Annotated in this window: 52 protein-coding genes (2 of these 52 running past the window's edge); 24 read left to right on the top strand and 28 right to left on the bottom strand. The window is 66.6% G+C overall.

The window, feature by feature from the left end; genetic code table 11:
* From mrdA to FK527_RS04970, 4 genes are all read right to left on the bottom strand, one after another.
* Positions 1–1,958: the 5' portion of a penicillin-binding protein 2 gene (gene mrdA, locus FK527_RS04985; protein WP_144730734.1), read on the bottom strand. The gene continues 1 nt to the left of window position 1, outside the view; 1,958 of the gene's 1,959 nt are visible here — the first part of the coding sequence; it begins with the start codon at positions 1,956–1,958; only part of the stop codon is in view: it crosses the left edge, with 2 bases visible at positions 1–2.
* A 98-nt stretch (positions 1,959–2,056) separates the two neighbouring features.
* A complete protein-coding gene (gene mreD / locus FK527_RS04980; protein ID WP_144730621.1) occupies positions 2,057–2,575 on the bottom strand; it encodes a rod shape-determining protein MreD in 519 nt (172 codons plus the stop codon).
* On the bottom strand, positions 2,572–3,534 hold the full coding sequence (mreC, locus tag FK527_RS04975) for a rod shape-determining protein MreC (protein ID WP_144730618.1): 963 nt from the start codon (positions 3,532–3,534) through the stop codon (positions 2,572–2,574). The genes mreD and mreC overlap by 4 nt, the downstream gene beginning before the upstream one ends.
* 127 nt (positions 3,535–3,661) lie before the next feature.
* Positions 3,662–4,705, bottom strand: coding sequence for a rod shape-determining protein (locus FK527_RS04970; RefSeq protein ID WP_114482545.1), 1,044 nt, complete (start codon positions 4,703–4,705; stop codon positions 3,662–3,664).
* A gap of 302 nt (positions 4,706–5,007) precedes the next feature.
* Between FK527_RS04970 and gatC the strand changes: the two genes are divergently transcribed.
* The 3 genes from gatC to gatB are packed head-to-tail and all read left to right on the top strand — an operon-like array spanning position 5,008 to position 8,265.
* Positions 5,008–5,307 carry an Asp-tRNA(Asn)/Glu-tRNA(Gln) amidotransferase subunit GatC gene (gene gatC / locus FK527_RS04965; RefSeq protein WP_144730615.1) on the top strand — a complete coding sequence of 100 codons (300 nt, stop codon included), beginning with the start codon at positions 5,008–5,010 and terminating at the stop codon, positions 5,305–5,307.
* Positions 5,308–5,315: 8 nt separating this feature from the next.
* A complete protein-coding gene (gene gatA / locus FK527_RS04960; protein WP_144730612.1) occupies positions 5,316–6,812 on the top strand; it encodes an Asp-tRNA(Asn)/Glu-tRNA(Gln) amidotransferase subunit GatA in 1,497 nt (498 codons plus the stop codon).
* Position 6,813: 1 nt separating this feature from the next.
* Positions 6,814–8,265: an Asp-tRNA(Asn)/Glu-tRNA(Gln) amidotransferase subunit GatB gene (gene gatB, locus FK527_RS04955; protein ID WP_144730609.1), complete on the top strand. Its 1,452-nt coding sequence runs from the start codon at positions 6,814–6,816 to the stop codon at positions 8,263–8,265.
* 35 nt (positions 8,266–8,300) lie between these two features.
* On the opposite strand, the gene FK527_RS04950 is transcribed toward gatB, so the two are convergent.
* Together FK527_RS04950 and pyrE are read right to left on the bottom strand one after the other, a co-directional pair.
* A complete protein-coding gene (locus tag FK527_RS04950; protein ID WP_425460406.1) occupies positions 8,301–8,999 on the bottom strand; it encodes a DUF4124 domain-containing protein in 699 nt (232 codons plus the stop codon).
* On the bottom strand, positions 8,996–9,712 hold the full coding sequence (gene pyrE, locus FK527_RS04945) for an orotate phosphoribosyltransferase (protein ID WP_144730728.1): 717 nt from the start codon (positions 9,710–9,712) through the stop codon (positions 8,996–8,998). Before pyrE ends, FK527_RS04950 begins: the two co-directional genes overlap by 4 nt.
* A 10-nt stretch (positions 9,713–9,722) precedes the next feature.
* Here pyrE and FK527_RS04940 point away from each other — a divergent pair, with 10 nt between their 5' ends.
* From FK527_RS04940 to FK527_RS04930, 3 genes are read left to right on the top strand one after another with little or no spacing between them, the layout of a single operon-like run.
* Positions 9,723–10,526: an exodeoxyribonuclease III gene (locus FK527_RS04940; protein ID WP_144730606.1), complete on the top strand. Its 804-nt coding sequence runs from the start codon at positions 9,723–9,725 to the stop codon at positions 10,524–10,526.
* Between the two features lie 60 nt (positions 10,527–10,586).
* On the top strand, positions 10,587–12,548 hold the full coding sequence (locus FK527_RS04935) for a GspE/PulE family protein (protein WP_246072674.1): 1,962 nt from the start codon (positions 10,587–10,589) through the stop codon (positions 12,546–12,548).
* Positions 12,549–12,576: 28 nt separating this feature from the next.
* On the top strand, positions 12,577–13,215 hold the full coding sequence (locus FK527_RS04930) for an MBL fold metallo-hydrolase (RefSeq protein WP_144730603.1): 639 nt from the start codon (positions 12,577–12,579) through the stop codon (positions 13,213–13,215).
* 55 nt (positions 13,216–13,270) lie between these two features.
* Here FK527_RS04930 and mpl read toward each other — a convergent pair whose 3' ends face one another.
* Positions 13,271–14,851, bottom strand: a complete 1,581-nt coding sequence (mpl, locus tag FK527_RS04925; RefSeq protein WP_144730600.1) for a UDP-N-acetylmuramate:L-alanyl-gamma-D-glutamyl-meso-diaminopimelate ligase — start codon at positions 14,849–14,851, stop codon at positions 13,271–13,273.
* Positions 14,852–15,025: 174 nt separating this feature from the next.
* Here mpl and FK527_RS04920 point away from each other — a divergent pair, with 174 nt between their 5' ends.
* The 7 genes from FK527_RS04920 to FK527_RS04890 all read left to right on the top strand — a co-directional run bounded on the left by FK527_RS04920 (position 15,026) and on the right by FK527_RS04890 (position 21,561).
* Positions 15,026–15,634, top strand: a complete 609-nt coding sequence (locus tag FK527_RS04920; protein WP_144730597.1) for a hypothetical protein — start codon at positions 15,026–15,028, stop codon at positions 15,632–15,634.
* Positions 15,631–16,215 carry a TlpA family protein disulfide reductase gene (locus FK527_RS04915; protein WP_144730594.1) on the top strand — a complete coding sequence of 195 codons (585 nt, stop codon included), beginning with the start codon at positions 15,631–15,633 and terminating at the stop codon, positions 16,213–16,215. The genes FK527_RS04920 and FK527_RS04915 overlap by 4 nt, the downstream gene beginning before the upstream one ends.
* Before the next feature lie 173 nt (positions 16,216–16,388).
* Complete coding sequence (accB, locus tag FK527_RS04910; RefSeq protein WP_144730591.1) at positions 16,389–16,841, top strand: acetyl-CoA carboxylase biotin carboxyl carrier protein; 453 nt, start codon at positions 16,389–16,391, stop codon at positions 16,839–16,841.
* 116 nt (positions 16,842–16,957) lie between these two features.
* Positions 16,958–18,307, top strand: coding sequence for an acetyl-CoA carboxylase biotin carboxylase subunit (gene accC, locus FK527_RS04905; RefSeq protein ID WP_144730588.1), 1,350 nt, complete (start codon positions 16,958–16,960; stop codon positions 18,305–18,307).
* 65 nt (positions 18,308–18,372) lie between these two features.
* Positions 18,373–19,326, top strand: coding sequence for a 50S ribosomal protein L11 methyltransferase (gene prmA, locus FK527_RS04900; RefSeq protein WP_144730585.1), 954 nt, complete (start codon positions 18,373–18,375; stop codon positions 19,324–19,326).
* A gap of 62 nt (positions 19,327–19,388) precedes the next feature.
* Complete coding sequence (locus FK527_RS04895; RefSeq protein ID WP_144730582.1) at positions 19,389–20,636, top strand: zinc-ribbon and DUF3426 domain-containing protein; 1,248 nt, start codon at positions 19,389–19,391, stop codon at positions 20,634–20,636.
* A 28-nt stretch (positions 20,637–20,664) separates the two neighbouring features.
* Positions 20,665–21,561: a carbohydrate kinase family protein gene (locus FK527_RS04890; RefSeq protein WP_144730578.1), complete on the top strand. Its 897-nt coding sequence runs from the start codon at positions 20,665–20,667 to the stop codon at positions 21,559–21,561.
* 15 nt (positions 21,562–21,576) lie between these two features.
* Here FK527_RS04890 and FK527_RS17470 read toward each other — a convergent pair whose 3' ends face one another.
* From FK527_RS17470 to FK527_RS04850, 8 genes are all read right to left on the bottom strand, one after another.
* Complete coding sequence (locus FK527_RS17470) at positions 21,577–21,993, bottom strand: histone (protein WP_144730723.1); 417 nt, start codon at positions 21,991–21,993, stop codon at positions 21,577–21,579.
* Between the two features lie 176 nt (positions 21,994–22,169).
* The gene (locus FK527_RS04880) at positions 22,170–23,363 is read right to left on the bottom strand and encodes a ribonucleotide-diphosphate reductase subunit beta (protein WP_144730575.1); all 1,194 of its coding nucleotides are present in this window, start codon (positions 23,361–23,363) and stop codon (positions 22,170–22,172) included.
* A gap of 114 nt (positions 23,364–23,477) precedes the next feature.
* Positions 23,478–26,438 carry a ribonucleoside-diphosphate reductase subunit alpha gene (locus FK527_RS04875; RefSeq protein WP_144730572.1) on the bottom strand — a complete coding sequence of 987 codons (2,961 nt, stop codon included), beginning with the start codon at positions 26,436–26,438 and terminating at the stop codon, positions 23,478–23,480.
* A gap of 198 nt (positions 26,439–26,636) precedes the next feature.
* A complete protein-coding gene (ampD, locus tag FK527_RS04870; protein WP_144730569.1) occupies positions 26,637–27,242 on the bottom strand; it encodes a 1,6-anhydro-N-acetylmuramyl-L-alanine amidase AmpD in 606 nt (201 codons plus the stop codon).
* The gene (locus FK527_RS04865; RefSeq protein WP_144730566.1) at positions 27,229–28,761 is read right to left on the bottom strand and encodes a sigma-54-dependent transcriptional regulator; all 1,533 of its coding nucleotides are present in this window, start codon (positions 28,759–28,761) and stop codon (positions 27,229–27,231) included. Before FK527_RS04865 ends, ampD begins: the two co-directional genes overlap by 14 nt.
* A gap of 10 nt (positions 28,762–28,771) precedes the next feature.
* Complete coding sequence (locus FK527_RS04860) at positions 28,772–30,499, bottom strand: ATP-binding protein (RefSeq protein WP_144730563.1); 1,728 nt, start codon at positions 30,497–30,499, stop codon at positions 28,772–28,774.
* Between the two features lie 2 nt (positions 30,500–30,501).
* On the bottom strand, positions 30,502–30,744 hold the full coding sequence (locus tag FK527_RS04855; RefSeq protein ID WP_144730561.1) for a PP0621 family protein: 243 nt from the start codon (positions 30,742–30,744) through the stop codon (positions 30,502–30,504).
* Positions 30,741–31,538: a cytochrome C assembly family protein gene (locus tag FK527_RS04850; RefSeq protein WP_144730558.1), complete on the bottom strand. Its 798-nt coding sequence runs from the start codon at positions 31,536–31,538 to the stop codon at positions 30,741–30,743. The genes FK527_RS04855 and FK527_RS04850 overlap by 4 nt, the downstream gene beginning before the upstream one ends.
* 138 nt (positions 31,539–31,676) lie before the next feature.
* Between FK527_RS04850 and ffh the strand changes: the two genes are divergently transcribed.
* Positions 31,677–33,053 carry a signal recognition particle protein gene (gene ffh / locus FK527_RS04845; RefSeq protein ID WP_144730555.1) on the top strand — a complete coding sequence of 459 codons (1,377 nt, stop codon included), beginning with the start codon at positions 31,677–31,679 and terminating at the stop codon, positions 33,051–33,053.
* Between the two features lie 82 nt (positions 33,054–33,135).
* Here ffh and FK527_RS04840 read toward each other — a convergent pair whose 3' ends face one another.
* The gene (locus tag FK527_RS04840; protein WP_144730552.1) at positions 33,136–33,756 is read right to left on the bottom strand and encodes a LysE family translocator; all 621 of its coding nucleotides are present in this window, start codon (positions 33,754–33,756) and stop codon (positions 33,136–33,138) included.
* A gap of 128 nt (positions 33,757–33,884) precedes the next feature.
* On the opposite strand from FK527_RS04840, the gene FK527_RS04835 reads away from it, so the two are divergent.
* From FK527_RS04835 to FK527_RS04825, 3 genes are all read left to right on the top strand, one after another.
* The gene (locus FK527_RS04835) at positions 33,885–34,316 is read left to right on the top strand and encodes a glycerate kinase (RefSeq protein ID WP_144730549.1); all 432 of its coding nucleotides are present in this window, start codon (positions 33,885–33,887) and stop codon (positions 34,314–34,316) included.
* Positions 34,317–34,378: 62 nt separating this feature from the next.
* Positions 34,379–35,317, top strand: coding sequence for a branched-chain amino acid transaminase (locus FK527_RS04830; protein ID WP_144730546.1), 939 nt, complete (start codon positions 34,379–34,381; stop codon positions 35,315–35,317).
* A 2-nt stretch (positions 35,318–35,319) separates the two neighbouring features.
* Positions 35,320–35,526, top strand: coding sequence for a zinc-finger domain-containing protein (locus FK527_RS04825; protein ID WP_144730543.1), 207 nt, complete (start codon positions 35,320–35,322; stop codon positions 35,524–35,526).
* 54 nt (positions 35,527–35,580) lie between these two features.
* Here the strand turns inward: FK527_RS04825 and FK527_RS17215 are convergent, their stop codons facing one another.
* Positions 35,581–35,745, bottom strand: coding sequence for a hypothetical protein (locus tag FK527_RS17215; protein WP_186298384.1), 165 nt, complete (start codon positions 35,743–35,745; stop codon positions 35,581–35,583).
* Positions 35,746–35,817: 72 nt separating this feature from the next.
* On the opposite strand from FK527_RS17215, the gene FK527_RS04820 reads away from it, so the two are divergent.
* Both FK527_RS04820 and FK527_RS04815 read left to right on the top strand, forming a co-directional pair.
* A complete protein-coding gene (locus FK527_RS04820) occupies positions 35,818–37,089 on the top strand; it encodes an O-antigen ligase family protein (protein WP_186298383.1) in 1,272 nt (423 codons plus the stop codon).
* Positions 37,086–38,234 carry a glycosyltransferase gene (locus FK527_RS04815; RefSeq protein ID WP_144730537.1) on the top strand — a complete coding sequence of 383 codons (1,149 nt, stop codon included), beginning with the start codon at positions 37,086–37,088 and terminating at the stop codon, positions 38,232–38,234. The genes FK527_RS04820 and FK527_RS04815 overlap by 4 nt, the downstream gene beginning before the upstream one ends.
* A gap of 15 nt (positions 38,235–38,249) precedes the next feature.
* Here FK527_RS04815 and FK527_RS04810 read toward each other — a convergent pair whose 3' ends face one another.
* Positions 38,250–39,224, bottom strand: coding sequence for a glycosyltransferase family 32 protein (locus FK527_RS04810; protein ID WP_144730534.1), 975 nt, complete (start codon positions 39,222–39,224; stop codon positions 38,250–38,252).
* A gap of 67 nt (positions 39,225–39,291) precedes the next feature.
* Here FK527_RS04810 and FK527_RS04805 point away from each other — a divergent pair, with 67 nt between their 5' ends.
* Entirely contained in the window at positions 39,292–40,305 is a 1,014-nt protein-coding gene (locus tag FK527_RS04805; RefSeq protein ID WP_144730531.1) for a glycosyltransferase family 2 protein, read from the top strand.
* A 105-nt stretch (positions 40,306–40,410) separates the two neighbouring features.
* The gene (locus FK527_RS04800; RefSeq protein WP_144730528.1) at positions 40,411–41,397 is read left to right on the top strand and encodes an NAD(P)H-dependent flavin oxidoreductase; all 987 of its coding nucleotides are present in this window, start codon (positions 40,411–40,413) and stop codon (positions 41,395–41,397) included.
* A gap of 16 nt (positions 41,398–41,413) precedes the next feature.
* Here FK527_RS04800 and FK527_RS04795 read toward each other — a convergent pair whose 3' ends face one another.
* From FK527_RS04795 to FK527_RS04775, 5 genes are all read right to left on the bottom strand, one after another.
* Positions 41,414–42,220 carry an SDR family NAD(P)-dependent oxidoreductase gene (locus tag FK527_RS04795; protein WP_144730525.1) on the bottom strand — a complete coding sequence of 269 codons (807 nt, stop codon included), beginning with the start codon at positions 42,218–42,220 and terminating at the stop codon, positions 41,414–41,416.
* 115 nt (positions 42,221–42,335) lie between these two features.
* Positions 42,336–43,115, bottom strand: coding sequence for an enoyl-CoA hydratase (locus FK527_RS04790; protein ID WP_144730522.1), 780 nt, complete (start codon positions 43,113–43,115; stop codon positions 42,336–42,338).
* 62 nt (positions 43,116–43,177) lie between these two features.
* A complete protein-coding gene (locus FK527_RS04785; protein WP_144730519.1) occupies positions 43,178–45,010 on the bottom strand; it encodes a M61 family metallopeptidase in 1,833 nt (610 codons plus the stop codon).
* A gap of 22 nt (positions 45,011–45,032) precedes the next feature.
* The gene (locus tag FK527_RS04780; protein WP_144730516.1) at positions 45,033–45,752 is read right to left on the bottom strand and encodes a DsbC family protein; all 720 of its coding nucleotides are present in this window, start codon (positions 45,750–45,752) and stop codon (positions 45,033–45,035) included.
* Positions 45,753–45,787: 35 nt separating this feature from the next.
* Positions 45,788–46,933, bottom strand: coding sequence for an FAD-dependent monooxygenase (locus FK527_RS04775; protein ID WP_144730513.1), 1,146 nt, complete (start codon positions 46,931–46,933; stop codon positions 45,788–45,790).
* A 141-nt stretch (positions 46,934–47,074) separates the two neighbouring features.
* Here FK527_RS04775 and ychF point away from each other — a divergent pair, with 141 nt between their 5' ends.
* Entirely contained in the window at positions 47,075–48,169 is a 1,095-nt protein-coding gene (ychF, locus tag FK527_RS04770; protein ID WP_144730510.1) for a redox-regulated ATPase YchF, read from the top strand.
* A gap of 182 nt (positions 48,170–48,351) precedes the next feature.
* Positions 48,352–48,891 carry a single-stranded DNA-binding protein gene (gene ssb, locus FK527_RS04765; RefSeq protein WP_144730507.1) on the top strand — a complete coding sequence of 180 codons (540 nt, stop codon included), beginning with the start codon at positions 48,352–48,354 and terminating at the stop codon, positions 48,889–48,891.
* Between the two features lie 33 nt (positions 48,892–48,924).
* Here ssb and miaB read toward each other — a convergent pair whose 3' ends face one another.
* Both miaB and FK527_RS04755 read right to left on the bottom strand, forming a co-directional pair.
* Positions 48,925–50,259, bottom strand: coding sequence for a tRNA (N6-isopentenyl adenosine(37)-C2)-methylthiotransferase MiaB (miaB, locus tag FK527_RS04760; protein WP_144730504.1), 1,335 nt, complete (start codon positions 50,257–50,259; stop codon positions 48,925–48,927).
* Between the two features lie 102 nt (positions 50,260–50,361).
* Positions 50,362–50,754 (bottom strand): hypothetical protein, encoded by a 393-nt coding sequence (locus tag FK527_RS04755; RefSeq protein WP_144730501.1) that lies wholly within the window; start codon positions 50,752–50,754, stop codon positions 50,362–50,364.
* A gap of 198 nt (positions 50,755–50,952) precedes the next feature.
* Between FK527_RS04755 and FK527_RS04750 the strand changes: the two genes are divergently transcribed.
* Positions 50,953–51,303: an HPF/RaiA family ribosome-associated protein gene (locus FK527_RS04750; RefSeq protein WP_144730498.1), complete on the top strand. Its 351-nt coding sequence runs from the start codon at positions 50,953–50,955 to the stop codon at positions 51,301–51,303.
* A 108-nt stretch (positions 51,304–51,411) separates the two neighbouring features.
* On the opposite strand, the gene gap is transcribed toward FK527_RS04750, so the two are convergent.
* From gap to FK527_RS04735, 3 genes are all read right to left on the bottom strand, one after another.
* Positions 51,412–52,413: a type I glyceraldehyde-3-phosphate dehydrogenase gene (gap, locus tag FK527_RS04745; RefSeq protein WP_144730495.1), complete on the bottom strand. Its 1,002-nt coding sequence runs from the start codon at positions 52,411–52,413 to the stop codon at positions 51,412–51,414.
* 45 nt (positions 52,414–52,458) lie between these two features.
* Entirely contained in the window at positions 52,459–54,597 is a 2,139-nt protein-coding gene (tkt, locus tag FK527_RS04740; protein ID WP_144730492.1) for a transketolase, read from the bottom strand.
* A 106-nt stretch (positions 54,598–54,703) separates the two neighbouring features.
* Positions 54,704–54,905: the 3' portion of a type II toxin-antitoxin system RelE/ParE family toxin gene (locus tag FK527_RS04735; protein WP_246072673.1), read on the bottom strand. The gene runs 71 nt beyond the window's last position; 202 of the gene's 273 nt are visible here — the last part of the coding sequence; its start codon lies beyond the right edge, outside the window; it ends in the stop codon at positions 54,704–54,706.

Raw genomic sequence — 54,905 nt, 5'->3', positions numbered from 1 at the left:
CAGGGCGCTTGTTGCACGACGGCCGGCAGCGGCACTTCGCTAGCCTGCCGTGGCTTGCCCAGGGGCGCGGTGGCCTTGCCGCTGCGCACCGCGGCGATGTCTTCCTCGCTAGGGTATTCGCCCAACAGCCAGTAGTCGAACACGCGCCGCGCGATCGGCGCGGCTGCGCTGGCGCCCCAGCCGGCGTTTTCGACGATCACCGCGAGCGCAATGCGCGGCGCCTCTGCCGGGGCGAAGGCCGTGTAGAGCGCATGGTCGCGCTGGCGTTCTTGCAGCTTGCTGGCGTTGTATTTTTCTTTCTGCCCTATGGTCACGGCCTGCGCCGTGCCGGTTTTGCCTGCCGAGAGGTAGCGCGCGCCGGCAAAGGCCCGCGCGGCGGTGCCCTGCTGCGTCACGCCGACCATGGCGCGATGCACCACCTCGACATGTTCGGGCTTGAAGCCCAGGTTCACGCCGGGCTCGGTCGGCAGCGCCTGGCGCGCGTGTGTGACCGGATCGAGCGTGGCCATGCCAAGGTGCGGGCGGTGGCGCACCCCGCCATTGGCCAGCGTGGCCGTGGCCTGGGCGAGTTGCAGGATGGTGAAGTTGTTGTAGCCCTGGCCTATGCCCAGCGAAATGGTCTCGCCCGCGTACCAGACTTTTTGCTCGGGGCGGCGGTAGGTGGCGCGCTTCCAGGCCTGGCTGGGCAGCACGCCGCGCAGTTCGCCGGCGAGGTCTATGCCCGTGATCTGCCCGAAGCCCAGCGGCGCCATGAAGTCGTGGATGGCGTCCACACCCAGGTCGTTCGCGAGGGCGTAGTAATACACATTGCTCGACTGCACGATGCTGCGGTGCATGTCCACCACGCCCAGGCCGCCGTCTTCATGGCTGCGGAAAGTGTGGCCGCCGAAGGTCCATGTGCCACGATCGACGATGGTGTCGCGCGGCGTGCGTTTGCCCAGCTCGAGCGCGGCCAGCGCCATGAAGGGCTTGTAGGTCGAGCCCGGCGGGTAGGTGCCGCGCAGGGCGCGGTTGAGCAGGGGTTTGTCGGGCGACTCGTTGAGCGCCGTCCAGTTTTCCACGTCTATGCCTTCGACGAACAGGTTGGGGTCGAACGTGGGTTTGGAGACGAGCGCGAGCACTTCGCCCGTGCGTGGGTCCAGGGCCACGAGCGCGCCGCGCCGCTCGCCGAACAGGTCTTCGACCATTTTTTGCAGCTTGATGTCGAGCGCGAGCACCACGTTGCTGCCCGGCGTGGCCGGGCGGCTCGCGAGCTTGCGCACGGCGCGCCCGCCTGCAGAGGTCTCCATGAGCTCCACGCCCGTGGTGCCGTGCAGCAGCGCTTCGTAGCTTTGCTCAATGCCCAGCTTGCCTATGTATTCGGTGCCGCGGTAGTTGGCCTCGTCGTCGGAATCCTCGATGCGCTCTTTTTCCGCCTGGTTGATGCGGCCTATGTAGCCTATGGCGTGGCTCGCGGTGTCGGCGAGCGGGTAGCTGCGAAAGAGCCGCGCCTTCACATCCACGCCTGGAAAGCGAAAGCGCTGCGCCGCAAAGCGCGCCACTTCTTCGTCCGTGAGGCGCGTGCGTATGGGCAGCGAATCGAAGTTGCGCGATTCTTCGAGCAAGCGCTTGAAGCGCCGGCGCTCGCGCGGGCCGATCTCGACCACCTGCGCGAGCGCGTCCAGCGTGGCTTCGAGGTCTGGCACCTTGGATGGGGTGAGCTCCAGCGTGTACGCGGCGTAGTTGCTCGCGAGCACCACGCCGTTGCGGTCCAGGATCAAACCGCGGCTGGGCACGATGGGCACCACCGCGGTGCGGTTGCTCTCGGCCTGCGCGGCCAGGTCTTCCTGGCGCACCACCTGCAGATACACCAGCCGCGCGAGCACGAGGCCAAACGCCAGCAGCACCACGGCGCCCATGACGAGCACGCGCAGGCGAAAGTCTGCCTCGTCGGCCTGCACGTTGCGCAGCTCCGCGATGGATGGGACTTCTTCGCCCGGCCATGGCGCATCGCTGCCCTGCAGGCGCCTACGCAGGCGCAGTGTGGTCTGGCGAAGGCGCGCAAACCTCGGCATGGTCACAAGGGGCGGTTCGCGTCGCGCTCGGGCGGGCGGCGCTGGGGGGCGAGCAATGCCCAGCTCGCCAGCGGCCACAGCAGGGTTTCGAGCAAGGGCGCGACGATACTGGCCAGCCCCGGGAACACGCCACCCCAGGCGAGCCCCACGGCCAGCGCTATGGCGTGCGCGAGCAGCAGCAGCGGCAGCACGTGCAAGGCCTGCGCCCAGGCGCCGAACCACGCGAGCCGCCGCTGCAGCGCCGCCGCGCCGTAGGCGAGCACGGTGTAAGCGAGTGCATGCTGGCCCAGCAGGCTGGTGGCTTGCACGTCCATGCACAGGCCCAGCACGAAGGCCGTGCCCATGCCCACGCGCTGCGGCTGGTGCACGCACCAGAAAGCGAGCAGCAGCATGAGGAAGTCCGGTAGCCAGACCACGCGCCCGAGCGGCAGCATGTTCAGCGCCAGGCCGGCGACCAGGCTCGCAGCGATGAAAAGAGGGTTGGCGGGCAACAGCAGCGCCTGCCCGCGCGGCATGATCATGGTGCGAGCCCTCCCTTGTTTTCAGCCTTGTTTTCGCCCTTGCCTTTCTTTTTTGCGGCGGGCGTTTCGGGGACTGCCGGCGGTGGGCGCTCCGGCAGCCGCGCGGCGAGCGGTTGCAGCACGAGTACGTGGCGTGCGCCCTGCACTTGGGCGAGCGGCGCGCAGATGACGCGCGCAAAGGTCGAGTCGGCACGGCGCTCCACGCGCAGCACCCGGGCCACGGGCTGGCCCGGTGGATAAACGCCATCGACGCCGCTGGTGCTGAGCAGGTCGCCTTCGCGGATATCGGCGCTGCTGGGCATGAAGCGCAGTTCCAGGCTGCCAGTGTGGCCCGCCACAGGATCACCAAAGGCTACGCCGCGCACTCCGGTGCGCATGTTCTGCACGGGGGTTGCCTGCTCGCGGTCGATCAGCAGCGTGACTTCACTCACGAGCGGCAGCACGCGCGTCACCTGGCCGAGCACGCCCGCGGCATCGATGACGGGCGATCCCGCCACCACGCCCGCGGCCTGGCCGCGGTCTATGACCACGCGCCGGCCGAACGGGTCGGCCGCGTCGTAAATCACCTCGGCCGCCTGGGCCGGTGTGTCTAGACGGTTTTTCAGTTGCAGCAATTGACGCAGTTGCTGGTTTTCCTGCAGCAGCAAGTCTGCCTGGTGTGCACGCTGCGCGAGCTGCAGCATCTGGGCGCGCGCGGCACGGGCGTCGGCCTCGGCCTGGTGCAGCGACTGGAAGTAGTCCAGCCCCTGGCGGGCGAACTCCACGGGCTGGCGCATCAACCACTGCGCGGGGTAGAGCACCGTCGCCACGGCCTGGCGCAGCGGCCCCACGAGCTGAAAGCGCGCGTCGGCCACCATCAGGAACAGCGCCAGCGCAGCGTACAGCGCCAGTTGCGACAGCGGCGACGGCCCCCGCTTGAAGAGCGAGGGCGCGCTGCGCTCCAGGGTTGCGGGCGGCATGGGGGAGCTTCAGTCCAGGGCGATCAGAGTGGGGCCGACGGCAAGGTGTGATGTGGGTATCCGTGCAGGGGCCACAAGCGCACACACTGGCATCCGCAGGGCATGATCGCGCGGCGCCCCAACCGCCTCATTCGCTCGTGAAAATGCTGCCGAGCCGGTCCATGCGCTCGAGCGCGATGCCGCAGCCGCGCACCACGCAGGTCAGCGGGTCTTCGGCCACGAGCACGGGCAGGCCGGTTTCCTCGGCGAGCAGGCGGTCGAGGTCGCGCAGCAACGCGCCGCCGCCCGTGAGCATCATGCCGCGCTCGGCAATGTCCGCGCCGAGCTCGGGCGGCGTCTGCTCGAGCGCGTTCTTGACGGCCGAGACGATCTGGTTGAGCGGGTCGGTGAGCGCCTCGAGCACTTCGTTGCTCGAAATGGTGAAGCTGCGCGGCACGCCCTCGCTGAGGTTGCGCCCCTTGACTTCCATCTCGCGCACTTCCGAGCCCGGGAAGGCCGAGCCTATGGTCTTTTTGATGAGCTCGGCCGTGGGCTCGCCGATCAGCATGCCGTAGTTGCGGCGGATGTAGTTGATGATGGCCTCGTCGAACTTGTCGCCGCCCACGCGCACGCTGCCCTTGTAAACCATGCCGCCGAGCGAGATCACGCCGACTTCGGTCGTGCCGCCGCCGATATCGACGACCATGGAGCCAGAAGCCTCGCTCACGGGCAGGCCCGCGCCTATGCCCGCGGCCATGGGTTCCTCAATCAAATAGACCGCCGTGGCGCCGGCGGCCTCGGCCGCATCCTTGATGGCGCGGCGCTCGACCTGCGTGGAGCCGCAGGGCACGCAGATGATGATGCGCGGGCTCGGCGTGAGCAGGGTGCGCGGATGCACCATCTTGATGAACTGCTTGATCATCTGCTCGGTGATCACGAAGTCGGCGATCACGCCGTCCTTCATCGGGCGGATGGCCTCGATGTTGCCGGGCACCTTGCCCAGCATGGCTTTGGCTTCGCGGCCCACGGCCTGGATGACTTTCTTGCCGTGCGGGCCGCCTTCGTGGCGGATCGCGACGACCGAGGGCTCGTCGAGCACTATGCCCTTGTCGCGCGCAAAAATCAGGGTGTTGGCCGTGCCAAGATCAATGGCCAGGTCGGTCGAAAAATACCGACGGAAAGCTCCGAACATTCAAAATCCTCTGAGGCACGGCATGCACGTGCGGCCTGCCAGTGCCGGGTTGGTGGGGTCAAAAGTTTTCACGACTTACGCAAATCGGGGTGAGGCACGGCGTTCGACCCATGGCAAAACACCTCGTTGCATCCTTGTTTGCGTAAGTCCAGGTTTTGCTTTTTTCGCACAATGACCGGCAGGAGGGAGGGTATTGCGGCAAAGCCGGGATAATACCTGATCACCCCCGCGCGGGCCCTCTTGCGGCCCCGTGCGCAGCACAGTTTTACATCTGTGGCAGCACCACTTTCACCCTTGTTTTTATGGCACTGACACCCCAGGACATCGAGCGCATCGCGCACCTGGCGCGGCTCGCGCTCAGCCCCGCCGAAGCCGAGCGCATGCACACGCAACTCAACGGCTTTTTTGCCATCGTCGAGCAAATGCGCGCCGTCGATACCAGCGGCCTCACGCCGCTGCCGCACCCCGTGGCCACCGTGCAGCCCGTGGCCCTGCGGCTGCGCGAGGACGTGGTGAGCGAGCCGAATCAGCGCGAACGCAACCAGCGCAGCGCCCCGGCCGTGGAGCGCGGCCTGTACCTCGTGCCCAAAGTCATCGAGTGAGGCCGCGCATGACATCGACCCCTGCATTGCACGATCTGGGCGTGGCCGAACTCGCCGCCGAATTGCGCGCACGCCGCGTGTCCGCCGTCGAAGCGGCGCAGCACTTTCTGGCGCGCGCGCGCACCCATCAGCACCTGGGTGCATACCTTGCGCTGAATGAGGAAGCGACGCTCGCGCAGGCGCGCGCCGCCGATGCACGCCTGCAGGCCGGCACGGGCGGCCCGCTCGAAGGTGTGCCCATCGCACACAAGGACATCTTCGTCACCCAGGACTTCCCGAGCACCGCGGGCTCGAAGATGCTCGCGGGCTACCCGTCGCCGTTCGACGCGACCGTGGTGCAGCGCCTCGCCGCGGCCGGCTGCGTGACGCTGGGCAAGCTCAACTGCGATGAATTCGCGATGGGCTCGGCCAACGAGAACTCGGCCATCGCGCCGCTGGGCTTTGACGCGCCCGCGCCGGTGCGCAACCCCTGGGACACGACGCGCGTGCCCGGGGGCTCCTCGGGCGGCAGCGCCGCGGCCGTGGCCGCGCGCCTGGTGCCCGCCGCGACGGGCACCGACACCGGCGGCTCGATCCGCCAGCCCGCCTCGTTTTGCGGCATCACGGGCATCAAGCCCACCTACGGGCGCGCCTCGCGCTACGGCATGATCGCCTTTGCTTCCAGCCTCGACCAGGCCGGCCCCATGGCGCACTCGGCGCACGATTGCGCGCTGCTGCTGTCGGCCCTGTGCGGCCCCGACCCTGACCGTGATTCGACGAGCCTGGACCTGCCCGCCGAGGATTTCAGCGCGCGGCTGAACGACAGCCTCGCTGGGCTGCGCGTCGGCATCCCCGCCGAATTCTTCGGCGATGGGCTGGCCGACGACGTGCGCGCGGCTGTCGAAGCCGTGCTCAAAGAGTACGAAAAACTCGGCGCCACGCTCGTGCCCATCCGCTTGCCGCGCACTGAATTGTCCATTCCGGTGTACTACATCATCGCGCCCGCCGAGGCAAGCTCCAACCTGAGCCGCTACGACGGCGTCAAGTTCGGCCACCGCGCGCGCGACTACACCGACCTCGAAGACATGTACAAAAAAACCCGCGCCGAAGGCTTCGGCGACGAGGTCAAGCGCCGCATCATGATAGGCACCTACGTGCTGAGCCACGGCTACTACGACGCCTACTACCTGCAGGCGCAAAAAATCCGCCGCATGATCGCTGACGACTTCCAGCAGGCTTTCACGCAATGCGACCTGATCGCCGGTCCCGTGGCGCCGAGCGTGGCCTGGAAGATCGGCGAGAAGGCCGATGACCCTGTGGCCAACTACCTGGCCGACATCTACACCCTGCCCGCCTCGCTCGCCGGCCTGCCCGGCATGAGCGTGCCCGCAGGCTTTGGCGCGCACGGCATGCCCGTGGGGCTGCAGCTCATCGGCAATTATTTCCAGGAAGCCCGACTGCTGAATGCGGCGCATCGCTTGCAGCAGGTGACGGATTTTCATTTGCGCCAGCCCGGGGGATTGTGAGATGACGAGCAGCACATTGATCCACGGCTACGAAGTCGTCATCGGTTTCGAAACCCATGCGCAGCTGGCCACGCGCAGCAAAATCTTCAGCCGCGCCTCCACGGCGTTTGGTGCCGAGCCCAATACGCAGGCCTGCGCGGTCGATCTGGCCTTGCCCGGTACGCTGCCGGTGATGAACCGCGCGGCCGTCGAGTGCGCTATCAAATTGGGATTGGCACTCGGCTCCCACATTGCGCCTATGAGCATTTTTGCGCGCAAAAATTATTTCTACCCTGATCTGCCCAAGGGCTACCAGATCAGCCAGTATGAAATCCCCGTGGTGCAAGGCGGCGAGGTGGTGTTTTACGTGGGCGAGGCGAAAAAAACCGTGCGCCTGGTGCGCGCGCACCTCGAAGAAGATGCCGGCAAGTCGCTGCACGAAGAGTTCCACGGCATGAGCGGCATCGACCTGAACCGCGCCGGCACGCCGCTGCTGGAAATCGTCACCGAGCCTGACATGCGCAGTACCGAGGAAGCCGTGGCCTATGCCAAAGAGCTGCACAAGATCGTCACCTGGATAGGCATTTGCGACGGCAACATGCAGGAGGGGAGTTTTCGCTGCGATGCGAACGTGAGCGTGCGCAAGCCCGGCCAGCCGCTGGGCACGCGGCGCGAAATCAAGAACCTCAACAGCTTCAAGTTCATGCAGCAGGCGATCGACTACGAGATCCGCTGGCAGATCGAGCAGCTCGAGGACGGCCACGCGATCCAGCAGGCCACGGTGCTGTTCGACCCCGCGACGGGCGAGACACGCGCCATGCGCACCAAAGAGGACGCGGCCGACTATCGCTATTTCCCTGACCCGGACTTGCCGCCGCTCTATATTTCAGAGCAATGGATCGAAGAGCAGCGTGCGCCGATGCCCGAATTGCCCCGTGCCATGGCAGCGCGTTTCGTGGCCGAGTATGGCCTGCCCGAGTACGACGCGAGCACGCTCACGCAGTCGCCCGCGATGGCCGCGTACTTCGAGGCCGTGGCGCGCGCCTGCGGCCAGCCCAAGCTCGCGAGCAACTGGATCATGGGCGAAGTCTCGCGGCGCCTCAACGCCGAAGAGATCGACATAGCGCAATCGCCCGTGGCGGCCGCGCAGCTGGCGGCGCTGATAGCGCGCATCGCCGACGGCACGCTCAGCAACAGTGCAGCGCGCCAGGTATTCGACGCCTTGTGGAAGGGCGAGGGCAGCGATGTCGATGCCTTGATCGAGGCCAAGGGCCTGAAACAAGTCAACGACACCGGCGCGCTCGAGCAGATCATCGCCGAAGTGATCGCCGCGAACCCCGACAACGTGGCGCAGTTCAAGGCCGGCAAGGACAAGGCTTTCAACGCGCTCGTCGGCCAGGTGATGAAGGCGAGCAAGGGCAAGGCGAATCCGCAGCAGGTGAATGCGCTGCTGCGCGCCAAGCTCGGCGGATGAACGATCGCAGCGGGGCGGCCTGACGGGGCCGCTTTTCAGCGCATTGCGGGCGGATTGGGGGCGGTGGCAGGCGCCTGCACAGGCGCTGCGGCGGGCGGTGAGCGCTGGCTATCCCACAGTTGGCGCAGGTGCGCCAGTTCGGCATCGAAACGCTGCTGAATGCGGCGCTTTTCCTGCTCCTGGTTGGCAATGAAGCGCCACTGCGCGGCCATTTCATCCTGGTTTTCGGCGACCTGGCGGCGCAATTTCAGGGGGGCTTTGCCCGGGTCCTTTTGGTAGAACTCCATTTCCGTGTCGAGCGCCTTGCGCTCCTGCAGCAATTCCTGCAGGCGTTTGCGGGCGATGGCCGACACTTCATCAACCTGCGCAAGCGCTGCGGCGCGCTCGGCATCGTGCGCGGCCTGGTTCGGGTAGCGCGCGAGCAGGGCGCGGTCGCGGCGGCGCTCTTCGAGGAGGCGCGATTGCTCTTCGGCCTCTTTGCGGCGCTGCGCTTCGAGGGCCGCACGCTCCTGTTCGGTGAGCGAGGGGCCGATCTTGCGGCGCGTCACGCCCGTGGGGCCGAGCTCACGCTGCTCGCGGTCGAGGCACTCGACGATGGGGCGGTCGGAGGTGATGCGCCGGCCCTGGGCATCGATGCAGGTGTAGATGCTGGCGCCCGAACTTGGCTGCGCGCCCGCGGCGGCGGCACCCAAGCCGGCAAGCAGCGCCGCACCGATGTTCCAGAATTGGTTCAAAAAATCGCTCCCCCGCCATCGTCATCGACCCCGTAGCGCTCGCGATAGGCGAGCACCCGGGCGCGGTGGGCTGCCATTGCGTCCCCGGCCGCGTCGGACAGGTACAGCAATAAATCTGCCAGGCGCGCAATCGCGCACACCTGCAGGCCGAGTTCGCGGCGCACGTACTGCACGGCGCTGTAGGGCACGTCCTGGCCGTTTTCGGTGGCTTTTTCCTGCCGGTCGAGCGCGACCACCATCGCATGCGGCGTGGCGCCGGCGGCGCGGATCAGCGCGATCGACTCGCGCGCCGCGGTGCCCGCGGACATCACGTCGTCGATGATGAGCACGCGCCCGCGCAATGGCGCGCCCACGAGCGTGCCGCCCTCACCGTGGTCTTTGGCTTCTTTGCGGTTGTAGGCGAAGGGCACGTTGCGCCCCCGGCGTGCGAGCTCCACGGCCACGGTGGCCGCGAGCGGGATGCCTTTGTAGGCCGGGCCGAATACCATGTCGAAGGCGATGCCGCTCGCTTGCAGCGCGCTTGCATAGAATTGCGCGAGCCGGCCGAGCTTGGCGCCGTCGTCGAACAGCCCGGCATTGAAGAAATAGGGGCTCAGGCGCCCCGCCTTGGTCTTGAATTCGCCGAAGCGCAACACACCGGCCTCGACGGCGAAACGCACGAAATCCTGCGCCAGCTGGCTTTGTGGTGCGCTTTGCACGCCCTTGTCCCCCATGGAAAAACCCTTGTTCAAGTTAAGCAGCCTCAATCTCAACGGCATCCGCTCGGCCGCCAGCAAAGGCGTGGAGCAATGGCTCGCCGCCACGCGGCCGGATTGTATTTGTGTGCAGGAGGTCAAGGCCCAGGCCGCCGACGTGCAGGGCCGCTTCGAGCAGCTTGCCGGGCTGCAGGGCTTTTTTCACTTTGCGCAGAAAAAAGGCTATGCGGGCGTGGGCATCTACACGCGCCACGCACCCAGCGACGTGCGGATGGGCTTTGGCGTGCCCGAATTCGACGCCGAGGGGCGCTACCTCGAGCTGCGCTTCGACACGCCCGCGCGCAAGCTCTCCATCGTGAGCGCGTACTTTCCGAGCGGCTCCTCGGGCGAGGAGCGCCAGCAGGCCAAGTTCCGCTTTCTCGAGGCGTTTTACCCGCACCTGCTGCAGTTGCAGGCCGAGCGCGAGTTCATCCTCTGCGGCGACCTCAACATCGCGCACCAGCCCATAGACCTGAAAAACTGGCGCAACAACCAGAAAAACAGCGGTTTTCTGCCCGAAGAGCGCGCCTGGCTGACAAAGCTGTTACGCACGAATGACAGCCCGGCCGGGCTCGTGGACGTTTATCGCCGGCTGCAGCCCAGCGCCACCGACGCGGCCTACACCTGGTGGAGCAACCGCGGCCAAGCCTGGGCGAAGAACGTGGGCTGGCGGCTCGACTACCACTTGGCCACGCCCGCGCTGGCCGAATTGGCACGCGCCGAGCATGTCTATAAGGCGCAGCGCTTTTCCGACCACGCGCCGATCACCATCGATTACGCCCTGGCGCTTTGACCTTGGTTTGCGCGCAAAAGCGCCTTTGCCCACGCATTTTGCTTACCCAGGCTATTGCTTATGTCCGATATTTCTGACCCAGCCTTTGCCGACCAGCCCGCCGAGGCCTCGATGCGCACTTTCACGCCTCCGCATGCCGAGGCGCTGTGGAAGCTGGTCACCGTCCCGCATCCGATCATAGGCAAAGCGCATCACCTCGGCGAGGCGCTGGTGCATGCGGGCCTCATCACCCCACCCGTGCTCGCCGATGCGCTGCAGATCCAGCGGTTCGAGCGCGAAAACGGCAATGACCCGCAATTGGGGCAAATCCTCGTCAGCCACGGCCATGTCACGCCGGAGCAGCTGCAGCGCGTCATCGACAGCTGGCTGGGCGAGTATGTGGTCGATCCCGGCAAGCTGACGCCCGACCCGGCGGCCCTGGCGCTGGTGCCGCGCACGGTGGCCGAGCGCGAATCGGTGCTGCCGCTGCTCGCGCGCGACGATGCGCTGGTGCTGCTGATGGCCGACCCACACGACCGTGTGCTGCTCGATGAGTTGCGCTTTCTGACGCAGCGGCGCCTGATCCCGGTGCACGCCGCGCCGGGCACGCTGCTGCCGGCGATCAGCCGCTTTTATGACGAGGTCAGCAACGCCGCAGCAGGGACGAAAAAGACCGCTTCGCCTGCAGCGGCCAATGGCGCTATGGTGACCCGACCCTCGAGTGCGCGGGAGCTGGCCTCCAGCCTGGACGCGGCGGGCGCGGATCTCGACGTGACGCCAGCCGACGTCATCAGCGAATCCGACAACACCCTGGTGCGCCTCATCAACTCGCTGATCACTGAAGCCATTTCTCACCGCGCCTCCGACATCCACATCGAAACCGAGCCACCGCCGCAGCCGGTGCGCATACGCCTGCGCATCGATGGCGATCTGCAACCCTATCTGGAGTTGCCTACGCGCTATCGATTTGCATTGGTGGCACGCCTCAAGATCATGGCGGTCATGGATATTTCGGAGCACCGCAAGCCGCAGGACGGCAAGATCGACTTTGCGCGCTTCGGCGGCCCGCCGGTCGAGTTGCGTGTGGTCACGGTGCCCACTTCGCGCGGGCTTGAGGACGTGGTGCTGCGTCTGCTCTCGGGCGCCAAGCCGCTGCCGCTCGATCAGATCGGCCTGAGCCCGGGCAATCTGGCGGGGCTGCGTACCTTGATGCGCAAGAGCTACGGCCTGATCCTGGTCTGCGGCCTCACGGGCAGCGGCAAGACGACCACGCTGCACTCGGTGGTGCGTGAGCTCAACACCGACAGCCGCAAGATCTGGACGGCCGAGGACCCGATCGAAATCTCCCAGGCCGGGCTACGCCAGGTGCAGATGAACCCGCGCATCGGCTGGACTTTCGCGGCAGCCATGCGCACCTTTTTGCGCGCCGACCCCGACGTGATCATGATCGGCGAGATGCGCGACGAGGAAACCGCGCGCATCGCGATCGAGGCTTCGCTCACCGGGCATCTGGTGCTCTCCACCCTGCACACCAATTCGGCGCCCGAGAGCATCACGCGGCTGCTCGAAATCGGGCTCGATCCGTTCAACTTTTCCGATTCGCTGCTCGGCATCCTGGCGCAGCGCCTGGTGCGGCGTCTGTGCACGGCCTGCCGCGCCCCGCGCGTGGCCGAGGCCGACGAGCTCGACGGCCTGGCGTCGCAGTACCTCGAAAGCGGCACCACCAACACGCCCGAAGTCCGTGCGGCGCTGATCGCGCAGTGGCGCCAGCGCTTCGGCGGCGAGGGCGGTGCGTTGCGCCTGTGGAAGCACGTGGGCTGCAAGGACTGCGAGGGCCACGGCTACCGCGGGCGCATGGGCATTCACGAGCTGATGCTGAGCGACGACACCATCCGCCAGCACATCCGCCACCGCGCGCCCGCCTCGGACATCCGCCATTCGGCGCTCGCCGCCGGCATGCTGACGCTGCGCCAGGACGGCATCGAAAAAGTGCTGCAAGGCCTGACCGACATGCCCGAGGTGATCGCCGCGAGCAATTTGTGACTCGTCCATTTCCCCTACGGAACCCGCCATGCTCCACTACCGTACCATCCCCGTCACGCCTTTCCAGCAGAACTGCTCCATCGTCTGGTGCGATGCCACGCATGAGGCGGCGCTCATCGACCCGGGCGGCGACATTGATCAACTGCTTGCCGAAGCCAGGCGCCTGGGCGTCAAGCCGACGCAGATCTGGCTTACGCACGCGCACATAGACCACGCTGGCGGCGCAGGTGAGCTCGCGCAATACCTCGGGATACCCATCGTCGGCCCGCACCCGGGCGACCAGTTCTGGATCGACGGTCTGGCGCAGCAAAGCGCGGCCTTCGGCTTTGCGCCCGCCGTGCCGTTCACGCCCACGCGCTGGCTCTACGACGGCGACACCGTGCAGGTGGGCCAGGAGACGCTGCAGGTGCGCCACACGCCCGGCCACACGCCCGGCCATGTGGTGTTCCACGCGCCGCAGATCGACCGCGCCTTTGTCGGTGACGTGCTGTTCGCGGGCAGCATTGGGCGCACGGACTTTCCGGGCGGCAACCACCAGCAGCTCATCGACAGCATCGTCCAGCGCCTGTGGCCCATGGGCGACCAGACGGTGTTCATCCCCGGCCACGGGCCCGAGAGCACCTTTGGGCGCGAGCGGCGCAGCAACCCCTTCGTGGGCGGCACCTGAGCCGAAAATTTTGCATAAAAAGTGCTTCTAGCCAAGGAAGCACAAGCGCAAGCAGCTATTGTTTGGAGAGTTCTTCGAGGAGCTTGGCGTGCACGCCGCCAAAGCCGCCATTGCTCATGCAGACGATGTGGTCGCCTGGCTGCGCGGCCTGCACGACCTGGCGTACCAGCGTGGCGATGTCGGGCGCGGTCTGCGCGCGTGCGCCCAGCGGCGCGAGCGCCTCGTGCGCGTCCCAGTCCAGGCCGCCGGTGTGGCAAAAGGCCAGGTCGGCGGGCTCCAAGGCCCAGGGCAGCTGTGCCTTCATGGTGCCGAGCTTCATGGTGTTGCTGCGCGGCTCGAACACGGCCAGGATGCGTGCCTGCGGCTGGCCCGGGCCGCCTAGCAGCCTGTCGGACTTTGGAATCGTCGGCTGCGAATGTGCCGCAGCGGCCCATTTTTTACCGTCTTCTTGCCCCATAGTCCCGCTATGGGGCGGCGAATCCGGCAAAAACTGGCCTCGCTGGGGCCCATTCTCGCTATCGACGCCCAAAGTCCGACAGGCTGCTAGCTGGCGGCGCAGGCCGTCGAGCGTGGTGCGTATGGCCGTGGGGTGGTGCGCGAAGTCGTCGTACACCGTGACTTCGCCGCCCGCGAGCGCCACGCGCCCGCGCAGCTCCATGCGCCGCCGCACGTTCTGAAAGCCCGCAAGCGCCTGCGCCGCCTGCGCCACCGGCACACCCACGTGCTGCGCCGCCGCAATGGCCGCGAGCGCGTTGAGCTGGTTGTGCACCCCCGTGAGCGACCAGACCACGCGCCCCTGCGGCGCGCCCTGCACGAGCACGTCGAAGGCCTGCGGCGCGCCCTCGGCGCAAAAATCGCTCACCGCGGCGCCAAAGCTGCGCACCTCGCTCCAACAGCCCTGGTGCAGCACGCGCGCAAGGCTCTCCTCGAGGCCGTTGACCACCACGCGCCCAGTGGCCGGCACGGTGCGCAGCAGGTGGTGGAACTGGCGCTCGATCGCGGCCAGGTCATCGAAGATGTCGGCGTGGTCGAATTCGAGGTTGTTGAGCACCGCGGTGCGCGGGCGGTAGTGCACGAACTTGCTGCGCTTGTCGAAAAAGGCCGTGTCGTACTCGTCGGCCTCGATCACGAACAGCGGCCGCGGCTGCCCCGGCGCCTGCGCGCCCAGGCGCGCCGAAATGCCGAAATTCAGCGGCACGCCACCCACCAGAAAGCCCGGCGTGAGCCCGGCGCTGTGCAAAATCCAGGCGAGCATGGAGGTCGTGGTGGTCTTGCCGTGCGTGCCCGCCACGGCCAGCACGTGGCGGCCCTGCAGCACATGCTCGGCCAGCCACTGCGGGCCGCTGGTGTAGGGCAGGCCCGCGTCGAGGATGGCTTCCATCAAGGGAAATTTGGGCGCTCCGTCGGCCAAGCGCGCGCGGCTGACCACGTTGCCCACCACGAACATGTCGGGCGCGAGCGCGAGCTGGTCGGCGCCAAAGCCTTCGATCAAATCGATGCCCAGCGCGCGCAGCTGCTCGCTCATGGGCGGATAGACGCCCGCGTCGCAGCCCGTGACCTTGTGCCCGGCCTCGCGCGCGAGCGCGGCCACGCCGCCCATGAAAGTGCCGCAAATGCCCAGAATGTGGATGTGCATGGCGGGGCATTGTAATCTTGGAGCAAAAATGGCATTTTGCACAGATACATCAAGCGCAGCTAGCTACCAAAAAAGGAGTTTTCCGCAGCCTGTGCGAGGCTGTGGGCCGTGTATGGCGCAGGGCCACGGGTTCGCGCCACAATGCGGGCTGCACATTCTTACCGCTCCACTGCCATGCCTGCCACATCCTTGAGCGCTGAAATCGCCAGCACCGCGGCCCGCCTGGCTGTGGAAGAGGGGCTCGAATGGGGGCCGGCCAAGCGCCGCGCGCTGCGCGTGCTGGGCCTGCCGGCGCGCACGCCACTGCCCGACAACACGCTGGTGGAAGCCGCCGTGCGCGAGCACATCGCGCTCTTTTGCGCCGACACCCAGCCGCGCGAGCTGCACGCGCTGCGCCAGCTCGCGCTCGCCTGGATGGAGCGCCTCGCGCAGTTCCGTCCCCACCTCGGCGGCGCCGTCTGGCATGGCACGGCCACGCGGCTTTCCGATATTTACCTGCAACTTTTCTGCGACGACCCCAAGTCCGCCGAGATCGCCCTCATCAACCACAGCGTGGAGTACGAGCCACGCACCGTGCCGGGCCTGCACGGCGCGCCCGTCGAGGCGCTGAGCATCTCCAGCCTCGCGCCCGAGCTGGGCGAGGCCGTCGGTGTGCACCTGCTGATCTACGACCTCGACGACCTGCGCGGCGCCCTGCGCCCCGACGCCCAGGGCCGCACGCCACGCGGCGACATCATGGCCGTGCGGCAGCTGCTGCAAGAAACGCCGAATCCGAAACCATGAACCCAAGCACTGAAGACAAGGCCAAGGCGGCGCCCGTACAGCCTGTAAATTCCGGTCGCCGTCGGCTGCTCTACGCCGGCGTCGCCGCTGCCGCCGCACTCGGCGGCGCCGCGCTGGCTTGGCGCAGACTTGCGCTTGATGGCCTTTCCCCTGGCGTGGAGCAGGCGCTTTGGGCGCAGGAGTTCGACACCCCCGGGGGCGGCGCGCGCCTGGCGCTGCGCAATTTTGCGGGCCGGCCGCTGCTGCTCAACTTCTGGGCCACGTGGTGCCCACCGTGCGTTGCCGAATTGCCGTTGCTCAACAGCTTTTACCGCGCGCACCGCGACGCGGGCTGGCAGGTGGTGGGCCTGGCGATCGACCAGCCGGCTGCAGTGCAGCGCTTCTTGCAGCGCCAGCCGCTCGATTTTCCGATCGGCCTGGCAGCGCAGGGCGGCATGGAACTGGCGCGCGCGCTCGGCAACCTGGGCGGCGGGTTGCCGTTCACGGTGGTCTTCGACGCGGGGGGCAAGGTGCGGAACCGTAAAATGGGCCAAGCCAGCGCCGCCGAATTGCAGCAATGGGCGGCGTTGCCAGTGCGCTGAGCATCCCTGCCGGCTCCGTGCGCGACACCTTTTCATGGCCACATCCACCTTGTGCGGCCGCCTGGCGATCATGCAAAATTGCGGCAGATCATGAAAAATATCCGCCAAAGCGCAAAATTGGCCGAAATTGCAGTAAATTCGCGCCCTCTCGTTTCATCGCCTGCGGAGCATCCATGGACTTGCGAAAACTCAAAACCTTGATCGACCTCGTGTCCGAATCGAACGTGTCGGAACTCGAAATCACCGAAGCCGAGGGCAAAGTACGTATCGTCAAGGGCGGCCCTGCCATGGTGCAGCAGTACGTCCCGGTGGCCGCGCCCGTGCCCATGGCCACGGCTGCGGCCCCCGCCGCAGCGGCCGCGGCCGAATTGCCCGCGCCTGCAGCCTTGCCGGGCCATGTGGTCAAGTCGCCCATGGTGGGCACCTTCTACCGCGCACCCAGCCCCGGCGCCAAGCCTTTCGTCGAGGTGGGTAGCCAGGTCAAGGAAGGCGACACCCTGTGCATCATCGAGGCCATGAAAATCCTCAACGAGATCGAGGCCGACAAGGCCGGCACCGTGACGCGCGTCCTCTGCGAAAACGGCCAGGCCGTGGAATACGGACAACCGCTGTTCGTGATCGAGTAAGGCGGCGCATGTTCCAAAAGATATTGATCGCCAACCGCGGCGGACATGCCGCAGGCATGGCGAAGCAAATTGCCCTGACACGCGTAGCGTGTGGGCGATGAGCCGCGGGAGAAACCATGTTTAAAAAAATATTGATCGCGAACCGCGGTGAGATCGCTCTACGCATACAGCGCGCCTGCCAGGAACTCGGCGTCAAAGCCGTGATGGTCTATTCCGAGGCCGATCGCGACGCCAAATACGTCAAGCTCGCCGAAGAAGCAGTGTGCATAGGCCCCGCGCCCTCGCCGCTGAGCTACCTCAACATGCCGGCCATCATCTCGGCCGCCGAGGTGACCGACGCCGAGGCCATCCATCCGGGCTACGGCTTCTTGAGCGAAAACGCTGATTTTGCCGAGCGCGTGCAAAAGAGCGGTTTTGAATTCATAGGCCCCACGCCCGATGCCATCCGCATCATGGGCGACAAGGTTGCGGCCAAGCAGGCCATGGTGCAGGCTGGCGTGCCTTGCGTGCCGGGCTCGGAGGGCGCGCTGCCCGACGATCCCGTGCAAATCGGCCGCATCGCGCGCGCCGTGGGCTACCCCGTGATCATCAAGGCGGCGGGCGGCGGCGGCGGGCGCGGCATGCGCGTGGTGCACACCGAGGCAGCGCTGATCAACGCCGTGCAAACCACCAAGTCCGAAGCGGCAGCAGCCTTTGGCAACCCCTCGGTCTATCTGGAAAAATTCCTGCAAAACCCGCGCCACATCGAGATCCAGGTGCTCGCCGACAAGCACCGCAACGCCGTCTATCTGGGCGAGCGCGACTGCTCCATGCAGCGGCGCCACCAAAAGGTGATCGAAGAGGCCCCGGCACCCGGCATCCCGCGCCGGCTCATCGAGCGCATCGGCGAGCGTTGCGTGGCCGCGTGCAAAAAGATCGGCTACCGCGGCGCGGGCACCTTCGAATTCCTGTACGAAAACGGCGAGTTCTACTTCATCGAGATGAACACGCGCGTGCAGGTCGAGCACCCGGTCACCGAGTGGATCACCGGCATAGACATCGTGCGCACGCAGATCATGGTCGCTGCGGGCGAAAAGCTGCCATTCACGCAGCGCCAGATCGAGCTGCGCGGCCATGCGATCGAGTGCCGCATCAATGCCGAAGACCCGTACAAATTCACCCCATCGCCGGGCCGCATCACCATGTGGCACCCGCCGGGAGGGCCGGGCGTGCGCGTGGATTCGCACATCTATACCAACTATTACGTGCCGCCGAACTACGACTCCATGATCGGCAAGCTCATCACGCACGGCGACACGCGTGAACAGGCGCTCGCGCGCATGCGCACGGCGCTCGCCGAAACGGTGGTCGAGGGCATACAGACCAACATCCCGCTGCACCGCGAGATGCTCGTGGATGCCAAGTTCATCGCCGGCGGCACGAGCATCCATTACCTCGAAGAGTGGCTGGAACAGCACAAACGCTGAGGCTCCTTTCGCTTGCTTTGCGCCCCGCGCCCAACTTTCGGCCGTTTTCACCCACCGCCCAAGCCATGTTTGAATTGCGCCTGCTGTGCCCCGAGGGCAGCGTCGAAGCCGTGAGCGATGCGCTCGAAGCGCTCGACGCCCTGAGCGTGTCGGTCGAGGATGCCGACGCGCAGACCGAGGCCGAGCAGGCGCTGTTCGGTGAGCCCGGCATGCCGCCGCCCCGCGAAGGCTGGCAGCGCAGCCGCGTGCTGGCGCTGTTTGCCACCGAAGAGGCGGCGCAGCAGGCGCAGCAGCTGCTCGCCGTGCAGGATTTTTTTGCCGGCTGCGCGCTGCTAGGCCTGGCTGCCGTGCCCGAGCAGGACTGGGTGCGGTTGACGCAGGCACAGTTTGCGCCCGTGGAGATCACGCCCGACTTCTGGATCGTGCCCAGCTGGCACGACTTGCCGCCGCAGGCGCGGCGCAGCCTGCGGCTCGATCCGGGGCTGGCCTTCGGCACGGGCACGCACCCCACCACGCGCATGTGCCTGCGCTGGATGGCACGCCAAGCGCAACAGGCCACTGCGGCCGGCGCCGCGCAGCACAAGGCTGGCGCAGTGCAGGCCGTGAATCCGTTCGGGCGCGTGCTCGACTACGGCTGCGGCTCGGGCATCCTGGCGCTGGGCGCGGCCCTGTTCGGGGCGACCGAGATCGACGCCGTCGATATCGACCCCGCCGCCGTGCAAGCCACGCTGGAAAACGCGCGCGCCAACGGTGTGCAGGCCCCGGGCGTGCAGCTGCGTGTGGGCTTGCCGGAGCTTGCGCAGGGCCAGTACCAGACCGTGTTTGCCAACATCCTCGCGAGCCCGCTCAAGGTGCTCGCGCCCTTGCTGTGCGCCCATGTCGCGCCAGGCGGCTGGCTCGTGCTCGCAGGCATCCTCGAGCGCCAGGCGCAGGAGCTGCAAGAGGCCTATGCCCCGTGGCTACGCCTCGAAGTGGCCGACACCGAGGACGGATGGATTCTGATGGCCGGCATGCGCTGAACTGTGCGCGGGACCGGCATGGCGGGTGGCGCTTCCAGAGGGCGCCCTAAAATGGGCCGCTGATGAGCCAGATCACACGCTGCCCTTTTTGCGGAACCCGTTTCAGGGTCGTTACCGACCAGCTGCGCATCTCCGCCGGCTGGGTGCGTTGCGGGCAGTGCCACGAGATTTTCGACGCCTCGGCCCAGCTCGTACCCGCCAGCGCGCAGACGCTCTGGCCCGATGCGGTGCCTGCAGCAGATTCTCAGCAGCCGCCCGCAGGTGCAGGGTTGCTGGATTCAGCGTCACCGGCGGCAACCATCGCTGCGGCGCAGCGTTCGTCTTCCGACGACGCATCCAGTCTGCAGGCAGGCGCTTCAATCTTGCCGGCGTTTCTGGCGCATGCACACGCACCCCCTGCTGCATTGTTGGATAGGGGGCCGCCAGAGGGCGCAAGCCCCGCCGCGCCGCCCCCAGAGCAGGAGTTGGAGGGTTACGAGCTGCCGTTCGCCGAGCTGCGCGATTCCGGCTGGCCGCAGGAGGATGAAGAAGCGCAGACTGGCGATGCGGCGGTAGATGAACACGGAACCCCGCCTGTACCTGCCCATGGGCAGGAGCAGCACGAGGGCGCGTCTGCCATGGGGTACATGGCAGACGCGCAGACAGCGCACGAGCCTGCCGCGCTGGCGCCGCCCGAGGATGCCGGATTTACTACCGATGCATCAGCCAGCGAAATGCTCATGCAGGCGAATGAAGTGCCAACCGGCTACGCCTGGGACGATGAAGCCCCTCTCGAAGACGCAGAGCCCGATGTGCAGGAACCCGGTTTCGTGCGCGCCGCGCGGCGCCGCGCCTTCTGGCGCCGGCCGTGGGTGCGTGCAGGGCTGGCTGCGCTATCCGTGCTTTTGCTGGCGGCGCTGGCCTTGCAGGTCGCCGTGCAGGAGCGGGATGCCATCGCCGCCGCGGCTCCGGCGACGCGGCCATGGTTGCAGCGGGTATGCGCCCCGCTGGGCTGCAGCGTGGCGCCGCTGCGCCGCATCGCGGACGTGGTGATAGACAGCTCTTCGTTCCAAAAAGGCCGCGGCGACAGCTACCAGCTCGCGTTCAGCCTGCAAAATCGCGCTGCCCATGCGCTGGCGATGCCGGCGCTGGAGCTGACCCTGACCGACGCGCAGGATCAGCCTACTGCACGCCGCGTGCTGCTGCCCAAGGACATCGGGGCGCCGGCGGAGCTCCCGCCCCGCGGCGGCTGGGGCGCCTCGCTGACGGTGGTCGTGACCACGGGCGGTGCGCGCGTGGCCGGCTACCGCCTGCTGGCGTTTTATCCTTGACTTTTTTCTGACTCCACCTTTTATTTTTATGGCAGCCCTGATTTGCGGTTCTCTCGCGTTCGACACCATCATGACCTTCGAGGGGCGCTTTGCCGAGCAGATACTGCCCGACCAGTTGCACATCCTCAACGTGTCCTTTCTCGTGCCCACCCTGCGGCGCGACTTTGGCGGCTGCGCGGGCAATATTGCCTACAGCCTGCACCTGCTGGGCGGCACGCCCTGGCCCATGGCCATGCTGGGCAGCGACGGCGGTGGGTATTTGCAGTGTCTGCAGGCGCAGGGCATCCCCACGGCCCATGTCGGCATGGCCCAGGACACCTACACCGCGCAGGCCATGATCATGACCGACCGCGACAACAACCAGATCACCGCGTTCCACCCCGGTGCGATGCTGCAGGCGCACACCCTGCGCATCACGCCGCACCCGGACATCGCGCTGGCCATCATTGCGCCCGATGGACGCGAGGCCATGCTCGAGCATGCCGAGCAACTCGCAGCGGCGGACATTCCGTTCGTGTTCGATCCGGGGCAGGGCTTGCCGATGTTCGACGGGCCTGAGCTCGCGCGCTTCGTCGAGCAGGCGAGCTGGGTCGCAGTGAACGACTACGAGGGCAAGATGCTGTGCGAGCGCACGGGCTGGTCACTGGCCGACATTTCGCGCAAAGTACGCGGCCTGATCGTGACGCTGGGCGCGCAAGGCTGCGAGGTTTGGGTGGACGGCGCCAAGGCGCACGTACCCGCCGTCACGCCGGCGCAGATTGTCGATCCCACGGGTTGCGGAGACGCCTGGCGCGGCGCCCTGCTGTACGGGCTCGAACGCGGCTGGCCGCTCGAGCGCTGCGCAGCCCTGGGCAACCGGATCGGCGCCCTCAAGATCGCCCACCGCGGGCCGCAGAACTACACGCTGGACTTCACGCCAGGCTAAGCAAGCGCGGTGCCGTCAAGGCTTGCTGCCCGTCGGGAAGGGCCAGGCTGCCTGGGGATTCAGAGTGGTCTGAGCAGGAGCGGAGGCCTTGGCGGCCTTCTTCGCAGGTGCAGCGGCCTTCTTCGCAGGTGCAGCAGCCTTCTTCGCAGGTGCAGCGGCCTTCTTCGCAGGTGCAGCTGCCTTCTTCGCAGGTGCAGCAGCCTTCTTCGCAGGTGCAGCAGCCTTCTTCGCAGGTGCAGCGGCCTTCTTCGCAGGCGCAGCAGCCTTCTTCGCAGGCGCAGCAGCCTTCTTCGCCGGTGCAGCAGCCTTCTTCGCAGGTGCAGCAGCCTTCTTCGCAGGTGCAGCAGCCTTCTTCGCAGGTGCAGCAGCCTTCTTCGCAGGCGCTTCGGTCCTCATGGCCTGGGATGCGGCGGGTTTTTTTGCAGTTGCCATCATGTTCTCCTTGGGTCGATGTGTTGAGCGCGCTTCACCCATACGGTGAGCGGGCAGTTAGGGGTGGAGGCCGATCCCTCCCGCATGAACACGAAAAACGCCCCACCTAGTGCAACACAAGGCAATGCAGTGATGGCAGGCGCGATAGTCATGGCTTTTGTCTGCACCCGACGGGATCAATCCCAGGAGAGTGCGCCTCCAGACTGGTATTCGATGACCCGCGTTTCGAAGAAATTGCGCTCCTTTTTGAGGTCTATCATCTCGCTCATCCAGGGGAAGGGGTTTTCTTCGTTGGGGAAAAGGGCTTCGAGGCCGATCTGCGTGGCGCGGCGGTTGGCGATGTAGCGCAGATAGCCTTTGAACATGGAGGCGTTCAAGCCCAGCACGCCGCGCGGCATGGTGTCTTCGGCGTAACGGTATTCGAGCTCGACCGCTTTGAGGAAAAGTTCCTTGACCTCGGTTTTGAACGCGGGCGTCCACAGCTGCGGGTTCTCGAGCTTGAGCTGGTTGATCAGGTCGATGCCGAAGTTGCAGTGCATGGACTCGTCGCGCAGGATGTACTGGTACTGCTCGGCCGCGCCGGTCATCTTGTTTTGCCGGCCCAGCGCCAGGATCTGCGTGAAGCCGACGTAGAAGAACAGCCCTTCCATCAGGCAGGCGAAGACGATCAGGCTCTTGAGCAGGGTCTGGTCGGCCTCGGGCGTGCCGGTGTGGAAATGCGGGTCCATGATGGCGTCGATGAACGGGATCAGGAACTCGTCCTTGGCGCGGATCGCGGGAACTTCATGGTAGGCGTTGAAGATTTCGCCCTCGTCGAGCCCCAGCGACTCGACGATGTACTGGTACGCGTGCGTGTGGATGGCTTCTTCGAAGGCCTGGCGCAGCAGGAACTGGCGGCATTCGGGCGCCGTGATGTGACGGTAGGTGCCGAGCACGATGTTGTTGGCGGCCAGGCTGTCGGCGGTGACGAAGAAGCCCAGGTTGCGCTTGACGATGCGGCGCTCTTCCTCGGTCAGGCCGTTCGGGTCTTTCCAGAGCGCGATGTCGCGCGTCATGTTGACCTCTTGCGGCATCCAGTGGTTGGCGCAGGTTGCGAGGTACTTTTCCCAGGCCCATTTGTATTTGAAGGGCACGAGCTGGTTGACGTCGGTCTGGCCGTTGATGATGCGCTTGTCGGCGGCGTTGACGCGGCGCTCGGATACTTTTTGCGCCGGGGCCTGGGGCCTGGGTGCGGCAAACGTGGCCGCCGCATTTTCAGGGGCGCGGGGTGCGAGAAACGGCGATGTGCCGAGCATAGTACCGCCGGGAGGCAGTGCAATGCCCGGTGCGCCAGATGCGGCGGGGGTGGTTTCTTCGTCCCAATTCAGCATGGTTTTTTCCGTGCGAGGATTATGAAAGCAGTGCTGCAAAATGAAAAGCACTCCAGCGTGCTCTGACAAGGTTTTTTTGCATGCACAGGCGTCTGGAGTGCGTGCGGAGCAGCCTCACTGGCAGGCTTCGCAGGTCGGATCGTCGATGGCGCAAAATTTGACGTCGGTCGCCGGCAGCGCAGCCGTTGACGCAGTGGCCGTCGCGTTTACCGCATCGAGCACGCCTGCCGTGCCGGACGCGGCAGCGAAAGCTGCCGGTGCGCCGCCTTGCCCCGTGCCCACGGCATTGAGCTGCTGGCGGTTCACGGTGCTCATCTCGACGTGCGTGGCGCTTTGCGTGCGCAGGTAGTACGTCGTCTTGAGGCCGCGCAGCCAGGCGAGCTTGTAGGTCTCGTCGAGCTTCTTGCCCGAGGCGCCGGCCATGTAGATGTTGAGGCTTTGCGCCTGGTCGATCCACTTCTGGCGGCGTGCGGCGGCTTCGACGAGCCAGCGCGGCTCGATCTCGAAGGCGGTGGAATACAGCGCCTTCAGGTCGGGCGGCACGCGGTCTATCGGATGCAGCGAGCCCTTGAAGTGCTTGAGGTCCAGCACCATCACGTCGTCCCACAGGCCCAGGCGCTTCAAGTCGCGCACGAGGTAGCCGTTGATGACGGTGAACTCGCCCGAGAGGTTGCTCTTGACCGACAGGTTGCCGAACGAGGGCTCGATCGAGGCATCGACACCAATGATGTTGCTGATGGTGGCCGTGGGCGCGATGGCCACGCAGTTGGAATTGCGCATGCCGTCCTGCGCGATCTTGTGGCGCAGTGCGTCCCAGTCCAGGCGCATGCTGCGATCGACTTCAAGGTACCCGCCCCGCGCTTGCGCGAGCATGTCCAGCGTGTCGAAGGGCAGGATGCCGCGCTCCCACAGCGACCCCTGGTAGCTCGAATACCTGCCGCGCTCGCGCGCCAGATCGCTCGACGCCCAGTAGGCGTAGTAGCACAGCGCTTCCATGGAGGCGTCGGCGAATTCCACCGCCTCTTGCGAGGCGTAGGGGATGCGCAGTTCGTACAGCGCGTCCTGAAAGCCCATCACGCCCAGCCCCACGGGACGGTGGCGCAGGTTGGCGTCACGCGCCTTGCGCACGGCGTAGTAGTTGATGTCGATCACGTTGTCGAGCATGCGCATGGCCACGGCCACGGTTTTGCGCAGTTTGTCGTGGTCCAGCACCTTGGTGGGCTGGCCGCTCGCGTCTGCCGGGCCGTCCTTGAGGTGCTGCAGCAGGTTGACCGAGCCGAGGTTGCACACCGCGGTTTCGCTGTCGCTGGTGTTGAGCGTGATTTCGGTGCACAGGTTGGACGAATGCACCACGCCCACATGTTGCTGCGGCGAGCGCACGTTGCAGGCGTCCTTGAAGGTGATCCAGGGGTGGCCCGTCTCGAACAGCATGCTCAGCATCTTGCGCCACAGGTCCACCGCCTGCACGGTCTTGCTGGGTTTGATCTCGCCGCGCGCGGCCTTCTCTTCGTAGGCCACATAGGCGGCCTCGAAATCGGCGCCGAATTTGTCGTGCAGGTCGGGCACGTCGGATGGTGAAAACAGCGTCCACGTGCCCTTTTCCAGCACGCGCTTCATGAACAGGTCGGGAATCCAGTTGGCCGTGTTCATGTCGTGCGTGCGGCGGCGGTCGTCGCCGGTGTTCTTGCGCAGCTCCAGGAATTCCTCGATGTCCAGGTGCCAGGTTTCGAGGTAGCAGCAGACGGCGCCCTTGCGCTTGCCGCCCTGGTTCACGGCCACGGCCGTGTCGTTGACCACCTTGAGAAAGGGCACCACGCCCTGCGACTCGCCGTTCGTGCCCTTGATGTGGCTGCCGAGCGCGCGCACGCGCGTCCAGTCGTTGCCCAGGCCGCCGGCAAATTTGGACAGCAGGGCGTTTTCCTTGATGGCTTCGTAAATGCCGTCGAGGTCGTCGGGCACCGTGGTCAGGTAGCAGCTCGAGAGCTGCGAGCGCAGCGTGCCGCTGTTGAACAGCGTGGGCGTGCTGCTCATGAAGTCGAACGAGGACAGCACCTCATAGAACTCGATCGCGCGCGCTTCGCGCTCCACCTCGTTGAGCGCCAGCCCCATCGCCACGCGCATGAAGAAGGCCTGTGGCAGCTCGATGCGCTGTTTGCGCACGTGCAAAAAGTAGCGGTCGTACAGGGTTTGCAGACCGAGATAGTCGAACTTCGAGTCGCGCTCGGGGCGCAGTGCTGCCGCAAGGCGCGGCAGGTCGAATTGCAGCAGGCGCTCGTCGAGCAGTTCGTGCTCCACGCCTTTGCGGATGAATTGCGGGAAGTAATCGATATAGCTTTGCGCCATTTCGCCGGGCGCCACGTCGCGCCCCAGCACCTCGCGCACGATGGTGTGCAGCAGCAGGCGCGCGGTGGCGTAGGTGTAGCCAGGGTCTTTTTCGATCAGCGTGCGCGCTGCAAGGATGGCGGCTTTATAGACCTCGTCCATGGGCACGCCGTCGTACAGGTTGCGCAAGGTCTCGGCGACGATGGGCTGCGCTTGCACGTCCGCGCCCAGGCCCTGGCAGGCGGTGGCGATGAGCGCCTCGAGGCGCTGCAGGTCGAGTGCCACGCGCGCGCCGCCGTCGAGCACATGCAACTGCGGCGCTGCGGGGGCCTGCTGAGCGGCCTGCTGGGCGCGCTCCTGCGCACGGCGCTCGCGGTAGAGCACGTAGGCGCGCGCCACTTCGTGGTGGCCGCCGCGCATCAGGCCGAGCTCGACCTGGTCCTGCACGTCTTCGATGTGGAAGGTACCGCCGCCGGGGCGCGAGCGTATCAGGGCACGCGTGACGGCCTGCGTCAGGCCATCGACCACTTCGCGCACGCTGGCCGAAGCCGCGCCCTGCGTGCCGTGCACCGCGAGAAAGGCTTTCATCATCGCGATGGCGATTTTTTGCGGCTCGAAAGGCACGACGGCGCCGTTGCGGCGAATGATCTGGTAGTGGGCGAAGGCGCTGGCGCTCGCAGGTGCTGCAGCGGCGGTCTGCCCTTGTGGGGTGCGAAAGCCAAGGGGCTCAGGTGATGGCATGGCAGTTTGCATGGGAAGTCCTCTCGTCCTTTGGGGGCGGTCGTGAAAGCGTGGCGCGCAAAACCTGTTCTTGGGCGCGCAGGGCGTCGTTGTGAGTGCCGCTGGCGGAGACTATAGCACTAGATTTAGTGCTTTGAGGTCATAAAAAACACTACAGGTAGCGTTTATAAGCAGCGTTACTTTTGGCGGGTGCTGGGCGCCGGCTGCGCCTCAGCGCCGCTGGGCCGACTGCGTAGCGCAGGGGAAATATTCCGCAGGCCAGGCGAGCGCTGCCTGCAGGCGCGCCCAGTCGAAGCCGGCCCCTGGGTCGTGTTTGCGTCCCGGCGCGACGTGCTCGTGGCCGGCCACGTGGGTGATGGGGTAACGCCCGGCAAGGTCGCGGCACAAGTCGGCCAGGACCTCGTACTGCGCCGGCTCGAACGGCCCGCCTTCGAGCCCTTCGAGCTCTATGCCCACCGAGTAGTCGTTGCAGTTGTTCCTGCCTTGATAGCTGGAAGCGCCCGCGTGCCAGGCGCGCTGATCACAATCGACGAACTGCCACAGGCGCCCCGTGCGCTCAATGAAAAAATGCGCCGACACTTCGAGGCCGCGGATGCTCTGGAAGTAGGGGTGCGCATCCCAGGCGAGGGTGCCCGCAAAGAGCCGCTGCACGGCCTGCGCGCCGTATTCGCCCGGTGGCAGGCTGATCGAGTGCAGCACGATCAGACTCACCTCGCCCCCGGCTGGCCGAGGGCCGAAATGGGGCGACGCGAGCCAGGTGGCGCCAGCATGCCGGCCGTCGCCGCGCCACGGCGTGGCCGCCTTAGCCTTGTGCATCCCGTGCCTCCTGCGGCGCATCCGGCTCGCCGGGCAGCGCGATGTGCAGACGGTCGATGCGGTAGCGCATCTGGCGCAGACTGATACCCAGGCGCGCGGCGGCCGCCGTGCGATTGAAACCGCATTCGTGCAGGGCGCGCACCAGGATGTCGCGCTCCTGCCGGTCGAGCCAGGCCTGCAGGTCTTGGGGCAATTCTTGCGGCGCGGCGCTCGGCGCTGCCATATCGCTGAGGTATCCCGCCTCTGCGACATCTCCGACCGCTTGCGCCGCAGCGCTGGGCACTGGGGCGGCAGGCGCAGCCCGGGAGGGGCTGAGTGCCGCTTCGAGTTCGAGTTCGGCGCCGTCGCTGAGTGCGAGCGCGCGGTGTAGCAGGTTTTCGAGCTCGCGCACGTTGCCCGTGAGCGGGTGCTGCGCCAGTGCGGCGAGCGCCCGTTCGGTCAGGCGCGGTGCGGGCACGCCGCTTTCCTGCGCGATGCGCCCGAGCAGCGCCGCGCACAGCGCGGGCAGGTCTTCGCGCCGTTCGCGCAAGGGCGGCACCAGGATTTCGATCACGTTCAGGCGGTAATACAAGTCTTGTCGGAAGCGCCCGGCCTGCACGTCGGCCGCGAGCTCGCGGTGTGTGGCGCTCACGATGCGCACGTCCACACTCTCTTCCTGCGTAGCGCCGAGCGGGCGCACGCTGCGCTCCTGGATGGCGCGTAGCAGCTTGGATTGCATGGCCAGCGGCAGGTCGCCGATCTCGTCGAGGAACAGCGTACCGCCGCGCGCGGCCTGGAAATAGCCCTCGCGGTCTGCCATGGCGCCGGTGTAGGAGCCCTTGCGCGCGCCGAAAAACTCCGCTTCGAGCAGGTGTTCGGGGATCGCGCCGCAGTTGACGGCAATGATGGGGCCGTCGGCGCGCTGGCTGCACGCGTGCAGCGCTTGCGCCACCAGTTCCTTGCCAGTGCCCGATTCGCCGAGGATCAGCACCGGCGCCATGCTTTTGGCGACTTTGGTGATGCGCTGCTTGACTTGGACCATCGCGGGCGAATCGCCGACGAGCCGCGCCAGGGCCGCCTTTGCGCTGGCCTCTGCGCTGGCGTCGGCCGGGGTCGTGGCGGAATGCAACTGCGCCGCGCTGCGCGCTGCGCGTGGCGCGGGCACGCCGCCCATGCCTTGCACGGCAGAGGCCACGACGGCGCGAAATTGCTTGAGATCGACGGGCTTGGTGAGGTAGTCGAACGCACCGGCGCGCAGGGCTTCGACGGCGTTGTCGGCCGATCCGTAAGCGGTCATGACCACGCAGCGCTCGCGCCTTTGCTGTGCGCGCACTTCCTGCAGCAGCTCCATGCCGAAGCCGTCGGGCAGGCGCATGTCGGTGATGACGGCGTCGAACTGTTGTCCATGCAGCTGCGCGCGCGCCTCCTGCAAGGTGGCGGCGGTTTCCACGCGGTAGCCTTCGCGCAGCAAAGTCAGTTCGTAGAGCGTGCGCAGATCGGGTTCGTCATCGACGACGAGGATGGAAGCGGGGCTGGTCATACGGGATGGATCAAACCACGAGGGTGTCGAACAGCGAGGCCGCGGCAGCTGGCTGGGTTGTGGGGCGGAACAGTACCGTGAAGGCATTGCCTTCGACGTCGCCACGGCGGGTGGGCCGCGGCAGGCGCTGGTAGCTGATGCCCGCGCCGTGGCGCTGGCACAACTCGCGGCAAATATAAAGGCCCAGACCGCTGGAGCGGCTTTGCGAGGAGAAAAAGGGCTCGAACAAGTGGCGCTCGACCGATTTGTCGAGGGGCGCGCCGTCGCTCCAGACCTGCAGGCTGGCCTGGCCGTTGGGCGTGGTGCGCGTGCTCACCTGTAGCGCATCGGGCGCACGGCTTTGGTGGCGCAGCGCGTTGTCGAGCAGGTTGTAGAGCACGCGGCGCAGGTGCTCGGCGTCGAACGCGACCTGCGCATGGCCCGCATGCAGGGCCACGTGCACTTGGCGTCGGTTGGGTTCCTGCGCCTGCCATTCGCCGCAGATGCGCGCCACGCTGTCGTCGAGTGCCAGCGTGGCGTCGGGCGCGAGCTGCGCCTGCTGTTGCACGCGCGCGATGTCGAGCACGTCGTCGACGATGCGCGCGAGCCGCTCGGCGTTCTCGCGCACCATTTGCGCAAGGCGCCGTTGCGCTGGCTCGTGCAAGTCTTCTTCGAGCAGCGCGTTGGCCTGTGTGATGGCGGCCAGCGGATTGCGGATTTCGTGCGCCACCGCGGCCGACATGCGCCCCATTGCAGCGAGTTTCTCGGTGCGCAGCCGCGCCTGCATGGTGCGCAGGTCATGCAAAAACATCACGCACAGGCGCTCGTCGGTGCGCGCCGTCAAAGCAGGCTGGGGTGGCGCGCCAGGGGCTGTGCGCGACGGTGTCAGCCAGGTGCGCACATGCAGCGCTACCGGGCTTTCATCAGGATATTGCAGATAAACATCGGCGGCTTGTGCGTGGCCTTGCACGAAGCTGCGCTGTGCCAGTGCCACCAGCGGCTGCCAGGTGGCGCTGCGAGTGCCCGCAGTGAGAGAGAAAGGTACGGCGGTCAGGTGCTTGCCTCCCAGCAATAGCAGGGCGGCCGGGTTGGCCATGTGCACGCAGGCATGCTCATCGAGCACCAGCACGCCGTCGTCAAGGTTCTGGATCACGAGCGCGCTCACCTCGGACTGCAGTTGCGCCGTCATCAGGCTTTGCTGCGCATGCTGCTGCTCGCGCACCAGGCGCGCGGCCAGCTCATGCGCGAGGTAGGCGACGATGAAATAGCCCATGCCCGCGAGCGCGCCTTGCAGGTAGTTTTGTGCCTCGTCCCCGATGCCGTGGGCATTGAGCCACCAGGCCCAGGCGAGCAGCAGCAGGCTGACGATGGCCGTCGTCCCCAGGGCCAGCAGCAGCGTGCCGTGCACGGCGGCGAGCAAAATGGGCAGGCCAAACAAGGGCGTGTAGTTCATGCCGCCCGCCTGCAGCCATTGCAGGGCGCACACGACGGCCAGGTCCATGCCGATGCTCACCAGCCATTGCGGACCCAGGGCAGGCGACGGCGGCGCATGGCGCTTCCAAACACGTAGCGCCAAGGCGCCGCAGAGGTAGGCCAGGCAGATGGCCAGCGCAGCGGGCTCCCAGGTGTGGTTGAGTGCCAGCCCAAAGCCCTGCAGCACCAGCAAGGCCAGCGCCACCATGACCCGGCCTGTGAGAAATCCACGCCACAGGCGCACGAAGGGCCTATCGTCCAGGGCCGAGCGGGGAAGCAAAGCCATGGTCAGCGCGGCGGCACGGCGTCTGGCGCACTGCGCGGCAGGTGCGCCGCCGAGCAATAAAATTTTCCGTCCTGCACCAGGGCTTCGGAGCGCGGCAGGTGCACGCCGCAGTGCGCGCAGGCCACCATGTTTTCGGGGGTCGTGCGCCGTGGCGGGACAGACTTGGAGCGGGCCGCTGGGGCCTGTTGGCTGCGCCACCAGGCTGCCCCCACGGCCACGACGATGAGCACGAGCAGGTACTTCATACGCTGCGGTGCAAAACGACTTCGAGCACGAAGCGCGAGCCCACGTAGGCCAGCAGCAGCAGCGCGGCGCCGGCGTAGAGCACGCGCACCGCGCTGCGCCCGCGCCAGCCAAAGCGTGCGCGCCCGAGCAGCAGCACGGCAAAGGCCAGCCAGGACAGCAGCGAGAACACCGTCTTGTGCTCCCAGCGCCAGGCGCGCCCGTAGAGCTGCTCGCCAAACAGCATGCCTGCGAACAGCGTGGCCGTGAGCAGCACGAAGCCCGCCGCGACGAAGCGAAACGTCAGGCGCTCGAGCGTGAGCAGCGGCATGCCGCTGTCCGGGTCCTGGCCCTGGCGGATGCGGCGCTCGGCGCGCGTCATGAGCCAGGCGTGCACCACCGCGGCGGCAAACAGGCCATAGCAGGCGATGCCCAGCGCCAGGTGCAGCGGCAGCCAGGCGGATGCCGTGGCATGCAGTGGCTGGCCCGGAAACAGCTGTGCGAGCAGCAAGCTCAGCGCCGCCAACAGCGCCAGCATCCAGCGCGCGCGCAGTTGCGGGAACAGCTGGCGTTCGATGGCATACACCGTGAGCGCGAGCCAGGCCGTCATCGACAGCGCCGGCGCAAAGCCAAAGCGCGGCACCTCGCCCCACAGCCCCCAGCCGAGCGCCGCCGCGTGCAACAGCCAGGCCAAGCCCAAGGCGCGCCGCGCCCAGCCCTCGCGCAGCCGTGCGGCCGCGAGCGCCGGAGCGGCGTAGGCCAGCGCCGCCGCGAGCGCGAGCAGCCAGCCGATTGGAGAGGCACTCGGTAAAATCATGGCCAGCAGTTTATCCCGCGGCGATCGTCGCAAGCTCCCTCGCGCAGGTACCTGCCGCCTTTGCTTTGCAGCCGGCCCGGCGCTGCACCAGACGCACCGCGTTGCAACGCCCCACTCACCCCTTAGCTCCTTGTTCCTATGGCCTCCGCTCTGACCGACAAACTCTCGCGCCTCGTCAAAGAAATGCGCGGCCAGGCCCGCATCACCGAATCCAACGTGCAGGACATGCTGCGCGAAGTGCGCATGGCCCTGCTCGAAGCCGACGTAGCCCTGCCCGTGGTGCGCGACTTCATTGCGCGCGTCAAGGACAAGGCGCTGGGGCAGGAGGTGCTCGGCAGCCTCAAGCCCGGCCAGGCGTTGGTGGGCATCGTGCACCGCGAGCTCGCCGCCACCATGGGCGAAGGCGTGTCCGACCTGAACCTGGCCACGCAGCCGCCCGCCGTGATCCTCATGGCCGGCTTGCAGGGCGCGGGCAAAACAACGACCACGGCAAAAATCGCCAAGTACCTGATCGAAAAGCGCAAGAAAAAAGTGCTCACGGTCTCGGGCGACGTTTACCGGCCTGCGGCCATAGAGCAGCTCAAGACCGTGACGCGCCAGGCCGGGGCCGAGTGGTTCCCGAGCTCGCCCGAGCAAAAGCCGCTCGAGATCGCGCGCGCCGCGCTCGACTACGCCAAAAAGCATTATTTCGACGTGCTGCTGGTTGATACCGCGGGGCGCCTGGCGATCGACGAGGCGCTGATGCAGGAAATCAAGGAGCTGCACGCGGCGCTGCAGCCGGTCGAAACCCTGTTCGTCGTCGATGCCATGCAGGGGCAGGACGCCATCAACACCGCGCGTGCCTTCAAGGAGGCGCTGCCGCTCACGGGCATCGTGCTCACCAAACTCGACGGCGACGCGCGCGGCGGCGCGGCGCTGTCGGTGCGCCAGATCACGGGCGCGCCGATCAAGTTCGCGGGCGTCTCGGAAAAAATCGACGGTCTCGAACTGTTCGACGCCGAACGCCACGCGGGTCGCGTGCTGGGCATGGGCGACATCGTCGCGCTGGTCGAGCAGGTCACGGCCAACGTCGATCTGGATGCCGCGCAAAAGCTCGCCGCCAAGGTCAAGAGCGGCGACGGGTTCGACCTCAACGACTTTCTCGCGCAGATTCAGCAGATGAAGCAGATGGGCGGGCTCTCCAGCCTCATGGAAAAGCTGCCCACGCAACTCAGCGCGCAGGCGGGCAAGGTCGATATGGGCAAGGTCGAAAAAGACATACGCCGCAAGGAAGGCATCATCCAGAGCATGACGCCGCTCGAGCGCCGCAAGCCCGACATCATCAAGGCCTCACGCAAAAAACGCATCGCCCAGGGCGCGGGCGTGCAGGTGCAGGAGGTCAACCGCCTGCTCAAGGAATTCGAGCAGATGCAGGAAATGATGAAAAAAATGAAGGGCGGCGGCCTGATGAAGATGATGAAGAGAATGGGCGGCATGAAAGGCTTGGGCGGCGGCATGCCCAAGATGCCTTTCTGAGGGCTTCTGGAATTTCAGGTCATTTTGGGCTCTAGCGCTTATCCAGCAAGCGTGAGCAGCTATAAATTTGGTTGCGTCGCACTCAGCGCGTGAGCGGCAAGGCCAGCCCCATGGCCGCAAACAGGCCGCCACAGACGCGGTTGAAGCGTTTGCCCATGCGCTCGAGCGCCGGGCGAATGAAGTGCGCGAGCCGCGCGAGCAAAAACTCCACGCAGCACTCGGTGACCATGAAGGTGCCGGCCATCACCACGAACTGCAGCCACAGGCTGCGCGCCGGGTCGATGAACTGGGGCAGAAAGGCGCCATAAAAAAGCAGCGCCTTGGGGTTGGACACGGCGGCAAACAGCCCTTGGCGAAACAGCTGTGCGCGGCGCGGGGGGCGCAGGAGGTGTGCTTCGTCCGCAGCCTGCAGCTGCAGCGGCGGCGCGCGCCACAGTTGAACCCCTAGCCACACGAGATAAGCCCCGCCCACCCATTTAAGCACCGTGAGGGCGTGCGACGAGGCCTGCAGCAGCGCGCCTATACCCAGCATGGACAGAGCAATCAGCGTCATGAAGCCGAGCGCGCCGCCGGCGATCGTGAACAGCGTACGCCGGTGCCCGTGCAGGGCGCCATGCGTGAGCGCAAGCAGGCTGTTGGGGCCGGGCGTGAGCGACAGGCCCACGGCGGCAAGCAGATAGATCCACCAGGTATGCCAAGTCATAGCAAATGGAATGCGGTCGCTGCAAAGAAAACCCCGAGTGTGCCGCAGGAGGGGCGGCATCGGGGCGTGCGGGGCGGCACAATCGGCGCCATCTTTTGCTGCTATTCACCCCGCCATCCCTGCGTGCCATGGTCCGATTTGAAGCGCGTTCACTCCTCTATGCTCTGGTTGCCCTGGCGCTGCCGTGGCTGTCGTACCGCGCATACGGCTGGCGTGGCGTGGCCATCGCCGCCGCGGCGCTCGTGATGTGGCTGCTCCTGCACTTCACGCGCCTCACGACCGTGTTGCGGCGCGCGGCAGAACGCCCCGTGGGCTACGTGGACAGCGCCGTGATGCTGCATGCGCGCCTGCGCCCGGGCCTGGCGCTGCTCGACGTGCTCGCGCTCGCGCGTGCGCTCGGCGCCGGGCAGTCCGCCGACGGGGAGGAGCCTGAGGTCTTTCGCTGGACGGATGCGGCGGGCGCGTACGTCGAAGCGCATTTCCGTGCGGGCCGGCTCGTGCAGTGGCAGCTCGTGCGCGCGCCCGAGTCTGCACTGCATGAGGCCGGCGCCGTAAAATGAAATTTTGCCCAAGCAGCCACGCCTGCTTGGTTTCTCCCTACTGACACACCAAAGGAAGTTCCATGAGCCCCGTAGTTCCCTCGATGGCCGACCGTGACGGCAAGATCTGGATGGATGGCCAGATGGTCGATTGGCGCGACGCCAAAATCCATGTGCTGACGCACACGCTGCACTACGGCTGCGGTGCCTTCGAAGGGGTGCGGGCCTACAACACCGTCAATGGCACGGCGATTTTCCGCTTACAAGAACACACCGAGCGCCTGTTCAACAGCGCCAAAATCCTGCGCATGAAGATTCCCTTCAGCCAGGAGCAGGTCAACGAGGCGCAGCGCGCCGTGGTGCGCGAAAACAAGCTCGATGCCTGCTACCTGCGCCCGCTGGTGTGGATAGGCGACAAAAAGCTCGGCGTCTCGCCCAAGGGCAACACCATCCACGTCATGGTCGCGGCCTGGGCCTGGGGTGCCTACCTCGGTGAAGACGGCATCACCAAGGGCATACGCGTCAAGACCAGCAGCTACACGCGCCACCACGTCAACATCACCATGACGCAGGCCAAGTCGGTGAGCAATTACACCAACTCCATCCTCGCCAACATGGAGGCCACGGACGACGGCTACGACGAGGCGCTGCTGCTCGACGCGGCCGGCTTCGTCTCCGAAGGCTCGGGCGAGAACGTGTTCATCGTGAAGGGCGGCGTGGTCTATACCCCCGACCTCTCGGCCGGCTCGCTCAACGGCGTCACGCGCAACACCGTGCTGCACATCTGCAAGGACCTTGGTATCGACGTGGTGCAAAAACGCATCACGCGTGATGAGGTGTATATCTCGGACGAGGCCTTCTTTTCGGGCACCGCGGCCGAGATCACGCCGATCCGCGAGCTCGACCGCATCGAAATCGGCAGCGGTCGCCGTGGCCCCGTCACCGAGAAAATCCAGAACGCGTTCTTCGACATCGTGAACGGCCGCAATCCCAAATACGCCCACTGGCTGACCAAGGTGTGAGCATGTCGCAAGCCGTCGTCGAATTGCAGGCCAAAGACCTGAGCCCCCAGGGCGAGGTGTATTGCCCCCACCCCAAGGCGGGCATGCAGCTGTGGAGCGGCCACCCGCGCGTGTACCTCGACGTGGCGCACACGGGCGAGGCCAAGTGCCCTTATTGCGGCACGGTGTACCGCCTCAAGGCGGGCGAGAAGGTGGCGCAGGGGCATTGAGCCCGTTGCGCCTTTGCGCTGCCCAGGCCATTCCATAGCTGTATTACTCACCCCCTACTGCCCTGACACTAGGAGCCTGTCGGACTTTGGAGTCGTCGGCGGCGAATGCGCCGCAGCGGCCCATTTTTCACCGGCTTCTTGCCCCATAGCACCACTATGGGGCGGCGAATCCGGCAAAAACTGGTCTCGCCGGGGCGCATTCTCGCTTTCGACGCCCAAAGTCCGACAGGCTCCAAGATGGCTTTTTTTCGCTCAACTTCGCCGGGAGCAGTGCAGCAGCGTGTTTTGGACTTGGCCGCATTTTTGGTGCTTGCGCCTGCGCTGTGGCTGCCTTCGGGCTATTCCATTGGCGCGATCTTGTTGCTGATGCTGGGCCTGTGGCGCTGGCCTGCAGTGCTGCGCGGTCAGCTCACCCCGAATGCGCCTCTGCGGGCCTGGGCGCTGGCGGTTCTGGCCATGGGGCTGGTGTGGTCCATGTACCTCGTGGAAGATGGCCGGCTCATGACCAATACCCTCGGGCTGGATCGCAGCAGCAAATATTTTTTGGTGCTGTTGGCGCTGCCGGCCGTGTGGGCGCAGCGCCCGGCGGGCAGCGCCTTGCGATGGGGCTGCTGGGTGGGCGCGGCGGGCGCCGGCTTGCTCGCTGGCTGGCAGGTGCTGGTGCAGCACCTCGAGCGCGCCGAGGGTTACACCAACGCCATACAGTTCGGCAATCTGTCTCTGCTGCTCGCGCTGTGGAGCGGCATCTGGGCCGTGCAGGCAAGCCGCCTGCACGAACGCCTGCTTGGTAGCCTGGCTGCGGTGCTGGGCCTTGCGGCCAGCGTGCTTTCGGGCAGCCGGGGCGGGTGGGTGACGCTGCCCGTGCTGCTGGTGGTCATTGTCTGGCTCGGGCAGCCGTTCGCGAAAGGCGGCCAACCGAAGCGGGGGCTGCGCGCGCTGGGGGCGGCGCTGCTCGCATGTCTTTTGCTGGCGAGCCTACCTCCTGTGCAAAAACGAGCCCATGAGGCCGTGCAGGAACTGCTGCAGCAGCCCGAGCCCGAAAAGTCCAATACGTCAACCGGCTCCCGGCTCGCTTTCTGGATGCATGCATGGCGGCTGGGCATGGCGCATCCTTGGCTGGGCGCGGGCCAGTTGGGCTATGAGCAAAGCCAGAGGGAGGCCGTCGCGCGCCAGGAAATGCCTTCGATGTCCGTGCACTTCAACCATGCGCACAACGAATGGCTGGACATGTTCGCCAAGCGCGGCCTGCTCGGCGTCAGCGGTCTGGCGCTGTTCTACGCCGTGCCCGGCTTCCTGTGTTGGCGCCGCTTGCGCCCAACGGGGCGCGAACCTCTGGAAAATGCCACTGCTGCAGGCAATGAGGACGCCGCCCGCGGCGAGCGCCATGCCGCCGCGCTGTGTGGCCTGGTCACGGTGCTCGGCTACCTGGGCTTTGGCATGACGCAGGTCATGTTTGCCCACAACAACGGCAACCTGATGTACCTGCTGCCCATCACTTTGTGGCTGGCCGTCTGCTGGCCTGCCGCGGCGCCTCAAACTTCCGGGGCCGGTGCCCAGCGATGAGCCAAGCTTTACCTAATTCATTCAGCGATTCCTCTGCAGCGACCCGTCCTTTGCGCGTGCTGCACTTCGTCTCGGGCGGTTTTTCGGGGGCGACGCAGGTGGCCATAGACCTGTGCGGCGAGTACCCGGGCCAGGAAACGCTGCTCGTGCTGCGCCGGCGTGCATCCATAGATCCGACCGAGCGCGTCGCGGCGCTGCGCGCCAAAGGGCTGCAGGTCGAGGTGGTGCCGCGCTGGGCGCATATCGTCACCATCCTGGCGCTGGCGCGCCTGTGCCGTCAGTGGCAGCCGGACGTGCTCGTGGCGCATGGTTTCAGCGAGCACCTGTGGGGCCGGTACGCGGGCTTGCTCGCCGGCGTGCCTCAGCTCATCCACGTGGAGCACAACGTGCGCGAGCGCTACCGCCTGGGGCGGCTGCGCCAGTCGCTGTGGCTGGCGCAGCGCACCGCGTGCATCGTGGGCGTGTCGCAGGCCGTGCGCGATGAGCTGGTGCGCCTGGGCCACCCAGCCGAGCGCTGCGTCGCGATCCTCAACGGCATCGATCTGAGCCGCTTTCCGACCGGCCTGCCGTGGGCGCAGCGCGAGGACGCCATCGTCATGCCTGCGCGCTTTGCGCAGCAAAAAGACCACGCCACCCTGATCCGCGCGACCGCGCTGCTCGCGCAGCAGGGTTTGCGTCCCACGGTGTACCTGGCCGGCGAAGGCAAGGCGAGCTGGCGCGGCAAGGCGCAGGCCCTCGCGCGCGCGCTCGGGGTCGATGCGCAGGTGCGCTTTCTGGGCCATGTGGCCGACTTGCCTGCGCTGCTGGCGCGGGTCAAGTTGTGCGTGCTCTCCACGCATTACGAGGGCTTATGCTTGGCTTTGATCGAGGGTATGGCGTCGGGCTGCTGCGGCATAGGCTCGGACGTGGAGGGCGTGCGCGAAGTGCTCACGCACGGCGAAACGGGCTTTCTCGTGCCGCATGCCGACGCGCAGGCACTGGCGCAGACGCTGTATGCAGCGCTGCGCGACAACGAGGGCACGGCGCGCATCGCCGCCGCCGGCCAGGCCCACGCGCGCGCCACGTTCGACCGCCAGCGCATGCGCCAGCAGTACCTGGACCTGTTCATGCGCGTGGGCAAAGGGCAGGGCGCAGTGGCGGTTTGACTCTGCGCCCCCCGCTCAGGCACCCGTGGTCGCCCGCTGCCAGATGCTGCCCGGTGCGGCCCCGCCGTGGCCTTGCAGCAGTTTGGCAAAGTGCCGCCGCTCGCCGCCGCGCAGCTTGATCAAGGGGGCGGGATGCGGCTCTGCGGGCACCAGGCACAGCCGCGGGTAGAGCAAATACCATTTCCACCACACGGCCTGCTGGTAGAAAAACGCCGTGTCCTCGGCACGCAGCAAAGCCAGCCGGAAACCGTTGGGGCGTCGCAGCACCTGCTGCGCTGCGACGTGGATGAGCAAATAGGCCGGGTCCGTAATGCCCTGCAGCACCTGGCGGCCCCCTGCCTGCGCCTGCAAGGCCTGCAAATAGCGCTGCTCGCCCTCTTCGATCAGCGCGCGGTGGAATTCCTGCTGCCACGCGGTCATAAAGGGCTCCCCAGCCGGCGCGCCGAAGGCCCAGCTTTCGATGATGGGGTAGCGCAAGTCCGTGGTGTAGCCGTCGATGTAAAAGCCGACGAATTCCGCGCCCTGGGTCTGGCGCAGGCCATCGAGCCAAGCGAGCGACTGCGTGAGCAAAGTGCTCGCGTCCAGCCAATAGCCGCCGAATTTGCGCACCACATAAAGCCGCAGCCAGTCCGCCTGCTTGGCGGCAGGCAGCGCCGCAAACGCGGGTGGCAAGTCCCCGGCGGCAACCACGTCGCCCAGCGTGTGCGCGTGGATCACCTGCACGTCCAGGCCTGGGCAATGGCGCCGCCAGTTCGCTATGCACTGCTGCACCACGGGGTCTAGCGTGGCGCTGTGCCAGTAGGTCCAGATGCGAGCAGGGATGGATGTCAGGGTGTTTGCAGTGGCGGCGGGCGCCACGGGCTGTGCCTGCGTGCCCGTAAAAATCTGGACACGCGGCGCACCGGGATAGGACAGGGTATTGCGCGGCTTGCGCAAGGTAAGCAACTGATAAGCGACGCGCAGGATAGATTGCGGGTGATGCAAAGTCATGGGGTGATACGATGCCTCGGATGTGGACTTGCATTGTCGCGTACGGGTTATGCCTCCTCCAAAAGCCATGACTGCGCGCTGGCTGAGCATTTTGATCCCCGCTTTCAACGTCGAACCTTATGTTGAGGAGTGCGTGGAATCTGTGTTGCGACAGGCCCAGGAGAGTATTGAAGTCATAGTGCTCGACGACGCTTCGCGCGATGGTACGTGGCAGCGCATGCTGGCCTTGGAGCAGCGCTGGCAACCATATGTGCGCATCCTGCGACATGCCAGCAATCAAGGAGTTAGTGCAGCGCGCAACACTTTGTTAGGTGCTGCGGAGGGCGATTACGTATGGTTTTTGGATGCAGACGACAAGCTATGCCCCGGCGCGCTGACGGATCTGCGCGCCATCGTGCAGCACAACGCACCCGATTTGATCCTGTGTGATTTTTCCGTGTGGCGCGAACGTATGCGGCTCAAACACCTCCTGCGTGGGGAGGGTCACCGCGCGACGTTTCTAGGATCGGCCAACCGTCTAGTGCACGATCCAGCAGCTTTGCTGGCTGGCCTATTGCAAGCTGGACAACTGCACATGTGGTCCAAGGTCACAAAGCGTTCTTTGTGGCCAGAAGACCTGCGCTTTCCCGTTGGGCAGGTTTTCGAAGATGTACTCATCTCCACACTGCTGGCTCTGCGCGCACGCAGTTTCTACTACTGCCCCAAGCCCTGGGTCATGTACCGCCAGCGTAGCGGCAGCATCCTTGCGTCGATGAATTTGCCCAAAGCCCTTGACCAATCCCGTGCCTTGGTGCCACTGCGCGCGGAGCTTGAACATTGGCCATATTGGGGTGACGCGCGTGTGCGGCTTGCGCTAGCCCACCAGTGTGGGCGTAATTTAACCGGCGCGATGCGCTATCTGCACAAGCACAAAACGGAAATCCCGCCGCAAGTGTCTGCACGTGCGTTGGCCGAGCGTTTTCGACAGGACTTTCGCGCGGCCTCGCCTTGGTCTGCGCGGGAGCTCGCGCGTGCCTACTTGAGACACGGCTGGTGGCTTCGCTGGATCAAGTTTTGCCGCTGGTACGGTTGGCAACCCTGACACTGTCTGCGCCGACAGCGATCGGATAGCATGCAAGCCGGGCCGGCGCGCAATGCCATGGCGCTCTGGTTCCCCCTCTTTCCAACGACTTCAGGAGACTTCCCCATGCCTTTCCAAACGCGCATCACCGACATGCTTGGCATCGAACACCCCATCGTGCAAGGCGGCATGCAAAACGTCGGTGTGGCCGAACTCGCCTCGGCCGTGTCCAACGCGGGCGGGCTCGGCATTTTGACGGCGCTGACGCAGCCCACGCCGCAGGCGCTGCGCGAGGAGATCGCGCGCTGCCGCAGCATGACGGACAAGCCCTTTGGCGTGAACCTCACGGTGTTCCCGACGATCAACCCGCCCGACTACAAGGCCTACGTGCAGGCCATCCTCGACGGCGGCGTGCGCATCGTCGAGACCGCGGGCACGCAGGCGGTGCGCGAGATCTGGGAGATGCTCAAGCCGCACGGCGTGCGCATCCTCCACAAGTGCACCGCGGTGCGCCACGCGCTGTCGGCCGAGAAAGCCGGCTGCGACATCATCTCGATCGACGGCTTCGAGTGCGCGGGCCACCCGGGCGAGGACGACATCCCGGGCCTGATTTTGATCCCCTGCGCGGCCGACCAGGTGAAGATTCCGCTGCTTGCCTCGGGTGGCTTTGCCGACGGCCGCGGGCTGGTCGCGGCGCTTGCGCTGGGCGCCGAGGGCATCAACATGGGCACGCGCTTTTGCGCCACGCAAGAGGCCAAAATCCACCCGCGCGTCAAGCAGGCCTACCTCGAAAACGACGAACGCGGCAGCCTGCTCATTTTCCGCAGCCTCAAAAACACCGCGCGCGTGGGCCGCAGCCCCGTCTCCGAAGAGGTGGCGCGGCGCCTGAGCGAGCCCGGCGCAAAGTTCGAGGACGTGCGCGAGCTCGTCTCGGGCAAGGCGGGCAAGGAGTTGCTGGAGACGGGCGACCTCTCCCAGGGTGTGTTCTGGGCCGGCATGGTGCAGGGCCTGATCCACGACATCCCGACCTGCGCCGAGCTCGTCAGCCGCATCATCCGCGAGGCCGAAGAAGTCATGGACCGGCGCCTGGCGGGCTTTCGCCGCGCCGGCTGAATCTGCTGCGCGGCGGCTATTGCACCAGCCCGAGCGCGCCGCCGTCTATGCGCAGGTTCTGGCCGTTGATGAAGGCGGCGCGCGTGCTCGCGACGAAGCACACCAGGTCGGCCACCTCCTCGCGTGTGGCGATGCGGCCCACGGGATTGGGAAAGCGCTGCGCGACGATGCGCGCCTCTATGCTTGCCCAGTCATCTTCCCAGCCCGCGCGGCGCGCCTTGGCGCGGAAGGCGGCCTCGACTTCGGGCGTGCGGATGTAGCCCGGCGACACCGTGTTCACGGTGATGCCGGTGTTCGCAAGCTCCTGCGACAGCGTCACGGCGATGCTCGCGAGCGCGCTCTTGGCCGCGTAGTAGGCCGGGCGCAGCGGATTGGGCTGGGTCGAACCTATGGTGCCGAGCTGGATCACGCGCCCCCAGCCGCGGCTGCGCATCTGCGGCGTGAGCAGGCGGATCAGGCGCACCGCGCCCAGCAGGTTCTTCTGGTACATGTCCAGCCAGACGGCGGTCTCGGCCTCGTGCCAGCGCGCGTCCGCGGCCGTGCCGTAGTTGTTCACCAGAATGTCCACGCGCCCCGCGGCAGCCAGCGCCTGCTGCGCCACCTGCGCGGCGCCCGCGTCGCTGCACAGGTCGCCCCAGACGGTGTGCGCCACGCCCTGCGCGCCCGGTGTGCCCGGTGTGCGCAGGGGCTCGGCGCTGCCTTGCGCAAAGCCATGCGCGATCACGGTCGCGCCTTCTTCGGCGAGCCGCTGCGCGATCACGCTGCCGGTGCCGCGCTCGCTGCCCGTGACCAGCGCCACCTTGTCTTGGAGCCCGAGGTCCATGCTTGTCTCCTGTGCCGCGCGCTTGCGGCGCCCACCAGAATTGCTATGTTAAATATAGCCTTTTATGCTTTATGGACGGGCACAAACGCCCATTTTTTCCTTTGAAGCCTATGGGTCAGCGGTTCTTGAACTCGGGCTTGCGCTTGTTCAGGAAAGCGTCCATGCCTTCCTTCTGGTCTTCGGTGGCGAACAGGCCGTGGAACAGGCGGCGCTCGAACATCAGGCCGTCGCTGAGCGAGCTCTCGAACGCGCGGTTCACGGATTCCTTGGCGGCCATGACGGCGACCTGCGAGAGGTCGGCGACGATGAGTGCGGCGCCCAGGGCTTCCTCCATCAGCTTGTCCAGCGGCACGACGCGGCTCACCAGGCCCGCGCGCTCGGCCTCGGTGGCGTCCATCATGCGGCCCGTGAGCACCATGTCCATGGTCTTGGACTTGCCCACGGCGCGCGGCAGGCGCTGCGTGCCGCCCGCGCCGGGAATCACGCCGAGCTTGATCTCGGGCTGGCCGAACTTGGCGTTGTCGGCCGCGATGATGAAGTCGCACATCATCGCGAGTTCGCAGCCGCCGCCGAGCGCAAAGCCGCTCACCGCGCCGATCACGGGTTTGCGCACGCTGCGAATCGTTTCCCAGTTGCGCGTGATGAAGTCGCCCTTGTAGGCATCGACGAAGCTGTATTTGGCCATGCTGGGGATGTCGGCACCCGCGGCAAAGGCTTTTTCGCTGCCCGTGAGGATGATGCAGCCGATTTTCTCGTCCGCGTCGAAGGCCTTGAGCGCGTGGCCCAGCTCGTCCATGAGCTGGTCGCTGAGCGCGTTGAGCTGCTTGGGACGGTTCAGCGCGATGATGCCGACCTTGTCGGCCTCGGTGCGCACGAGGATGGTTTCGTAGTTCATGGGGACTCCTTTGTGTTCCGGGAAAGAGGGAAGAAAGGGACGAGGAAGATGCTCAAGTCCAACTATAGCGGCGGCGCATCGAGCAAGCGCCCCAGCGCCGCGCCGTCGGCCACGCTGAGGCGGAAGGTGTCGGCTGGCGCACCCGCGCCACCGGGTTCGGGTAGCACGAGCGGCAGGCGCAGCAGGCGCCCGTCGCGCGCCACCAGGGCCGTGAGCTCGCGCGCGGCGCCGGCCAGCAGCGGCAGTTCGTCCAGCCGCGTGAGGCGCCAGCCCTGGCCCGCCACCTCCACGCCCAGCCATTCGTCGCCCGCCGCCATGCCCGCCCGCTCGGCCGCGCCGTGGCGTAGCACGGTCTTGATCTGCACGCTATGGTTTTCATTGATACGCAGGCCCAGGCGCTGGGCGATCTGGGGCGCTTCGGCCTGCATGCGCACGCCATGCGCGGCGAGCAGTTCGGCCAGCGGCAGCTCGTCGGTGCCGTGCACCCAGGCGTCGAGCTCGGGCGCGAACGAGCGCCCGCCGAGCTCGGCGAGCACGGCGCGCAGGTCGTCCTCGCGCATGGGGCCACCCGCGCAGCGCTGCCACAGCGCGCGCAGCACGGCGTCTAGCGTGCTGCAGCCCTCGCGGCGCAGCGTGAGGTCCAGGCACAGCGCCACGAGCGCGCCCTTGGTGTAGTAGCTCACCGTGGCGTTGGGCGTGTTCTCGTCGGGGCGGTAATACTTGACCCAGGCGTCGAAGCTCGCCTGCGCTACGCTTTGCACATGGCGCCCCGGCGCCTGCGTCACCTGGTGGATGGCTTGCGTGAGCCGCTTGAGGTAGGCCGCGTCGTCGATCAGGCCCGCACGGCGCAGCAGCAGGTCGTCGTAATAACTCGTGAAGCCCTCGAAAAACCACAGCAGCTCGGTGTAGTTCTCGCGGTCGTAGTCGTAGCGCGCAAACTCCGCGGGGCGCAGGCGCTTGACGTTCCAGGTGTGGAAGTATTCGTGGCTGATGAGGCCCAAAAGGCGCGTGTAGTCCTCGCCCGGCTTGGTGGCCTGGTCGGCCGGCGCGGCCAGGGGGTCGCTGCGGCGCGGCAGCTCGCGCCGCTTGCACACCAGCGCGGTGCTGTGGCGGTGCTCGAGCCCACCGTAGCCATCGTGCATGGCGTGCAGCATGAAGAGGTAATGCGCGTGCGGCGGCGCGGCCTCGCCGTGCCACAGGCGAATGGCGGCTGCGCAGATTTTTTGCGTGTCGGCAAGCAGACGCTCGCCATCGAACGAGGGCGCGGCGCCGCTCACGACGAAGCGGTGCGGCACGCCGCAGGCAGTGAATGCACCGCTCCAGAAATTGCCCATTTCCACGGGGCTGTCCACGAGCTCGTCGTAATCGGCCGCACGGTACAAGCCAAAGCCCGCGGCATCGACCTGCACGGCGGTGAGCGCCGTGGCCAGGCACCAGTCGGGCGGGGCGGCCGCGCGCTGCACTTCGAGCGTGTGCGCCGCCGCCTCCTGCCCCACGACGCGCAGGCACAGGCTGGTGCCGTTGAAAAAGCCGCGCGCCGCGTCCAGCCAGGCCGCGCGCACCGACGGATCGTAGGCGCAGACCTCGTAGCGCAGCGTAAGCGGCGCGCCGCTGCGGCACGCGGCGCGCCAGCGGTGCTTGTCGAGCTGCGTGAGCGGCACGGGCACGTCGCCCTGCTGCGCCTGCAGACGCTGCAGGTTCTTGGAAAACTCGCGCACCAGATAGCTGCCAGGAATCCACACCGGCAGCGCGAATTCCTGCGCTGCCTGCGGCGCGGCCACGCTGAGCGTGACCGCGAACAGATGCGCGTGCAGGTCGGCGGGCGCAACGCAGTAGTGGATGGCGGCGCGTGCGCTGGGGTCGGTGGCCGCGGGCGTGGCGGGTATGGCGGACATCTCGGGCATGTGCGCGGCGGCCTCAGCGGGTGGTGGCAGAGGGTTCCGCGAGGCGTTTTTCAAGTTCGGCCACGCCGATGGCGCCGGGCACGCGCGCGCCGTTGGCAAAGATCAGCGTGGGTGTGCCGGTGATCTTGTATTTGCGCCCGAACGCGAGGTTGCGCTGCAGCGCGCTGGTGTCGCAGCTCGCCGCGGGGGCGGGCTTGTCGCGCAGCATCTGGTCCTGCCAGGCCGCGGCGCGATCCTTGGCGCACCAGATGTTGCGCGATTTTTCGGCCGAGTCGGGGCTCAGGATGGGGTAGAGGAACAGATACGCCGTGACGTTGTCCACGCCCTGCAGGTCACGTTCGAAGCGCTTGCAGTAGCCGCAGTTCGGGTCTGCGAACACCGCGAGCTTGCGCTTGCCATTGCCGCGCACGATGGGGATCGCGTCCTTGATCGGCAGCGCGGCAAAGTCCACCGCCGTGAGCTGGTGAATGCGGTCTTCGGTCAGGTTGCGCCGCGCCTGCGTGTCGATCAGCTCACCCTGGATCAGGTAGTTGCCCTTGGCGTCGCTGTAAAACAGGTCCGTGCCCACGCGCACCTCGTACAGCCCCGGCATGGGCGAGGCGCGCACCTCGTCGATTTTTTCGAGCTGCGGAATGCGCTCGGCCAGGGCTTTGCGGATCGTCGCTTCCTGGGCCTGGGCCGCGAAGCTCAGGGCCAGCGCGGCGCCGGCCAACAAGGCAGAAAAAGGGTGCATGGTGTGGATCATGAAAATATCAAAAAAGGAGCGCCTCACGCAGACTGTACGGCGCCTATGGCCTGTTTTGCCATCCAGGCCTTGAGCGGGCCGCTGTGCTCGAAGCCGCGCAGCCCCAGGTTGCGCAGCAGCTGCACGGGGGCTTCGCGGCGCGCAAACAGCTGCTGCAGGCCGTCGGTGGTGAGCAGCATGGGCAGCAGGGCGGCCTTGCGCTCGCGCTCGTAGCGACGCAGCAGGCGCAAGTCGCCCACGCTGCGCCAGTAGTCGCGCCCGTGCAGCACGCGCGCGAGCGCCTGCACGTCGCCCAGGCCCAGGTTCAGCCCGTGGCCCGACAGCGGGTGCACGTTGTGCGCGGCATCGCCCGCGAGCACCCAGCTGCGCGCGCCGGCCGCTGCCGCGTCGGGCATGGGGCCGCACCACTGGCGCGCCTGCGCGAGCTGCAGCGGCCAGGCCACGCGCTCGCCACGCAGTTGCAGCGCGCCCAGAGCGCCTTGGCTGGCCGTCTCGAGCTGTTGCGCGAAGTCCTCGGGCACCAGCGTCAGCAATTGCGGCGCGAGTTCCTGCGGCACCGACCACACCACGGCCACGGCGTGCCCGTGCGCGCCCTCGAGCGGCAAGAAGGCCAGGATGCTGCCGTCGGGCAAAAACCATTGCAATGCGGTCTGCGCGTGCGGGCGCTCGCAGTGCAGCCGCGTGGCGATGGCGTGCTGCCCGTAGGGCGTGAGCTCGAACTCCACGCCGAACTCGTCGCGCGTGCGGCTCGCTCGGCCCTCGCAGACCACGGTGAGCGCTGCGGGCTGGGGCTCGGCCACCACCTCGACCTGCGGCTGGTAGCGCACGGCCTCGGCCAGGCGCGCCTCTAGTGCGGGCACATCGACGATCCAGGTCAGCGCCTCGGCGCCGAGTTCGTCGGCGTCGAAATGCAGTTGCGCTCCCTGGTCGCCATAGACTTGCATGCGCGTGACGGCGGTCGCGTGCTCGGTGTCAGGCCAGGCGCGCAAGCCTTCGAGCAGCTGCCGCGCCGCCGCGTTCAGCGCATAAGCACGCACGTCGGGCGCAGCGCCTTCGGGCGGCGGTGCCGCGACCAGCGCCACGCGCAGCCGCTCGCGTGCGAGCAACAAAGCCAGGGTGCGCCCCACGATCCCGGCCCCACGGATACAAATGTCATAGGTTTGCGCCATGGCAGGCATTGTAGGAGCGCACTTCGTACCCACGTTGCGCGCAGGCGGTGCGAAAGTCGGGTGCAAACCGGGCACAAACCGGAGTTCAAGGGGCCGCCTCGTAAAATCAAACGTTTACTTGCGAACCCAGAAAGCCCTGCCATGAGCCTCCAATGCGGCATCGTGGGTCTGCCCAACGTGGGCAAGTCCACCCTCTTCAACGCCCTCACCAAGGCCGGCATCGCCGCCGAAAACTATCCTTTTTGCACCATAGAGCCCAATACCGGCGTGGTCGAAGTGCCTGATCCGCGCCTGCAGCAATTGGCCGAAATCATCCACCCCGAGCGCGTCGTGCCGGCCATCGTCGAGTTCGTGGACATTGCGGGCCTCGTCGCCGGCGCGAGCCAGGGCGAGGGCCTGGGCAACCAGTTTCTCGCGCACATCCGCGAGACCGACGCCATCATCAACGTGGTGCGCTGCTTCGAAGACCCGAACGTGATCCACGTGGCCGGCAAGGTCGATCCGATCGCCGACATCGAAGTGATCCAGACCGAGCTGTGCCTGGCCGACCTCGGCACCGTCGAAAAAGCCCTGCAGCGCAGCGCCAAGGCCGCCAAGAGCGGCAACGACAAGGAAGCCGCGGCCCTGGTGCAGCTGCTCACCAAGGTGCAGGCCACGCTCAACGAAGGCCAGCCGGTGCGCACGCTCGCGCTCAGCGATGCCGAGCGCGCCCTGCTCAAGCCCCTGTGCCTGATCACCGCCAAGCCCGCGATGTTCGTGGGCAACGTCAGCGAGGACGGCTTCGAGAACAACCCGCTGCTGGAACGCCTCAAGGACTACGCGGCGCGCCAGAACGCCCCCGTGGTGGCCATCTGCGCCAAGATCGAGGCCGAACTCGCCGAAATGGACGAGGCCGACCGGCTCGAATTCCTCAAGGAGCTGGGCCAGGACGAACCCGGCCTGAACCGCCTGATCCGCGCCGCCTACCAGCTGCTGGGCCTGCAGACCTACTTCACCGCCGGCGTCAAGGAAGTGCGCGCCTGGACCATCCACATCGGCGACACCGCCCCCAAGGCCGCCGGCGTGATCCACGGCGATTTCGAGCGCGGCTTCATCCGCGCCCAGACCATCGCCTTCGACGACTTCATCGCCTACAAGGGCGAACAGGGCGCCAAAGAAGCCGGCAAGATGCGCGCCGAAGGCAAGGATTACGTGGTCAAGGATGGGGATGTGATGAACTTTTTGTTCAACGTCTGACCGCAGCCTGCAAGCTGACGAGCGGCCTCAGTGCTGGCCAGCGCAGTGGCGCAGCGGCGGTGGTGCGGAAGGGCAGGCAGTCGTTTGAGCGGGCTGTTTCGGATGCAGGTAAAAATGCGCGTTGCGGCACAATCGGGCGCTCGGCGCGCATGCGCGTCCACCTCATATCAAGGTAAAGCAACATGGCATCCGTGAACAAAGTCATCCTCGTCGGCAACCTGGGCCGCGACCCCGAAATGCGCTCCTTTCCGAACGGCGATCAGCTGGCCAACGTCACCATCGCCACGACGGACAAGTGGCGCGACAAGCAAAGCGGTGAAATGCGCGAGGCCACCGAATGGCACCGCGTGGTCTTCACCGGGCGCCTGGCCGAAGTCGTGGGTCAATACCTGCGCAAAGGCTCGCAGGTCTATGTGGAAGGCTCCTTGCGCACGCGCAAGTGGACGGACCAGTCGGGCGTGGAGCGCTACAGCACCGAGATCCGCGCCGACCAGATGCAAATGCTGGGCAGCCGCCAGGGCATGGGCGGCCAAGGTGCCTCGCAGGGCGGCTACGACGAAGGCGGCGGCTACGACGCTGCACCGCGCCGCGCCAGCCCGCCGCCCGCCCGCCCGGCAGCGCGCCCCGCGGCCCCCGCACCCGCTGCCGCCCCCATGGCCCCGCAGCCCGCCGCGCCTGCATCGTCGGGCTTCGATGACATGGACGACGACATTCCGTTCTGAGAGCTTGTGTTGAGGGCTGGCTTCAGCCAGCCCTCAACCTTCATCGCGCACCAGCACCTCGCCGCGCAGCGTGTAGGCCTTGGCCTCGGTGATGCGCACGTCCACCATCTGCCCGACGAGGCGCGCCGGCCCCGGGAAGTTGACCACGCGGTTGCATTCGGTGCGGCCCATGAGTTCGCGCGCGTCGCGCTTGGAGTTGCCTTCGACGAGCACGCGCTGCACCGTGCCGACGCGGCTCGCGCTGATGCTCTGGATGTGCGCGTTGATGGTGGCCTGCAGCTGCTGCAGGCGGCGCAGTTTGACCTCCTGCGGCGTGTCGTCGTGCAGGCTGGCCGCGGGCGTGCCGGGGCGCGGGCTGAAGACGAAGCTGAAGCTGTTGTCGAACTGCAGCTCCTCCACGAGGCGCATGAGGCGCGCAAAGTCTTCCTCGGTCTCGCCTGGAAAGCCGACGATGAAGTCGCTGGCGAGCGACAGCTCGGGGCGGATCGCGCGCAGCTTGCGCACCGTGCTTTTGTATTCCATGGTGGTGTAGCCACGCTTCATGGCCATGAGGATGCGGTCGCTGCCGTGCTGCACGGGCAGGTGCAGGTGGCTCACGAGCTTGGGGATGCGTGCGTAGGCCTCGATCAGCCGCGGCGTGAACTCGTTGGGGTGGCTGGTGGTGTAGCGGATGCGCTCTATGCCCGGAATGTCGGCCACGTACTCGAGCAGCAGGGCAAAGTCCGCGATCTCGGCGCTGCCGCCCATCGCACCGCGGTAGGCGTTCACGTTCTGGCCCAGTAGCGTGACTTCCTTCACGCCCTGGTCGGCCAGGCCCGCGACCTCGACGAGCACGTCGTCGAGCGGGCGCGAGACCTCCTCGCCGCGCGTGTAGGGCACGACGCAGTAGCTGCAGTATTTGCTGCAGCCTTCCATGATGGAGACGAAGGCGCTCGGGCCCTCGACGCGCGCGGGCGGCAGGTGATCGAACTTTTCGATCTCGGGAAAGCTGATGTCCACCTGCGGGCGGTCTTGGCGCTCTCGCTGTACGAGCAGCTCAGGCAGGCGGTGCAAGGTCTGCGGGCCGAAAACGATGTCCACATAGGGGGCGCGCGCGATGATCTCCTCGCCCTCCTGGCTGGCCACGCAGCCGCCCACGCCGATCTGCACGCCGCGCGCCTTGAGGTGCTTGAAGCGGCCCAGGTCGCTGAACACCTTTTCCTGCGCTTTTTCGCGCACCGAGCAGGTGTTGAACAGGATCAGGTCGGCCTCTTCGGGCTCCTGCGTGGGCTCGTAGCCCGCGGCGGCGTGCAGCACGTCGAGCATCTTGTCCGAGTCGTACTCGTTCATCTGGCAGCCGAAGGTTTTGATGAAGACTTTTTTTGGCATGGCGAATCGGGAATCGGGGAGAAACGAAAAACGGCAAACGGCGCCCCCATGGGGCGCTGCTGCAGGCACATCGGCGGCACGGCTGCGATGCGCGGACGGGCCTTATCTGGTGGCCGGACGCGGCTGCGCGGCCTCGGCTTCGGTCAGTATCCAGGCCGTGAGCAGCATGCCCGTGGAGGGCTCGATCACGTAGTTGACCTTGAAGCTCTGCCCGATCACGGTGTGCAGCATGACCAGGCTGTTTTGCGGGCTGAACAGGCGCATGCCCGGCGCCATGCGAATGGCGCGGCTGTTGAGCTCGGCATCGACGGTGCTCATGATGCTGAGCTTGCCGCGCAGCGCGGCCTCGGGGAAATTGCGCACATTGCCAAGGCCGAACGGAACCTGCTGCGCCAAAACCGGCGGCGCAGCCACGGCCGCGGCGAGCGCGAGCGCCAGGCCCCACACGCCAAGGCGCGTACCAGAAAGACGGCGGGAAAAATCACAGCGTTGCATGGTGTTTATCCAGTGGCTGAAGGCGCGCATTGTAGTTGCCGCCGCTATGCACCTGCGACAATCGCAGGGTGCGCCGGGCGTTCGCTGCCGAATGAATGCCTGGCGCCGTTTGTTTTGCCATGGGCCGACCTTATGTAGAAAGACAAGCGGCAGCCGCCGCGCCGGCCCCATCAACATGCCTCAAGAAAGGAACCCCACATGCAAGTGCAAGTCCACACCGACGACAAAATCCATGGCGGAGAATCGCTGGCCCAATGGGCGCAGAGCGAGCTGCAAGACCGGCTCGCGCGCTTTCGCGAGCACCTCACGCGCGTGGAAGTCTTCCTCACGGACGAAAACAGCACCAAGGGCGGCCTCGACAAGCGCTGCCGCCTTGAGGCGCGCGTGGCTGGCCGCGCACCCGTGGCCGTGACGGCCGAGGCCGAGAAAGTGGCCGAGGCGCTGACCAAGGCTGCCGACAAGCTGATCCACGCGCTCGACTCCGACCTGGGCCGCGCCAAGGACAAGAACGGCCACGACACCATCCGCACGCAAGGCGCGGGCGAGTGAGGCAAAAAAGCCCACCCGCGCAGGCGCAGCGGGTGGGCGCATCGGCTTGTCAGCCCTCATAAGCGCCGGCAGCGAACAACCGGCGCTTTTTCAGGATTCTCTGGCGGCTTACTTGCTCGCCACCACACGTGCCATTTCAAGGCACTTGTTCGAATAACCCCACTCGTTGTCGTACCAGCTCACGACCTTCATGAAGGTGCCGTCGAGCGCAATGCCGGCCTCGGCGTCGAACACGCTGGTGCAGACTTCACCGCGGAAGTCGGTGGCCACGACCTTGTCTTCGGTGTAGCCGAGCACGCCCTTGAGCGCGCCCTGGCTTTGCGCCTTCATCTCGGCGCAGATGTCGGCGTAAGAGGCCTCTTTGACCAGCTCCACGGTCAGATCGACCACCGACACGTCCGAGGTGGGCACGCGGAACGACATGCCCGTGAGCTTGCCCTTGAGTTCGGGCAGCACCACGCCCACGGCCTTGGCCGCGCCGGTGGAGCTGGGGATGATGTTTTCGAGGATGCCGCGGCCACCGCGCCAGTCCTTGTTGCTCGGGCCATCGACGGTTTTCTGCGTCGCCGTGGCGGCGTGCACGGTAGTCATGAGGCCGCGCTTGATGCCCCATTTGTCGTTGAGCACCTTGGCCACGGGCGCGAGGCAGTTGGTGGTGCAGCTGGCGTTGCTGATGATGGCCTGGCCCGCGTACTTCTCGTGGTTCACGCCGAAGACGAACATGGGCGTGTCGTCCTTGCTCGGGGCCGACATGATGACTTTCTTGGCGCCTGCGGCCAGGTGCTTCTCGGCGTTGGCCTTGTCGAGAAACAGGCCCGTGGCTTCGATCACCACGTCGGCGCCGACCTCGCCCCACTGGAGCTTGGCCGGGTCGCGCTCCTGCGTGAGGCGAATTTTTTTGCCGTTGACCACCAGGGTGTTGCCCTCGACGTTCACCTCACCCTTGAAGCGACCATGCACGCTGTCGTACTTCAGCATGTAGGCCAGGTAGTCGGGCTCGAGCAGGTCGTTGATGCCCACGACTTCGATGTCGGAAAAGTTCTGCACGGCGGCACGGAACACCATGCGCCCGATGCGGCCGAAGCCGTTGATGCCGATCTTGATTGCCATAGCTCTGTCTCTCCAGGTTGCTTGTGAAAATGGATGCGCGTGCGCTTACTTGCGCTTGTTTTTGCTCTTGTTTTTGTCTTTGGCCTTGTGTTTGCCGTGGCCTTTGTCATGGCCTTTGCCGTGGGCTTCGTCAGTGCCCGCGAGCACGGTCTGCACGATGGCGGCGAGGTTCTCCGCGGTGAAGCCAAAGTGCTGCAGCAGCGCCGGCGCAGGGGCAGATTCGCCAAAACGGTCGAGCCCGAGCACGGCGGCGCAGCCGTATTTCCACCAGCCGTCGGTCACGCCCATCTCCACGGCGACGCGCGGGATGCCGGCGGGCAGCACGGACAGTTTGTAGTCCACCGGTTCACGGTCAAAAACGGTGGTGCTGGGCATGGACACCACGCGCACAGCTATTTTTTTGGATGCAAGCAGCTGCTGCGCAGCAAGCGCGAGCTGCACTTCAGAGCCGGTCGCGATCAGCACGGCCTGGGCTGCCGTATCGAGCCCCGCGTCCGCCGGCTCGCTGAGCACGTAGGCGCCGCGGCGGATGTCTTCCAGATTGCGCTTGGGCGCGTAGGCAAGGTTTTGGCGCGACAGCAGCAGCGCCGTGGGCCGGTCATCCTGGGCCAGCGCCGCGCCCCAGGCCACGGCGGTCTCGGCCGTGTCGGCGGGGCGCCAGACTTCCAGGCGCGGGATCAGGCGCAGGCTGGCCGCGTGCTCGACGGGCTGGTGCGTGGGGCCGTCCTCACCCAGACCGATGGAGTCGTGCGTGAACACGTGGATCACGCGCTGGTGCATCAGCGCGGCCATGCGCACGGCGTTGCGGCTGTAGTCGCTGAAAGTCAGGAAGGTGCCGCCGTAGGGGATGAAGCCGCCGTGCAGCGCGATGCCGTTCATGATCGCGGCCATGCCGAACTCGCGCACGCCGTAGTTGATGTGGCGCCCGCCCACGCTGCGGCCACCTGGCAGCGTGGTCTGCACCACCTTGCCATGCGCGTCGAAGCGCAGGTTGGGCGTGTGGCTGGTGTTGGTGAGGTTCGAGCCCGTGAGGTCGGCGCTGCCGCCGAGCAACTCGGGCAGCGCAGCAGTGAAGGCCTCGAGCACGATCTGGCTGGCCTTGCGCGTGGCCACGGTTTCGGCCTTGGCGTGCAGCGCGGCAACGGTGCCCTGCACCAGCTCGGCAAAGTGCGCCGGCAGCTCGCCTTGCATGCGGCGCGTGAACTCGGCCGCAAGCTCGGGGTAGGCGGCGCGGTAGGCGGCAAAGTGCTGGGCCCACTGGGCCTCGGCGGCCTGGCCGCGCTGCTTCGCGTCCCAGTGGGCATAAACGTCCGCCGGGATCGTGAAAGGCGGGTAGTCCCAGCCGAGCGCGGCGCGCGTGCGTGCGATTTCGTCGGCGCCGAGTGGCTCACCGTGCGCCTTGGCAGTGTTGGCGCGGTTGGGCGAGCCCTTGCCGATGTGCGTCTTGCAAATGATGAGCGTAGGCTGCAGCGACTGCGCGCGCGCCTGCGCAATGGCCGCGGCCACCTGCGGCGCGTCGTGCCCATCGACGGGGCCTACTACGTTCCAGCCGCAGGCGGCAAAGCGCTGCGCCGTGTCGTCGATGAACCAGGGCGTGACCTCACCGTCTATGCTGATGCCGTTGTCGTCGTAGAGCGCGATCAGCTTGCCCAGCTTCCAGGCGCCGGCCAGCGCCACGGCCTCGTGGCTGATGCCTTCCATCATGCAGCCGTCGCCGAGGAAGACGTAGGTGTGGTGATCGACCACGCTGTGTCCCGGACGGTTGAACTCGGCCGCGAGCAGCTTTTCGGCCAGCGCCATGCCCACGGCGTTGGCGATGCCCTGGCCCAGCGGGCCCGTGGTGGTCTCCACGCCCGGCGTCACGTCCACCTCGGGGTGGCCCGGCGTCTTGCTGTGCAGCTGGCGGAATTTTTTGATTTCCTCCAGCGGCAGATCGTAGCCCGTGAGGTGCAGCAGCGCATACAGCAGCATGGAGGCGTGGCCGTTGCTGAGCACGAAGCGGTCGCGGTCGAACCAGCGCGGATTGGCCGGGTTGTGGCGCAGGTGCTCGCCCCACAAGGCCACGGCCATTTCGGCCATGCCCATGGGTGCGCCCGGGTGGCCCGAGTTGGCTTGCTGGACGGCATCCATGGCCAAGGCGCGGATCGCGTTCGCCATGCGTTGTTGTTCTGGGGAGTTGGCCATGGGAAGAAGGGCTCCAAAGGAGGCAAAAGTCGAGGAAAGCGGCCGATTTTACCGGCGCGCCTTGGTGGCCCCTGTGCGGCTTCCTGCGGCAGGCGAGCCGCAGTGGCTAGCCCTTGCTGCCCGCGCCAGAAATCTTTGTTGCGAACTGGGCCTCGATGTCCATCGCGCCGAGCACGATACGCACCAGGCCCGCTTCCTCGTAGAAAACCACGAGATAGTTGCCATGAGCGCAGGAACGCATGCCCTTGCCGAGTTCCGGCCGCGGTTTATAGGCTTGAGGCGACTGGGTCAGCTTGCGGCACTGCGCG

This window comes from Extensimonas perlucida, assembly GCF_007655255.1.
GTDB lineage: Bacteria > Pseudomonadota > Gammaproteobacteria > Burkholderiales > Burkholderiaceae_C > Extensimonas > Extensimonas perlucida.
Note: the sequence above shows the minus strand (reverse complement) of the source record. Positions and strands in the feature narration are given on the sequence as shown.

What these genes read in the sequence shown, in the direction of transcription:
- mreD (WP_144730621.1), bottom strand. Translation starts at nt 2,575, where the DNA reads ATGATCATGCCGCGCGGGCAGGCGCTGCTGTTGCCCGCCAACCCTCTT.
- mreC (WP_144730618.1), bottom strand. Translation starts at nt 3,534, where the DNA reads ATGCCGCCCGCAACCCTGGAGCGCAGCGCGCCCTCGCTCTTCAAGCGG.
- FK527_RS04970 (WP_114482545.1), bottom strand. Translation starts at nt 4,705, where the DNA reads ATGTTCGGAGCTTTCCGTCGGTATTTTTCGACCGACCTGGCCATTGAT.
- gatC (WP_144730615.1), top strand. Translation starts at nt 5,008, where the DNA reads ATGGCACTGACACCCCAGGACATCGAGCGCATCGCGCACCTGGCGCGG.
- gatA (WP_144730612.1), top strand. Translation starts at nt 5,316, where the DNA reads ATGACATCGACCCCTGCATTGCACGATCTGGGCGTGGCCGAACTCGCC.
- gatB (WP_144730609.1), top strand. Translation starts at nt 6,814, where the DNA reads ATGACGAGCAGCACATTGATCCACGGCTACGAAGTCGTCATCGGTTTC.
- pyrE (WP_144730728.1), bottom strand. Translation starts at nt 9,712, where the DNA reads ATGGGGGACAAGGGCGTGCAAAGCGCACCACAAAGCCAGCTGGCGCAG.
- FK527_RS04935 (WP_246072674.1), top strand. Translation starts at nt 10,587, where the DNA reads ATGTCCGATATTTCTGACCCAGCCTTTGCCGACCAGCCCGCCGAGGCC.
- FK527_RS04930 (WP_144730603.1), top strand. Translation starts at nt 12,577, where the DNA reads ATGCTCCACTACCGTACCATCCCCGTCACGCCTTTCCAGCAGAACTGC.
- mpl (WP_144730600.1), bottom strand. Translation starts at nt 14,851, where the DNA reads ATGCACATCCACATTCTGGGCATTTGCGGCACTTTCATGGGCGGCGTG.
- FK527_RS04920 (WP_144730597.1), top strand. Translation starts at nt 15,026, where the DNA reads ATGCCTGCCACATCCTTGAGCGCTGAAATCGCCAGCACCGCGGCCCGC.
- FK527_RS04915 (WP_144730594.1), top strand. Translation starts at nt 15,631, where the DNA reads ATGAACCCAAGCACTGAAGACAAGGCCAAGGCGGCGCCCGTACAGCCT.
- accB (WP_144730591.1), top strand. Translation starts at nt 16,389, where the DNA reads ATGGACTTGCGAAAACTCAAAACCTTGATCGACCTCGTGTCCGAATCG.
- accC (WP_144730588.1), top strand. Translation starts at nt 16,958, where the DNA reads ATGTTTAAAAAAATATTGATCGCGAACCGCGGTGAGATCGCTCTACGC.
- prmA (WP_144730585.1), top strand. Translation starts at nt 18,373, where the DNA reads ATGTTTGAATTGCGCCTGCTGTGCCCCGAGGGCAGCGTCGAAGCCGTG.
- FK527_RS04895 (WP_144730582.1), top strand. Translation starts at nt 19,389, where the DNA reads ATGAGCCAGATCACACGCTGCCCTTTTTGCGGAACCCGTTTCAGGGTC.
- FK527_RS04890 (WP_144730578.1), top strand. Translation starts at nt 20,665, where the DNA reads ATGGCAGCCCTGATTTGCGGTTCTCTCGCGTTCGACACCATCATGACC.
- FK527_RS17470 (WP_144730723.1), bottom strand. Translation starts at nt 21,993, where the DNA reads ATGGCAACTGCAAAAAAACCCGCCGCATCCCAGGCCATGAGGACCGAA.
- FK527_RS04880 (WP_144730575.1), bottom strand. Translation starts at nt 23,363, where the DNA reads ATGCTGAATTGGGACGAAGAAACCACCCCCGCCGCATCTGGCGCACCG.
- FK527_RS04875 (WP_144730572.1), bottom strand. Translation starts at nt 26,438, where the DNA reads ATGCAAACTGCCATGCCATCACCTGAGCCCCTTGGCTTTCGCACCCCA.
- ampD (WP_144730569.1), bottom strand. Translation starts at nt 27,242, where the DNA reads ATGCACAAGGCTAAGGCGGCCACGCCGTGGCGCGGCGACGGCCGGCAT.
- FK527_RS04865 (WP_144730566.1), bottom strand. Translation starts at nt 28,761, where the DNA reads ATGACCAGCCCCGCTTCCATCCTCGTCGTCGATGACGAACCCGATCTG.
- FK527_RS04860 (WP_144730563.1), bottom strand. Translation starts at nt 30,499, where the DNA reads ATGGCTTTGCTTCCCCGCTCGGCCCTGGACGATAGGCCCTTCGTGCGC.
- FK527_RS04855 (WP_144730561.1), bottom strand. Translation starts at nt 30,744, where the DNA reads ATGAAGTACCTGCTCGTGCTCATCGTCGTGGCCGTGGGGGCAGCCTGG.
- FK527_RS04850 (WP_144730558.1), bottom strand. Translation starts at nt 31,538, where the DNA reads ATGATTTTACCGAGTGCCTCTCCAATCGGCTGGCTGCTCGCGCTCGCG.
- ffh (WP_144730555.1), top strand. Translation starts at nt 31,677, where the DNA reads ATGGCCTCCGCTCTGACCGACAAACTCTCGCGCCTCGTCAAAGAAATG.
- FK527_RS04840 (WP_144730552.1), bottom strand. Translation starts at nt 33,756, where the DNA reads ATGACTTGGCATACCTGGTGGATCTATCTGCTTGCCGCCGTGGGCCTG.
- FK527_RS04835 (WP_144730549.1), top strand. Translation starts at nt 33,885, where the DNA reads ATGGTCCGATTTGAAGCGCGTTCACTCCTCTATGCTCTGGTTGCCCTG.
- FK527_RS04830 (WP_144730546.1), top strand. Translation starts at nt 34,379, where the DNA reads ATGAGCCCCGTAGTTCCCTCGATGGCCGACCGTGACGGCAAGATCTGG.
- FK527_RS04825 (WP_144730543.1), top strand. Translation starts at nt 35,320, where the DNA reads ATGTCGCAAGCCGTCGTCGAATTGCAGGCCAAAGACCTGAGCCCCCAG.
- FK527_RS04815 (WP_144730537.1), top strand. Translation starts at nt 37,086, where the DNA reads ATGAGCCAAGCTTTACCTAATTCATTCAGCGATTCCTCTGCAGCGACC.
- FK527_RS04810 (WP_144730534.1), bottom strand. Translation starts at nt 39,224, where the DNA reads ATGACTTTGCATCACCCGCAATCTATCCTGCGCGTCGCTTATCAGTTG.
- FK527_RS04805 (WP_144730531.1), top strand. Translation starts at nt 39,292, where the DNA reads ATGACTGCGCGCTGGCTGAGCATTTTGATCCCCGCTTTCAACGTCGAA.
- FK527_RS04800 (WP_144730528.1), top strand. Translation starts at nt 40,411, where the DNA reads ATGCCTTTCCAAACGCGCATCACCGACATGCTTGGCATCGAACACCCC.
- FK527_RS04795 (WP_144730525.1), bottom strand. Translation starts at nt 42,220, where the DNA reads ATGGACCTCGGGCTCCAAGACAAGGTGGCGCTGGTCACGGGCAGCGAG.
- FK527_RS04790 (WP_144730522.1), bottom strand. Translation starts at nt 43,115, where the DNA reads ATGAACTACGAAACCATCCTCGTGCGCACCGAGGCCGACAAGGTCGGC.
- FK527_RS04785 (WP_144730519.1), bottom strand. Translation starts at nt 45,010, where the DNA reads ATGTCCGCCATACCCGCCACGCCCGCGGCCACCGACCCCAGCGCACGC.
- FK527_RS04780 (WP_144730516.1), bottom strand. Translation starts at nt 45,752, where the DNA reads ATGCACCCTTTTTCTGCCTTGTTGGCCGGCGCCGCGCTGGCCCTGAGC.
- FK527_RS04775 (WP_144730513.1), bottom strand. Translation starts at nt 46,933, where the DNA reads ATGGCGCAAACCTATGACATTTGTATCCGTGGGGCCGGGATCGTGGGG.
- ychF (WP_144730510.1), top strand. Translation starts at nt 47,075, where the DNA reads ATGAGCCTCCAATGCGGCATCGTGGGTCTGCCCAACGTGGGCAAGTCC.
- ssb (WP_144730507.1), top strand. Translation starts at nt 48,352, where the DNA reads ATGGCATCCGTGAACAAAGTCATCCTCGTCGGCAACCTGGGCCGCGAC.
- miaB (WP_144730504.1), bottom strand. Translation starts at nt 50,259, where the DNA reads ATGCCAAAAAAAGTCTTCATCAAAACCTTCGGCTGCCAGATGAACGAG.
- FK527_RS04755 (WP_144730501.1), bottom strand. Translation starts at nt 50,754, where the DNA reads ATGCAACGCTGTGATTTTTCCCGCCGTCTTTCTGGTACGCGCCTTGGC.
- FK527_RS04750 (WP_144730498.1), top strand. Translation starts at nt 50,953, where the DNA reads ATGCAAGTGCAAGTCCACACCGACGACAAAATCCATGGCGGAGAATCG.
- gap (WP_144730495.1), bottom strand. Translation starts at nt 52,413, where the DNA reads ATGGCAATCAAGATCGGCATCAACGGCTTCGGCCGCATCGGGCGCATG.
- tkt (WP_144730492.1), bottom strand. Translation starts at nt 54,597, where the DNA reads ATGGCCAACTCCCCAGAACAACAACGCATGGCGAACGCGATCCGCGCC.